Origin of the sequence: Segatella hominis (assembly GCF_004535825.1) — a bacterium.
GTDB lineage: Bacteria > Bacteroidota > Bacteroidia > Bacteroidales > Bacteroidaceae > Prevotella > Prevotella hominis.
The window spans coordinates 1-54,375 of record NZ_SGVY01000024.1 but is presented as its reverse complement, the minus strand read 5'-3'; the positions used below and the strand labels follow the sequence as shown (position 1 = coordinate 54,375).

The following is a 54,375-nucleotide window of genomic DNA, read 5'->3' as shown; positions in this document are numbered from 1 at the left end:
ATTCTCATACATGTCAGCCAAGACTTTTAGTTTAAAGTCTAAACTGTAATTTGCACGTTCATTCTTTTTGCTTTCCATTTTACTTTTTTTAAGTTAAAATGGTGTACACTTTTTCTGTAGTAAGACACGTTTTATAGAGGTCTAACGATGCGCTTTATTAGGTGTTAATGATGCGCTTTATTAGGTGCTAATGATGCGCATCGTTAAGGTGCAATGATGCGCATCGTTAAGTTAGGTCGATTTTTAACAAGTTATAGCTTATAAAAAAAGTGCAGAAAAGTGTATCGCAGCTACATAAAACGGCACTAAAATATCATCAAGGTGAAAGGCAAGACGCTGAAGTTTAGTGTGAAGTAAAACGGAAACTTGCATCCGTATGGATGTTTGAGAAAAAATAGACAAAGGCGGTGCTCCGAGTGAAATCGGAACATCGCCTTTATTCTTGGGGCTTACCCCACTTTCATTTTTCCCTGCCCAAGGAAAAAATTCTCCTTGCCCACGTAGAAATTATGCTTTGGGCAGGAAATAATTTTTGGGGGCGTATTCTAAATCCTTATAATAATTCTGGAAGCTGAAATAACTTGACACTATTGCTACCCTTGATGAGGATGTAATGGTCGTGAGGCTGTGCTTCCTTGATGGCTGCCTTTACCTCTTCTACATCATGGAACTTGCGGTAGCTGCATGGAATATCCTTGAACTCATCGCCTACCAGCCATACATTCTCCAGACCGGCAGCCTGCAGTTGGTCAACTACCTTCTGATGTTCCTCGTGACTTACTTCTCCAAGCTCGCCCATCTGACCTAAGATAGCCATCTTTTGAGGTACATCCATCACGCGGAAATTCTCGATGGCGGCTGCCATGCTCGATGGGTTGGCATTGTAGGCATCTACCACCAGCTTGTTGTGTGCCGTCTCTTCCAACTGTGAACGGTTGTTGCTTGGAATGTAATTCTCCAAAGCGTGGTCTATCTGCTGAGGCTTCACATCGAAATGAAGACCGATGGTGATGGCGGCAAGCATGTTGTCGATATTGTAAGAGCCGATGAGATGAGTCTGAACCTCATGCCAGTCGAAACTCTCGGAGCGCCAGCGGAACTTCAGGAAAGGAGCGCAGGAGATAACCTCTCCCCAAACATCGCAGTTCTCATCTTTGCCGTAGGTGATGAGGCGGTTGATATTGCGCTGGTCTGCCATCTCCATCAAGTGTTCGTTGTCGGCATTGATGAATACCAAAGCATCGTTGGCCGCAAGGAAGTCGTAAAGTTCGCCCTTGGTCTTCTTTACTCCCTCAAAACTGCCGAAACCTTGCAGGTGGGCACGCCCCACATTGGTAATCATGCCGCAGGTAGGTTCCACGTAATCCACGAGTTTCTGGATGTCGCCAGGATGGGAGGCACCCATTTCTACAACAGCAATTTCATTTTCCGGATTGAGGCGGAAGAGCGTCTTAGGAACACCGACATCATTATTAAAATTGCCCTGTGTAAACATCACGTTGTATTTCTCATCGAGCACGGCAGAAACCAATTCCTTGGTTGTGGTCTTGCCGTTGGTGCCGGTGATACCTATAACAGGAATGTCGAAGTGGCGACGGTGCTCACGGGCGAGTTCCTTGAAGGTGGTGAGGCAATCTTCTACGAGGATGTAGCGCTCATCGCCCTCCTTGGCATACTCTTTTTCATCAACAATCACATAGGCACAGCCTTTCTCCAAAGCCATGTCGGCAAACTTATTGCCATCAAACGATGCGCCCTTCAAAGCCAGGAAGATGCTGCCCTCTGGGCAGTCGCGGCTGTCAGTGGTAATCACTGGGTGCGCTTGGTAAATCTGATAGAGTTCTGAAATATCCATAGTCTATAACTGTTGTTTTGAGTGCAAAAGTACATTAAATCGTGGACATAGCAAACATTTTTTCAAAAAAATGTGGTTTTCTCGATTATTCTTTCTATTTTTGCAGAAATATTCAAGTAATCTTTGGAAAGTAAGGTCGGAATGGGCGCAAACATAGAAAGAGATAAATTAAAAACGAGGAAAGACAAGCTAGCTGGTTATTTCTTCGATATCTCCAAACTAAGTTTTGGAGCGATGGTTTTGGGTGGGCTTACGCCAATGATAACAGGAGAATTCGGTTATATGAATCTTCTGTATGTTTTATTTGGTGTGTGCATGACAATTTTGTTTGCAATAGTAGGTAATCGAATTTTAAAATATTAAGAAAATGGAAACAATGATTTTGATATTTGGAATAGGCACTTTAATAGGTGGTGGTATTTTGCTTTGGACATATACTGAATCAGGGAAGAAATGGCTAAAAAGTTTATAGTATGAGCTATTTGGCATTGTTCTTTTTAGTTTGCTCAATTTTTGGCCTAAGTTTTATCGCCTGGACTTACACCAAGCCAGGCGAAAAATGGCTTAAAGAGTTATAATCCGATGGAATATACAATTAATATCAAGGGGCGCTTGATGGATTTGAGTACCCCTCAGGTGATGGGCATCCTGAACGTTACGCCCGACAGCTTTTACTCAGGAAGTAGAAAGCAGACAGAAATGGAGATAGCTCAGAGAGCTAATCAGATTATAGAAGAAGGTGGAAGCATCATTGATGTGGGCGCTTTCTCCACTCGTCCCGGTGCCGATGAAGTATCGGAAGAGGAGGAGGGAAGACGCCTGAAGTTTGCTCTTGATATCGTTCGCAGGGAGCAACCGGATGCTGCCATCTCCGTAGATACCTATCGCCCTACCTTGGCACGCAAGTGTATCGAGGCGTGGGGAGCCGATATCATCAACGATGTTTCAGAAGGTGGAATCACAGGTATCGTCAATGTGCCGCTGGAGCAGAGACAGGAGGAATATCCTGAGATGTTCCGGGTGGTGGGCGAACTGAAGGTGCCTTATATATTAATGTCGGTGCAGCCTACGCTCGCCAAGATGATGAAGGGCTTTGCCAGGGAAGTGCAGCAGTTGCGCGATCTGGGTGCCAAGGACATCATCCTCGACCCAGGTTTCTGTTTCGGCAAGAATCTCATCCAGAATTATCAGATTTATGATGAGATGGAGAAGTTGAACGTAATGGAACTTCCTGTGCTCGTGGGCATCTCCCGCAAAAGCATGATTTACAAACTGCTGGGTGGCGATGCCACCACATCGCTCAATGGAACCTCTGTGCTTGATACCATCGCCCTGATGAAGGGAGCCAGCATCCTTCGTGTTCACGATGTGAAGGAAGCTGCTGAGGCTGTGAAAATCGTGGAAGCCATGAAGGAGGGCAGAGTATGATAGAGTTTGGAATCAAAGATGCGTTAGACATACTCCTGGTAGCCTCGCTGCTCTTCTACGTCTATCGCCTGATGAAGGAATCCCGCTCGCTCAACATCTTCGTGGGCATTATGCTCTTTGTGCTCATCTGGCTCTTCGTGAGTCAGGTGCTGGAGATGCGCCTGATGGGTTCCATCCTCGATAAACTGGTGAGCGTGGGAGTCATCGCCCTTATCGTCATCTTCCAGGAAGACATCCGAAGATTTCTATATGAGATAGGTTCACAGAAAGGCATGCGGAGGCTGGTCCGCTTCTTCCACTCCAGCAAGGAGAGCCAGAAGGAGGCGAACAAGGAGACCATCATGCCTATCGTGATGGCCTGCATGAGCATGGCTAAGAAATATGTGGGTGCCCTTATCGTTATCGAACGAGGCGTACCTCTGAAGGATATTATGGATACGGGCGAGGAGATAGATGCTAAAATCAATCAGCGGTTGATAGAGAACATCTTCTTCAAGAACTCACCTCTGCACGATGGAGCCATGGTGGTAAGCAACAAGCGAATCATGGCGGCAGGCTGCATCCTCCCCGTGAGTCACAACCTGGATATTCCCAAGGAACTGGGACTCCGCCACCGTGCTGCCCTGGGTATCTCGCAGAGCAGCGATGCCATCGCCGTCATCGTATCGGAAGAGACGGGACGAATCAGCGTAGCCATCAAGGGAGAATTCAAACTCCGACTCTCGGCAGAGGAGCTGGAAAGCATCCTTACTCAGGAAATGCTATAAATTAAGTGAAGAGTGAAGAACGAAGAGTGAAGAATTCATGTGCTTTCGTTCTTCACTTTTCACTCTTAATACTTCACTTTTCTTGGAACGTAAACCTTTACGATAATGATTATCTCCCGTTTTAGCTTTTTTTACACATTTTAGTGAGTGTTATTTCAAAATAAATATGTACTTTTGCAAAGTCGATGTGGCAAAACGGCAAAAAGTGCAAAAATGCAGCCTTACCCTTTGACATATCCACCATACGAAGATAATAAAATTATATAAAGAAAGAAATAAAATGGATTTATTACAGCAAATCGTAGCTCGCGCTAAAGCTGACAAGCAGCGCATCGTGCTCCCTGAAGCAGAAGAGGAGCGTACTTTGAAAGCAGCCGATAAAGTTCTGGCTGATGATCTCGCAGACATCATCCTCATCGGTAACCCTGCCAACATTAAGAATCTCGCTGCACAGTGGGGGCTTAACAACATCGACAAGGCTACTATCGTTGATCCACAAAACAACCCTAAGACTGAGGAGTATGCTGAGAAGCTCGCTGAACTTCGCAAGAAGAAGGGCATGACTATAGAGCAGGCTCGTGAACTCGTAACTAAGAACAACCTCTACCTCGGTTGCATGATTATCAAGACAGAGGGTGCTGATGGTCAGATTTCTGGTGCATTGAGCACAACTGGCGATACACTTCGTCCAGCTCTTCAGATTATCAAGTGTACTCCAGGTATCACTTGCGTAAGTGGTGCTATGCTGCTCATCTCAGACCAGAAGCAGTATGGTCAGGATGGCGTAGTGGTAATGGGTGACGTTGCTGTAACTCCAAACCCTACAGCAGACCAGCTTGCTCAGATTGCCTATACTACAGCTCATACAGCTCAGTCAGTGGCAGGTATTGCTGATCCACAGATTGCCATGTTGAGCTTCTCAACCATGGGTAGTGCCAAGGATGCCATCAACAAGGAGACAGGCAAGAGCGTTTATATCATCGACAAGGTGAAGGATGCTGTTGCTATCGCTAAGGAGAAGTTCCCAGAGCTTCACCTCGACGGTGAGCTTCAGGCTGATGCAGCCCTCGTTCCAGAGGTAGCTGCCAAGAAGGCTCCTAAGTCAGAGGTAGCTGGTAAGGCTAACGTATTGGTAGTTCCAAACCTCGAGGTAGGTAACATCGGCTACAAGCTCGTTCAGCGCCTGGGTGGTGCCATCGCTATTGGTCCTATCCTCCAGGGTATCGCTCGTCCTGTAAACGACCTCTCTCGTGGTTGCTCTGTAGATGACATCTACTACATGGTAGCTATCACAGCTTGCCAGGCACAGGATGCTAAGAAGGCGTAAACTAACTTTATTCAATCAATAACATTACAAAATTAACATTATGAAAGTATTGGTTCTGAACTGTGGTAGTTCATCTATCAAGTACAAGTTATATAATATGGACGATGAGTCTGTATTGGCACAGGGTGGTGTAGAGCGTATCGGTCTTGATAACGCTTTCATCAAGGTGAAATTGCCTAACGGCGAGAAGAAGCAGATTATGCACGATATGCCTGACCACAAGGAAGGTGTGAACTTCGTGTTCAAGTGCCTGCTCGACCCGGAAATCGGCGCCATCAAGGACTTGAAGGAAATCGACGCTGTAGGCCACCGCGTAGTGCAGGGTGGTGACAAGTTCAAGGAGAGCGTCATCGTTGACAAGAGCGTAGAGGATGGTATCGAGGAACTTTGCGACCTCGCTCCTGTTCACAACGCAGGTCACCTGAAGGGTATCCGTGCCGTTGACTCTTTGATGCCTGGCACTCCTCAGGTTTGCGTATTCGACAACGCATTCCACAGCACAATGCCAGACTACGCTTATCTCTATGCAATTCCTTACGAGTTGTACGAGAAGTATCACGTACGCCGTTATGGTTTCCACGGAACATCTCACCGCTATGTTTCTAAGCGTGTTTGTGAGATTCTCGGTCTCGACCAGAACAACTCTAAGATCATCACTTGCCACATCGGTAACGGTGGCTCTGTAGCTGCTGTATTGAATGGTAAGGTATTGGATACTTCAATGGGCTTGACTCCATTGGCTGGTTTGATGATGGGTTCACGTTGTGGTGACATCGATGCTTCTGCTGTTACTTATCTGATGGAGAAGTTGAACATGAAGCCACAGGAGATGGCTGACTTCTTGAACAAGAAGAGTGGTGTGCTCGGTATTACAGGTATTTCTTCTGATATGCGTGACATCGAGAACGCTGCCAACGAGGGTAATGAGAAGGCTCAGTTGGCTCTCCGTATGTACGAATATCGCATCAAGAAGTATATCGGTGCTTACACAGCAGCTATGGGTGGCGTTGACGCTATCGTATTTACTGCAGGTGTAGGTGAGAACCAGACCGGCCTCCGTGAGGAAGCTTGCAAGAACCTGGAGTATCTTGGCATCAAGATCAATAAGGAAGTAAATGACAAGGTTCGTGGTGAGGAAGCTATCATCTCTACTGACGACAGTAAGGTGAAGGTAGTAGTAGTTCCTACAGACGAGGAAATCGTTATTGCTCGTGATACTATGGATTTGGTTGCTAATAAGTAATCATCCTATATATAATAAGGTGAAGCTTTTCTGCAACGATAGAAATGCTTCACCTTAATTCTTTTACTATAACACTTAGACTTTGTCTTTGTGAAACAAGCCATACTCATCAGCTATATTATTACTATGTATTAATCTCAATGATAAAAAGATGAAAACAAAGATTGTAACTTTCGGAGAAATTTTGCTTAGAATTTCTAAGCCTGGTTATCAACGTTTATTCCAGGGCCGTCGCATGGAAGGCAATTATGGAGGCAGTGAGGCGAATGCCGCTATCTCTTTGGCTTATTTGGGAAACAACGTAGAATATGTCACCCGTGTGCCTTATGGTGAAATGGGAGAAGCTGCGCTGATGCATCTCAGAGAGTATGGTCTGAATGTTTCGCATGTGGTACGTGGCGGAGAACGTCTGGGTACTTATTATTTTGAGGAAGCCGTGGCGATGCGTAATTCCCGCGTGATTTATGACCGCAAGAATTCTTCTTTTTATTCATTGAAAAGGAATATGGTGAAATGGGATAAGGTTTTGGCTGATGCGGCTGTATTCCATTGCTCTGGTATCACTTGTGCCATCAGCCGTGATGCGATGGAATCTACCATGGATGCCATCAAATTGGCGGTATCGGATGGCTTGACCATTGTCTGCGATATCAACTACCGTAAGAATCTTTGGGGATACGGATTGGAACCTCATGATGTGCTCTTCCAGATGATGCAATACAGCGACATCATCTTTGGCGATCAGAATGAGTGGGAGGTTGCCAGTGGTGTACCTCATATTCCTTTTGAGGCTCTGAATGAAAACTATGAGATAGATAAGGAGGCTTATCTGGAGTATTTCCGCAAGATGCACAAGCTCTTCCCTAAGTGTAAGAAAATGGTGATGGCAGTACGCAATCAGATTGCCAGCAGTCATCATACTCTGAGTGGTTTGCTTTACGATTCTCAGGAAGGCAAACTCTATTCTACCAGAATCTACGATATTCAGCCTATCATTGACCCGATGGGTGTAGGAGATGCTTTTGTGGCTGCCTATATACATGCTCATCAGAAATGGGGCGATGAAAATCAATATTGTCTGGACTTCTCCTTGTCGGCAAGTGCTATCAAGAATACCATTCCAGGTGACCAGAACCTGGTGTCGGAAGAGGAGATTATCCATAATATGACTTCTTCAGGAGGAAGAATACAGCGATAACAATAAAGGGCAGCTTCATGGGCTGCCCTTTATTGTTATGGTTGGCTTTCGCCTTCCACGTATTCTTCCATAAACATGTGTTCTCCATCGAATACGGCATAAGTAAACTGCCAGATCCAATCTCCTAAAATCATCATGCGGGTTTTCTTGCTGAGCATGAGATCCAGTTCGATGTGGCGATGGCCAAACATGAAGTAGTCGATGTTCTTGTGCCCTTGCATATACTGTTTGGCAAAACGGACGAGGAATTCCTTCTTTTCGCCCATGTATGGTTCTTCTTTTCCATCAGCCCGTTTAAGTCTGCTATGCTTTGCCCAGTTCAGTCCCAATGCCATTCCCCATCGTGGATGGATGGCATTCAGCAGGCGTTGGCAGGTAGGGTTGTGGAACATGGATTTCAATAATTTGAACTTCTTGTCAGGATCTCCAAGTCCGTCACCATGAGCCAGAAAAAATACCTTGTCGTAAATTTCTACGGTCTGAGGTTTGTAATGCACGATGACCCCACATTCCTGCTCCAGATAGCCGTATGTCCAGAGGTCATGATTGCCCGTGAAGAAATGTACTTCCACTCCCATATCGGTCAACTCAGAGAGTTTTCCCAAAAAGCGGGTGTACCCTTTGGGTACCACATATTTGTATTCGTTCCAGAAGTCAAACATATCGCCTAAAAGATATATGGCAGAGGCTTTTGTCTTGATGCTGTCCAGAAAGCGTACCAGACGGCGTTCCTGCATGCGGGCATGCGGTATGGCTAACGAACCCAGATGTGCATCTGAAAGGAAATATACATTTTTCATAAGCGAAACTTTTTAAGTGAAGTGTGAAGAATGAAGAGTGAAGAATTCAACGGCTTTGTCTTTATTCGAAGCCAAGTTCTACGCGAGCTTCCTCGCTCATCATACTCTGATCCCAGGCAGGTTCAAAAACAAGGTTGACGTTTGTTGAATTGACGCCATCTACGCTGTCCACCTTGGTGCGCACATCTTCCAGAATGAAGTCGGCAGCAGGGCATGATGGGGCTGTAAATGTCATGTCAATATCTACATTGCCATCGTCTTTGACATCTATCTTGTAGATCATTCCCAATTCCCAGATATTCACAGGAATCTCAGGGTCGTAAACGGTTTTGAGTACATCTACGATTTTCTCTTCTATTTTTGTTTTTTCTTCTTGAGTCATAAATGCTTTATTCTTTTTGTGAAGGAGCACACGAAATGCTACCTGTATGATTATTGCTTATATTTTGCAAAGGTAGCATAAAATACAGAGAAAACAAAATAAAAGGTGATTTATTTTCGCTTTTTGAGCTGATATTTGCTTGAGAAATGCTGATATTTACAGTTTCCCTTTGTCATGATAAGAGTAGAAGGTTCCATCCGTGATGATGACATGGTCCATGAAGAAAATGCGCATAATCTGACAGGCCTTGTTGATCTGGTTGGTCAGCAGATCATCGTTTTTGCTTGGAATAGGATTGTTGCTGGGATGGTTGTGACAGATAGCCAAGATGGTGGCATTGTTGAGGAACACTTCTTTCATGATGAGGCGGACATCTATGGCTGTTTCTGTGATACCGCCATGAGAGATGCGTTCTGCCTTAATGAGTTTGAAGTTCTGGTTCATCAGGAGAATCCAACCTTCTTCCACATCGAGATCTTGCATACGGGGGAGCATGTAGTTGTAGATAGCCAATGATGAGCCTAAGTCGGGACGTACTCCAATTTTGTCAAGAGCACGGCGCTTGCCAAGTTCGCAAGCTGCCTGTAAAGTGATGGCTTTGGCAGGTCCCATACCTTTGTATTGTTGTAATTCCTGTAGGGTCATCTTGCCGAGTGTATTGAGGTTGTTGTCGCAATTGTTGAGGATGCGTTTCATCAGTTCTACGGCACTTTCGTCTCTGGAACCAGAACCGATAAGGATGGCGCATAGTTCTGCATTTGACAATGCACTGGGACCTAAACTTTCGAGTTTCTCGCGAGGCTGGTCTTCTGAAGCCCACTTCGCTATGGATAGTTTTTCGCTCATATTTGTTGATTTTGAAAAGTTTTCGCAGGAATTCTTTATTTGTAGAAGGTCTTGTTGTAAGCGCTGAATTCGCTCTTGCCCAAGATGCATCTCTGCCACCATGCAGACAGGAATCCGCAACCATAGCCCATCAGTTGGGTAAACGCAGCTCGGATACTCAGTATGCCAATCTTCAAACTCTGATTCTGTTTGGTACTATCGATAACTAACGCTACGATATAGAGTAGTATCAAGAATAAGCCGATGCAACCCAATGCTGCCATGGCATTGCCAAGTACAGGGAAAATGTGCTCTGTGCCCAACAGGTATGGTAAGAAACCAAAGAACAGGAGTAACAGCGTGCCTATGACACCAACGGTAAAGACCATTGGAAGTAAATGCACGAGCTTGAGGCTCTCTGGATATTTCTTGTAGAGGTTGATGCGGGCAATACCGCTATTATAGACCTGACGCCAGAATTTACGGAAATCAGTACGACGCTTGTGCCATACCCATGCTTCAGGGAAGAGGCGGCAACGGCAACCTGCTTTGAATATACGGATAGAAAAATCTATATCCTCTCCGAAACGCATGGCAGAAAAACCATTCAATCTGAGATAAACATCCTTGCGGATACCCATATTGAATGAACGGGGATAGAATTTATCCATCTTCTTTTTGCCGCCACGGATACCACCGGTGGTGAAAAAAGATGTCATGGAGTAAGATATAGCCTTTTGGGTATCTGTAAATGATGAATGCGCCTTGTCAGGACCGCCGAATGCATCAGCAGGCTCACGGCTCAATTCATCATTTACAGCTTTGAGATAATTTTCAGGAAGGACTACGTCGCTGTCAAGTATCAACAGATACTCGCCTGATGCTCTCTCAGCACCATAGTTGCGACTTTGTCCTGGACCAGAGTTCTCCTTGAAGAAATACTGAATATCCATCTTGTCTTTGTACGCATCACAAACCTCCTTGCAAGGAATCTTAGAGCCGTCTTCAACGATGATGACCTCGAAGTCCTTGACGGTCTGGTGTGTCAAACTCTCAAGTAGTTCGCTCACCTCATCAGGGCGATTGAATACAGGGACAATGATGGAATATTTCATATATGATTCAAGTTTAGTTGATTAGAACTCTGATAGGAACAGGCGAGGAATTACTCGCTTACACGACCGAGGTAGCTACCGTCACGAGTATCGATCTGGATAGTCTCACCTTCGTTTACGAACAAAGGAACGCGAACCTCAGCACCAGTCTCCAAAGTAGCAGGCTTAGTAGCGTTGGTAGCAGTGTTACCCTTAACACCTGGCTCAGAGTGAGTAATCTTCAAAGTAGTCTTAACAGGCATTTCTGCCAAGAGGATAGTACCATCAGTTGTATCAGTTACAACCTCTACAACATCACCTTCTTTCATGTACTGACCACCAGTAACGTTCTCCTTAGCGATAGGCACCTGCTCGAAAGTCTCCTGATTCATAAAGATGCAACCAGTAGCATCCTCGTAGAGATACTGATAAGGGCGGCGCTCAACGCGAACATCCTCCAACTTGAAACCTACCTGGAAAGTACGCTCCAAAACACGGCCGTCAGCCACGTTCTTCAACTTGGTGTTCATGACAGTATTACCCTTACCTGGCTTTCTGTGCTGAAAGTCAATACAAACCCAAACTTTGCCATCCATGCGGATGCAAGTACCAATCTTAATTTCCTGTGAATTAATCATTTTGTTTATCTTGAATTATATTATATTTCTGTAAAACGGTGCAAAGTTACGGTAAAATCACGAAAAACCCAAGCAATTATCGAAAAAAACATAAATATTTAAGCTAATTTTTGCAGTTTTCTTGGTTATTTCAGAAATAATGCGTAATTTTGCAGCCCGAAAGGTGTGTTATGCCCTCTTTTTTGGAATATTAATTAAAAAAATAATAAAGAAAAATGAAAAGAACATTTCAGCCTCACAATCGTCGTCGCGTGAACAAGCATGGTTTCCGTGAGCGTATGGCAACAAAGAATGGTCGTCGTGTATTGGCTTCTCGCCGTGCTCATGGCCGTAAGAAGTTAACTGTGTCTGACGAGCACCACGGAAAATAATATTCGTTGGGCTTCAGAATTAACGATGACATTGAAAGCAGCAGGGATAACTCCTATGCTGCTTTTTGTGTTTATAGACCTTTAGGTGTTTTACCTCTTTTTGTTTTAGGTCTCTTTTGTATTTATAGCCTTCTTCTCAACAATAAATTGAAAAAATCATTTTTTTATTTTGTATTGTCTTCGATTTATACTATCTTTGCAGACAAAAATGAAATAGAATGACTTCATCTGAATTTTTTAATAAGTTTAAGAGCAAGTATCTCTGGGGCAATCTCTTCGCTATGGGAGTGGTTGTCGCACTGCTTTGTGTGGGCGTTAAGTTCGGTATTGAACTCTATACTCATCATGGTGAGGCTATTCTGATTCCGGATATTCGATATAAGAGTTTCGCTGACGCTGAGCGTATCCTTGATGATGCCGGACTTCAGATTGAAGTGACGGATACGGGATATGTGCGCAATCTTCCTCCTGACTGTATCTTGGAACAATCTCCTGTTTCTGGAGAAAGGGTAAAGGCTGGACGAGTGATTTATGTGACGATCAACTCTGATCACACACCTACCTTGACCATCCCTGATGTGATTGACAACAGTTCTCTGCGAGAGGCTATGGCTAAGTTGACTGCCATGGGCTTCAAGTTGGGCGCGCCTCAGTATATACCTGGTGAGGAAGACTGGGTTTATGGTATCCTGGTCAAGGGAAAGCATGTGGTTGCTGGTGATAAGGTGTCCATTGATGCGATTCTTACGGTACAGGTGGGAAATGGTCAGCGTGATGCTGCTGATTCCGTCAACTATGTTGATCCTAAGTATGAACAGAAAGAGTTTGAGGAGGAGGTTCCTGAGTCGGGAGATGCTGACAATTTTGAGGTCGTTCCTGGCACGGAAACCACTGATCCTTCGACTCCTTCACATTCACATAACGAAGTGGTAGAATAGGTAAGTGATGAATGAAGAAAGATATGTGAAGAATTCAATTGTACGAACGAATGAGATTTTTAGATTATATATATAATAAGGTATATGCTCCAGTGGAGAATGATTTCGGTTTTGATGATGCTGGAGATGTTGATGGGCTTGATGAAGAGTTGGATGATGAGCTTCAGCCTATCGGCGAGTCGTCCTTGTCGGATGGTGAACTCTATGAGCACTGGAAGGTGCAGGTGGATGCTAATCAGGATCCGGTGAGAATTGATAAATACCTGGCTGATAAAATGGCATACCAGAGCCGTAATCGTATTCAGCAGGCTGCTGATGCCGGTTTTATCCATGTCAACGGGAAACCTGTAAAGAGTAATTATAAGGTTCGCCCGAATGATATGATCACGTTGATGATGGACCGTCCAAGACATGAGACCAGCATCAAACCAGAGGAGATTGACATCAATGTGGTTTATGAAGATGACCAGTTGATGGTCGTAAATAAAGAGGCTGGTATGGTAGTGCATCCTGGCGCTGGTAATTTTCATGGTACGCTGATTCAGGCTGTAGCCTGGCATCTGAGAGATATGCCGGAATTTGATGCCAACGATCCGGAAGTGGGACTGGTGCATCGTATTGATAAGGATACGTCTGGTTTGCTTGTTGTGGCAAAGACTCCTGGTGCCAAGACCTCTTTGGGAAAGCAGTTTTTCAATAAGACCACCCATCGCAGATACAATGCTTTGGTATGGGGAAATATCGTTGAGGACGAAGGTCGTATCGAGGGGAACATCGGAAGAGATCCCAAGAATCGTCTTCGTATGAAGGTGTTCGACCCAGATAGTGGTATCGGTAAAAGTGCGGTAACGCATTATCGGGTATTGGAGCGCTTTGGATATACCACGCTTGTGGAGTGTGTGCTGGAGACAGGTAGAACCCATCAGATTCGTGCTCACATGAAGCATATCGGTCATCCGCTCTTTATGGACGAGACGTATGGTGGTGCAGAAATATTGAGAGGACAGAGAAGTAGCAGTTACAAGGCTTTTATACAAAATTGTTTCAAACTCTGCCCAAGACAGGCACTCCATGCCAAGACACTTGGCTTTGTGCATCCTACTACCCAACAGCAGATGGACTTCGATAGCGAGTGGCCTGATGACTTCCGCAAACTCATAGAGAAGTGGAGAGGATTCATCGCAGGAACCACACAAGATACGTTCCAGACTAAGTGATGATTCTATAGGTCAAAAGTGACAGATAAAAAAGATTCTAATTCATTAAATATAAATAAGAGATGGAAAATAACAAAAGAACGATAGCCATCGTCTGCGGTGGTGATTCTTCTGAGCACGACGTATCATTGCGCTCAGGTCAGGGTTTGTACTCTTTCTTTGATAAAGAGCGCTATAACATATATATAGTCGATGTCAAGGGCACCGACTGGCATGTAGCCTTTGATAATGGTGATACTGCCGAAATTGACAAGAATGATTTCTCTTTTGTCAAGGATGGACAGCGCAAGTATTTTGATTATGCGTATATTACGATTCATGGTCAGCCTGGTGAGAATGGTGTAATGCAGGGCTATTTCGACCTGATTCATTTGCCTTATTCTACAAGTGGTGTTCTTGTAGAGGCTATGACTTTTGATAAGTATGTACTCAACAATTATCTTCGTGGATTTGGTATCAATGTAGCTGATAGCATCTTGCTCCGCCGTGGTGAGGAGTATGATGATGAGGCTATAGCCAAGCGCATCGGTATGCCTTGCTTTGTAAAGCCTGCTGCTGACGGCAGTAGCTTTGGTGTGAGCAAGGTGAAGAATGCTGACCAGCTGGCTCCAGCCCTCCGTGTGGCTTTCATGGAGGCAGAGGAAGCTATGATAGAGGGATTCATGGATGGTGTTGAAATTTCTCAGGGTATATACAAGACTGCCGACAAGTGTGTGGTTTTGCCTGCTACTGAGGTGGTGACCAGCAATGAATTCTTCGATTATGATGCCAAGTACAATGGACAGGTACAGGAAATTACTCCTGCTCGTCTTTCTCCTGAAACTGCAGCAGAAGTGGCTAAGACTACTTCCCGCATCTATGATATCCTTCATGCTAATGGTATTATCCGTATTGATTATATCATCACCAAGGATGAGAACGGTAAGGATAAGGTGAACATGCTGGAAATCAATACGACACCGGGTATGACCGTTACAAGTTTCATTCCGCAGCAGGTTCGTGCCGCAGGACTTGATATCAAGGATGTGCTCAGTGACATTGTAGAGAATCAATTTTAAAAGCTTTACATCATGAAAATCCCTCAAGAATTTGATACCATTAGACCTTGGGAGCCGGAAGACCTCCCGGAGGTATTTGATCGTTTGCTGGCAAACGACCAGTTCAAGCAAGTGTTGGCATACCTGTATCCACAGGTACCATTGGAAATGATTGCCCAAAAGTTGAAGGCTTGTAAGACAAATCTTGATTTCCAGCTGGCTTTCGCTTATGACTTCGTTCTTGGCATATTGAAGAAGGCGACTACGGGCTGCGAGATGGACTGTTCGTCACTCGACAATACCCGCAACTATACCTTCATCAGTAATCATCGTGATATCGTGCTCGATTCTGCTATCCTCGATGTCATGCTGATAGAAAACAAGTTCAAAACGACTTGCGAGATAGCCATCGGCGATAATCTCCTGTCTCTTCCATGGGTCAAGGATCTGGTACGTGTCAACAAGGCATTCATCGTAGAGCGTGCCTTGAGTATGCGTCAGATGTTGATGTCCAGTAAGCGTCTTTCCGACTATATGCACTTTGCTATCAAGGAGAAAAATGAGAATATCTGGATTGCCCAGCGTGAAGGTCGTGCCAAGGATAGCAATGACCGTACCCAGAAATCAATTCTCCAGATGATGTCTATGGGTGGTGAGGGAAGTATTATAGAACGATTGAAGCAGTTGCATCTGGTTCCTCTGTCTATCAGTTATGAGTATGACCCATGCGATTTTCTGAAGGCAAAGGAATTCCAGCAGAAGCGTGATCATGCGGAGTGGAAAAAGGGACCTACTGATGATCTGGTAAGTATGCAGACTGGTATCTTCGGTTATAAGGGACACGTACATTATCATGCTGCCCCATGTCTTGATGAGTATCTTGATTCTCTGGATCCGGATATGCCAAAGCAGGATATATATAATAAGGTAGCTGCTTATATTGACCAGCAGATACATCGTAATTACCGTTTGTATCCTGGAAATTATGTGGCTCTCGATATGCTGGAGGAAACGGAGGCTTATACCGATCAATATACAGCTGAAGACAAAGCAAAATTTGAAAAGTATATCCAGGGTCAACTTGCAAAAATTGACCTTCCTAATAAGGATGAGGCCTACTTGAAAGAGCGTCTGTTGACGATGTATGCTAATCCTGTACGTAATAACCTTGCTGCTCAATAAGCAGCAAGGTTATTTTTTTAGAATACCTCTGGTTTCACTTCGAAGCCAGTAGAGCTTGATGCCTGTGCGGCAGGAAATGAAATCATAAGTGATGAGAGAATTCCGACGAAGGTTAGATGACAGAATCTTTATAATTCCTTATTTTGTAGAACATGTTTCTTTCTCTGCAATGCACTCCATCTCTATCAGCCAGCCAGGGCGGCATACTTTTGCGTCCACGATGATGCGTGGTATCTGTGGATAAAACTGTTGCATCAGTCTATCTACCGTATGATAATCGGAAATATCGCGCAAGTAGATGATGAAGTATTGGATGTCATTCATGGTGGCATCACCGTCTTTTAGCAGAGCTCCGATGTTTTCCAGAAGTCTGCCTGTCTGTCTTACAATGTCTCCTTCATAAACTACATCACCTTGTTTGTCGATGCTTGCTGTGCCGGAAATAAAGTATTGCTGTTTGAACTGTTGGTTTCCATCAGAATTTACAGAATGAACTGGTATTGTAACTCGGGTTCCTCTTTCGAAGGCAACTCCATATTCATGAGTAGGATTCAGATGTTCGAGTGCCTGAAGATACTTCTTGTTTTCCTCATTGATATCAGGAATGGTCAGGAAGTCGATGGCCACGGATGCATTCAGAACAGAAGTGCTTCCTCCTATGCCTGTACTGGCGATATAGTGAGTATCTGCAGTAAGACCTTGTTGGCTGAATACGTCGTTTCGGGCTTCTACCACGCCTTGATAGTTTACATCAATATCGGTTACGTAAATCCATGTTCTTACCAGATTCCGTTCCATGGTCATATCTGTATCAGCGATGAGGCTTAGATATCTTTCAAACAGCATACGGGTTTGCTCGTATGAATCTTTTCCTTTAGCTTCCTCTTCTGTCAGTCGGAGACTATGGAATAGGATAGGGGTCTTATCATCTGTTGTCTTGATTAGGAGAGAAATCTTGCTTCCATCAAGCGGAGGTTGCTCTACAATCGTAAGATTGGTATCTTTGAGAAATTCCTGATAAAGGAGCGATTCCTGTAGCTCTTTTATCTGGTTTTTGGAGTCGCTGAGGAAAACCTTGCAATACTGCAAGGTTCTATTCTGCAGATTCTCTGTGTCGAGATAATTACCTATTTTTAGATACAGAAAGTTGAGGCGGTCGTTGAAAGTGCCCTTAGCTTCTGGTGATAATGTAATGTATTTGTCCATCTTCTTCTTTTTTTTCGGCGGCAAAGGTACAGATAATATTTGAAATATGTGAATTTGGACAGAATGAAAAGATAAAAATACCGAGAAATGGGGATGGAATCATGAGGGGGAAGAACGAAAAAGGGAAGTAAAGGCTTGTTTTCCTTTACTTCCCCAATCTCTTTCTTATTTCCTGCTTTAGAGTGACTCAAGCATACGCTTGATGACAACCTCGGCTGAAATCTCACGGTTGGCTGCCTCTGGAATGACCAGACTGTTCTGGCTTTCGATGACATCATCTGTAACAATCAAACCACGGCGAACTGGCAAGCAATGCATGAAGCAACCGTCATTGGTCCAGCTCATGTGCTCCTCGTCGATGGTCCAGCTCATGTCCTTGCTCAGAATCTCACCATACTGTGCTGGGTCTTTTACGCCTGGACAGCTCCAGTTCTTAGCATAAACGAAGTCTGCGCCTTCCAATGCTTTCTTCTGGTCGTACTCCACCTTGGCATTGCCTACGAACTTAGGGTCGAGTTCATAACCTTCAGGATGGGTTACTACGAAATCTACATCGGCTGCATTCATCCACTGGGCGAATGAGTTTGGTACGGCTTGAGGCAAGGCACGGCAATGAGGAGCCCAGGTCAGAACCACCTTAGGACGAGCCACCTTCTTGTGCTCCTCGATGGTGATGAGGTCGGCGAATGCCTGGAGTGGGTGAACGGTAGCAGTCTCCATGGCAAAAACAGGGCGGCCGCTGTACTTCACGAACTGGTTGACGATGGTCTCGGCATAATCGTAGTCACGGTCTTTCAAACCGGCAAAGCTGCGTACACCGATGAGGTCGCAGAAACTTCCCATCACAGGTATGGCCTCAAGCAGGTGTTCACTCTTGTCGCCATCCATGATAACGCCACGTTCTGTCTCCAACTTCCATGCACCAGCATTTACGTCGAGCACGATTACATTCATGCCCAGGTTCATTGCTGCCTTTTGTGTACTTAAACGGGTACGGAGACTGTTGTTGAAAAATATCATCAGCAAGGTCTTGTTCTTGCCCAACTCTTGATAACCGAAACGGTTTGCTTTCACTTCCTGAGCCTCGGCGAGCGCTGCTTTCAGGTCGCCAAGGTCTTCAACATTAAAGAATGTCTTCATTGTTATTTTGTTTTTAATTTCTTGTTTGTCCATTTCCTGTAATCAACCACTTGTAGGTGGTAATCTCTTCTAGCGCCATTGGTCCGCGAGCTCCAAGTTTCTGGGTACTGATGCCAATTTCTGCGCCCAGTCCAAATTGTGCGCCATCGGTGAAGCTGGTTGGAGCGTTCACATAGACGCAAGCAGCATCTACCATCATCTGGAATTTCTTTTGGGCTGCTTTGTCATTAGAAACGATACTTTCGCTGTGTCCGCTTCCGTAAGTAGCGATATGGTCGAGTGCTTCGTCTTCAGAAGCTACAGTCTTGATACCCATCTGCATACTGAGCCATTCGGTGTTCCAGATGCTCTTCACGTTGGCATCGGCTTCCTTCATCTTCGCCTCGCTTTCCTCTGCCTTATATAATAAGGTATCAGGATAGTGTCCCTTTAATGCCTCGTAAGCTTGGGTATCAGCATGAATCTTGGTTTGCTTCTCGGCGAGTCCTTCACAGAGGGCAGGGAGGTCGCTCAATCTGTTTTCGTGAATCAACAGACAGTCGAGTGCATTGCATACGCTTACTCTTCGGCACTTGGCATTGGTGATGATGCGCTTGCCCATCTCCAAGTCACCATCCTTGTCAAAGTAACAGTGTACCACGCCTGCTCCTGTCTCAATGACCGGTACTTTGGCAGTATCACGAACGAAGTTGATGAGTTTCTTTCCGCCACGAGGAATGCAGAGGTCGATATAGCCAACGGCATTCAGCATTTCTCCCGTAGCTTCATGGGTAGCAGGTAGGAGCGTACATACGTCAGGATTCACTCCATACTTTATCAACACCCTGTGGATAAGTTCGACACCCGCTGAGTTAGAGGCATTTGCATCCTTTCCACCCTTCAATACGCAGGCATTGCCGCTCTTGAAGCAGAGAGAAAAAACATCGTAGGTTACGTTAGGACGAGCCTCATAAATCATACCGATGACTCCGAAAGGAACGGCAATTCTCTGCAGGTGCAATCCGTTTTCGAGTGTTTTGTCTTTGAGAACTCTTCCAAGTGGTGAGGGCAACGTGCTGACGTGTCTCATATCCGAAGCAATATCCTGAAGTCGCTGCTCAGTAAGTTGCAGTCGGTCATAGAGCGGGTTCGCCTTGTCCATCTTTGCCAGGTCTTCTGCATTTGCTGCAAGGAGCGCAGGAGTTTCGGCGATGATGGCATCAGCCACCGCCTGCAGAATTTCATTACGTTGATCATCGCTGAGCAAGCTTAAGGTCTTGCTGGCAGTCTTCACTTTTTGGAAAGTCTCTTTCAGTTCCATTCGCTATTTCCTTTCTTATTTGATGATAAGATATTTTGTAATGTGTTACGAGTTTCCTCTTAACAACGGCAAAGGTAAGCATAAATATCGGAAATTGCAAACCTTATGCAAGAAAAAGTAATAGTTTTATAGATAAATGGATAGTTATACGGAAAATGATATTAAAAAAGGTCAGACAGTGCCTGACCTTTTTGAAATGGTTCCTTCTAATTATTTTGATACTGCCAGAAGAATTACTCTTTTTCGTTTTCTTCAGGGTGAGTCATTAGATACAGTTCCTTCTGTCGTTCGATCTCTCTTCTCAAGTCTTCCTTGTCTGGCAGGTAAAGCTTGTATTTTGCAGCGAACATCTGGTCGTTCTTGGCAAGAGTGGAGTATCGGGCTACATCCGAATCGGTTTCGGCACAGAGGATGATTCCGATAGTAGGATTGTCGTCTGGTCCTTTCTTCATCTTGTCATACATCTGCAAGTACATGTCCATTTGACCGACATCCTGATAGGTGATGCGGTTGACCTTTAAATCTACAAGGATAAAACTCTTGATAAGATAATTATAGAATACCAAGTCGATGTAGTAGTCGTTCTCTTCCGTTCGGATATGCTGCTGGCGAGCTACAAGGGCATAGCCTTTCCCCATTTCCATCAAGAACTTCTCTAAATTATCTATGATGGCAGATTCCAATTTCGATTCTTTGAGAGAAGAGTCGGAAGGTAATCCCAAAAACTCCATGACTACAGGAGATTTGATGTATTCGAGTTTGTCTTGCTGATAAGCCTTTGTCTTGTCTTGCATCTCGTTAACGACAGGCTGCTTCTTCTTTGACATAAGAAGACGTTCATAATATAAGGTGTTGATATTGCGGTTCAAGGTTCTGAAACTCCAACCTTGCTCGAATGCCTCCTTTGCATACCATTCACGAGCCTTCTTATCTTCTACTCGTATAAGACGCTCGTAATGAGACCAAGGAAGAAGGCGTAACTCAAATTGGGCAGACTGTGTCTGACCTTTTTGGGGTAGCAAAGAAGATTCATCAGACAGTGTCTGATGTTTTTGCTTTTTGAATTCCTCAGACAGTGTCTGAGGAATTGTTAACTCTTTGAATTTCAGGTAGAACTTCTTGAAATTCATGATGTTTGTCTCCGAGAATCCCTTCCCGAATTCCTCTGTAAGAGCAGCCGAAGCAATCTCGATCACATGCTTTCCGTATTCTGCACGTGATGCTCCGTTCTGTTCCTGTTCCACAATACGTTGTCCTATTCTCCAGTTTCTTTCCACCAGAGAATAATTGACGGCAGCAAATGCTTTGCTACGAGCCTTGCTGACGATGGAGCGCAAGTCGTTGACGAGCATATTGTCTTCATCATTATATTTCTTGCGGGGTTGTTTCATAATGCTACTGATTTTAGCTCTTATTCCTTCCATTCTTTAGTGCAACATCAAGGTCTTTGTTGCCACCTCTCTATCGCAGAAATACTCAGAACTTTCATATCCTTTGGTAAATGAAAAGATTTTCTAATTTCTTGTTACTTAGTTTTATACGCCATTACATCTTTTGTGTTACAGCCTTATTGTAAAGGCAAAAGTACAACTATTTCTTGAATATGCAAAAGAAAATGGCAGAAAGTTGAGGTACATACTCAACTTTCTGCCATTTATTAGCCTATCACATTGCATAGTTGGTTGATGGCTGCATCAAAAGTGGTGAGGTCTTTCGCTCGCTTTCTGATGGCTGTCTTGTAATTATAGATGGTTTGCGTAGAATAGAACAGGAGGGTGGCCAGTTCCTGACCATCTGTAATTCCCAGTCGCATCAGTGCATAGATACGCAGTTCCTTGGTGAGACTGTTAGGGGCTGGGAGAACAATCTGCTTTTCTGGCAACAGCAGTTGGTTGAACTCATCCACGAAGTTAGGGTATAAGTCCATAAAAGCCTTATCGAATCGGTTGTAGAAACTTGAAGCTTCCTCTTCTGACAACTTATAGCTGTTGATGGCGGTAAGGAGGTCGGCAGTCTGTTTCGCCTTGATCTTGCGGCTCACCAACTTGCGAAAATCGTCGAGTTTCTTGATATAGACGGCACTGATGTCCATAAACAATCTCATATAAGTCTCCCTGCGCTTGTTGGTATTGAGCAGCTTCTGGTTCAGTTCGTCCAAGAGTGTATTTTGACTCTTCACCTCCCGACGACTCTTTGCCAAACGCTTATTTATCCTGAAGACAAAGAACATCATCGCCAAGAAGCCAAGAGACACGATACTTACCACAACCAGCGATGCCGTGATGATGCGATTTTGACGTATTCCTTGCTGATGATTCGTTTCCGTGATAAGCGGAAGTATGCGAGAGATCTCAACCATTCGAAGACGATTGTTATAAAACTGAGCATCTTCCATCGAACAATAGATATACTTTGACACACGCTTCGCATACTTAGCATCCTTATTATATAGATAGGTGGAAAGTTCCTGAAGTGCCAAATTTTCTTTCAAGGGACAAATCTGGTCGGAGATGGCCGCCTTTACCAAATATTTCTCATATATGTCCATCTGCCCATTGTCTTGATAATAACGAGCTATACAATATGCTGCAGAAGCATGCACTCTACTGTCAATAGGACTGGCGGCAAGGGCTTTCTGATACCAGCCCAACACTTTCTTGTCTGTGCGATGTAGCAAATACTCCAACTCACCACTCAGATAATAATAGAGCGCGGAATGCTTGTTGCCTACATATTCAAGGGTCTTGGCAAGATAGAGTCTTTTTTTGTCTTGCATTTCCTCCTTGAATTCAGACCTTTCGCAGAAAGCTCCCCAATAGTTATACACCCATGTCAAGGTGTAATAATAGTATTGCATCAGCTTGGGCGAAATGTCTTCTGACTTCAAAGAAAGCAACAGGTCTTCTGCCTGACTATAGAATCCACCTGTGGATAACACCGCAGCCCGATTGATCTTGTTGAGGTTGATGAAATAGTCATCATGCAACTGTTCTGCCAATTGCAGACCCCTGTTGGCATATACCATGGCTGAGTCATATCGATAAGTATAATACTCACGATAGATTTGATTGTAAAGACTCAGACGCTCTCGTTTGTCGGAAGTAAGATTCTGTTTTTTCTTCATTCGTACGAGTTTCTTCTCTTTCTTGGAAGAGAACTCGTCCCGACGAGCAATATATTGGTCCAGACGATGAAGCAACTCATCCTCGTCGTCCAAATCCGCATTACGGGAAAATGCCGCATTTGCCAACATCGGCATCACCACCATCATCAAGAGCCATACTATCTTCTTCATTGTCCTTTGTTTGTTATTGTTCTTACCTGTTTTTGCTTTGTTATGAAAGAGAATAACCCTTTACGGCTGCAAAAATACGACTTTTATTCTTCTTTTCAACATCTACTCTCATAAAAAGTATTAATTCTATATATATTCTGATTATTAGGCAGTTAAGTCTTTATAAGAGTATCCAAGCATCTACTCACGCCCTACACACTGCACCAAGGTGTCTAAAAACAATCTATCTTTGTAACCGAAATCTAAACGCATTCGATTCAGATTAAAACATTTTGGAATGAACAAATAAATTTAATAATGTAACTAAAAAAAGAATAAGTTATGAACCTAAAAATCCGTACATTTTCCATGGCTTTGGCTGTAATGTCAGCGACAAGCTACATGTATGCACTTCCTTCTAATAATCATGAAGAGAAGTCAAGTACAAAAGAAAAGAAGTCTTTCAACCTCGAAGAGGAATCCGTAGAGAAGGACAAGAAGGAAGAGCGTAACGTGATGCTTAATGCTGCCGACGCCAACAAGCCTCGTGAAATCCAGATTGGATTGCCGAGCGAAGACGTAACCGTATATGAGAACGGTCTTCCTGCAGTTTATTCATCCTCAGTTCACAAACTCTCAGCCCACTGGCGCAGCGATGCCTCTCTGAAAGGTACCGACCTGATGACGCCTTCCGAGTCGGCTATTGCCACAGGTAACATTGCTTACGCTGTATCTTCTTTCAGCGAATTTGGTCAGAAAGAGTTCAAGGGCAAGCTCAATTACAAGGCGAACCACTTCGGTATGCAGAACTTTGACCTTAACCTCTCTGGTGGCATCGGTACCAACTGGCTCTATACTGTTAGTATGTACCAGAACTTCGACCCAGGAAGTTTCAAGCTTCGCTTCACCGATTACGCAGATCGTACCCAGATTTATCATTTCGGTCTGACCCGAATTCTGAACGAAGGCAAGGGACGCATCTCCTTATTATATAAGTACTCAAACAGCAAGAACCCAGGCAACTTTGCTAATGCGGCACCTTTCATCTACGCAGGTGACGGCAGTATCAAGAAAATCGCTGGCTTCGACCCAGGCATGGACTCCTATGTTCAGCGACAAGGTTCTTTCCAATACTTGAACACCAAGACTGGCAAGATGGAGACCTGGAACATGAGCGACGGAAGCGAGAACCACGCCAACGAGATTGCCCTCATCAGCCAGTACCAATTTGACAACGGATGGTTGTGGAAATTCAACGCTAAATACATGAATGCTCCTCGCGCCAACTACGTGGATTACGGTGGTAGCTCTATCTCGGAGGTGAGCGAGGCTGATGGTTATCAGTTCTCCGATGGCTCAGCTTATAGCGGACTCATTGAGGGACGACGTACTTGGTTGCACGTAGGAAAGGTGAGTAATGCTCTCATGACGACAGAAATCAGCAAGCAGCTGAACAACCACAAGTTGATGATAGGTCTGAACGAGTGGTATTATCATCTCGACTACTATTCATCATCTTTCCAGTGGGCTGGTACCGTGGAGCCTTATCCTCGCACATTGAGCCAAATGTACGTAAATCCTCTTGACCCTACACTGACCGCACGTCGCTCCGAGACCTTTGGATATAACGAGTTGAGTCCTGAATACACCAAGGGTTCTGAGAACAAGTTGGCTGTTTATTTTACCGACGAATGGAGAGTAACCCCTAAGTTCAAAGTCTTCTATGGCGGACGTCTGGAGTACTATCGCATGTCGGCAAACCAAATTTCTGCCTCACGCTTCAAGGGATTCCATATCGGCAATTACAACACCTATTCTACTGCGGAGGATGGTTCTATCGTAGCCACAGCGCATAATATCGAACCAGCCAAGGTGACCAAGAACAAACTGAACTATGCGGCTACCCTGCAGTTGACGTACAACCTCACCAACCAGTTTGGTCTGACAGCTGACGCAACCATCGCCACTCGCTTCCCACGCATCAGCGAGTATGCAGGAACAGGTCCTACCGAGGAACAGTACAAGCGAGTTACAATCCCGCTGATTCGTGGTGGAATCTTCTACAAGAACGATTGGATAGACTTATCTTCCATGATTACTTACATCTCGAAGTCGAACAACATCGACCAGCAGAACCTCACCAAGCCTGGCACGTCTGAAGGTAAGACCGTGTTGCTCATCTACAACATCCAGACCTTGGGTTGGACCACCTCTGCCGAGATCAATCCATTCAAGAACTTCCACATGCACGCCCTCTTCACCTATCAGAAGCCTGTGTATAAGAACTACAATGCAAGCGTAACGTTCAACGACGGTCAGACTATGGGTGTAAATGCAAACAACATGATCGTGAAGGAGATTCCACAGGTACTCATTGAGTTGGATCCTAAGTATGACATCACCAAGAACTTGAATGCTTGGTTGAGCTTCCGTTATTTTGGCAAGACCTACGCCAACCTCCAGGAGGCACTCTATTTCAATGGTCACTGGGAGACTTTCGGCGGAATCAACTGGAACGTGAATAAGAAACTGAGCCTCGGTGTGAGCGTCATCAACATCCTCAACGAGAAGGGTGCCAAAGGTACCATCAATGGTTCGGAGTTGATTACAAAGGAAGAAGCCAGTAAATATGCAGGCAAATATATGAGCGGCAGCTATCTTCGCCCATTCACCATCGAGTTCTCAGCAGGAATCAAGTTCTAAGCTTTCATAATATACGATGAAAATTGCAATAAAGTAAGACTGCAAGATGTTATCGTAATAGCAAAAATAATAAAACCAACAATCAAATAAAAACCAAAGAACAATGAAAAAGGTATTTATGATTATTGCAGCTATGTGCATGACTTCAGTGATGGCATTCGCGCAAAAGACCATCAGAGTATCGACCGACAAGACCGATCTCGTGATGCAAGTTTCTCCTAAAGGTCGTCTCTATCAAGTGTATTTAGGCGACAAGTTGAAGAATCCCGCAGACTATCAGAACCTGAAATGGGACGTATATGCAGCCTCTGATGGTGCCGTCTGCCAGCGAGGTCATGAGGTTTATGCAACCTCTGGTGCTGAAGATTTCTTCGAGCCGGCAGTGGCTGTGACTCATGCCGATGGTAACATGACCACCTATTTATATTATAAGTCATCCGAGGAGAAAGCTATCAATGGGGGTACAGAAACCATCATCACCCTTCAGGACAAAGTATATCCGCTGACCGTGAAGCTCCACTACGCAGCTTATCCTAAGGAGAACGTCATCAAGGCTTGGAGCGAAATCTCTCACAAAGAGAAAGCCCCTGTCACCCTCTGGAGATACAGCTCTACCATGCTCTACTTCAAGGCAAACAAGTATTTCGTTACCAATTATCATAGCGACTGGGCTAAGGAAGGACAGCCTGAGACTTGTCAGTTGACTGCTGGTAAAAAGATTGTTGATACCAAGTTGGGTACCCGTGCAGCCATGCAGGAGGAGCCATTCTTTGAACTGGGATTTGATGAGCCTGCCAAGGAAAACGAAGGCAAGGTGATGCTTGGTACCATCGGATGGCCTGGCAACTTCCGCTTTACCTTCGAGGTGGACAACGTGGGCGCACTTCGTGTCATCCCAGCCATCAACCCATACGCTTCCGACTATAAGTTGAAGGCAGGAGAGACATTTACTACCCCTGAGTTTATCTTTGCCATGAGCGACAATGGCATGGGTGAGGCTTCACGAAATCTGCACAACTGGGCTCGCCAGTATCAGGTGAACATGGGTATGGAAGATCGCCTTACGCTCTTGAACAACTGGGAGAATACTGGCTTCGACTTCAACCAGCAGAGTCTTGCTGAGTTGATGAAGGATGCAAAGGACTTGGGTGTAGATATGTTCTTGCTCGACGATGGTTGGTTTGCCAACAAGTATCCTCGCAAGGACGACCATGCAGGTCTCGGCGACTGGGAGGCTACCAAGAGCAAGCTGCCAGAGGGAATACCAGGATTGGTAAGAGATGCCAAGAAGGCAGGTGTAAAGTTTGGTATTTGGATTGAGCCTGAGATGGTGAATCCTAAGAGCGAACTCTTTGAGAAGCATCCCGACTGGGTCATCATGCAGCCTAAGCGTGACACTTATTACTATCGCAACCAGTTGGTGCTTGACATCAGCAACCCTAAGGTACAGGATTATGTGTTCGGCATCGTGGATCGCATCATGACGGAGAACCCAGATGTGGCTTACTTCAAGTGGGATTGCAACAGTGTGATTACCAACATCTACTCTCCATATCACAAGGAGAACCAGGGCAACTTCTATATCGATCATGTACGTGGTATCTATAAGGTGCTTACCCGTATTCATAACAAGTATCCTAAGTTGCCGATGATGCTTTGCTCTGGTGGTGGTGGCAGAATGGATTACGAGATGCTTAAGTATTTCACTGAATTCTGGTGTTCAGACGATACAGATCCATTCGAGCGCATCTACATCCAGTGGAGCTTGTCTAAGTTCTTCCCTGCCAAGACCATGGGCTCTCATGTAACCAATTGGAACAAAAATACCAGCGTGAAGTTCCGCACCGATGTTTGCAGTTCTTGCAAGTTGGGCTTCGACATCGACCTCAAGTCACTCTCAAAGGATGACTATAAGTTCGTTCAGAACGCCGTCAAGAACTATGACAGCATGAAACCGATGATTCTCGAAGGCGACCAGTATCGCCTGGTTTCTCCATACGAAGGCAACCACTGTGCTATCAACTATGTAAGCAAGGACAAACAGCGTGCCGTTCTCTTTGCATACGACTTGCACCCACGCTACAAGGAGCCTGTGATGAATGTGAAGATGCAGGGTTTGGATGCCGATAAAGTATATACTATCAAGGAGACCAATCTGATGCCTGGAAAGGAATCTGATTTGGAGTGCAATGGTAAACAGTACAGCGGTGACTATCTGATGAAAGTTGGCTTGAATGTATTCAGCCAGACCGATGGAACCAGCCATGTATTGGTATTAGAATAACGTATCAACTATTCATAATAAAATCAAAAAGCAGCAAAGTCTATAAATAGGCTTGCTGCTTTTTTTTAGGTATCTGTATCTCTTTTCCCTAATGATTTTACTTGTTTAGCGGTCTTGCTACAAATTCTGTATGAAGTGTCTCCATCGGATGCTCCTTCAGGTTGATGAGGATGTTTGGCGTGTTGCCATTGGCGATGATTACCTTGATGCCGGCATTGGCTACGTCGTGGGCGGTTTTCACTTTCGAAGTCATGCCGCCTCTGCCGTGGCTGCTCTTGCTGGCAAGAATGTACTCGCTGATATCGCGGTCGTAATAAACCGATGGGATAATGCGGGTGGTAGGCTCGCTTGGATCGCCATTGTAGATGCCGTCCACATTACTTAATAATATAAGTGTGTCGGCATTCATCATCTTGGCAATCAAGCCAGACAACTCATCATTATCCGTAAACATTAACTCGGTGATGCACACGGTATCGTTCTCATTGACGATAGGAAGTACATTGTTTTCCAGCATTACCTGCATGCAGGCCTCCTGGTTCTTATACTGCTCTTCGGCACCGAAATTTTCCTTCATGGTCAATACTTGACCTATCTTAATCTTGTATTCACGGAAAAGGTTGTAATAGAGACCTACGAGTTTCACCTGTCCGATAGCAGAGAACAGCTGGCGTTGCTCCACGCTGTCTAAATGGTGATCAACATGCAGCTCGGCTCTTCCGGCTGCTACGGCACCTGATGATACCAGAATTACCTCATAGTCGTGTTCGCGGAGCCAAACGATTTGATCTACAATCGCCGACATTCTTGTTACGTCCAACTTTCCGTCTTCTCGGGTCAGCACATTGCTGCCCACCTTTACTACAATTCTTTTTCCCATGATTAAAGTGAAGAGTGAAGAACGAAGAGTATTCTTGTTCTTCTTGTTATATTTTATGTGATATGATATATGTTAAAGTGAAGAGTGAAGAATTCAATAGCTTTTTTATATCAAATTTTAGCTTGTTAAAGCAAGAGAATTCTTCACTCTTCACTCTTCGTTTTTCACTTAACTCCGTCCTTTTCTCGAATCTCTACTCTTCGAATCTTGCCAGAGATGGTCTTTGGCAATTCATCTACGAATTCGATGATGCGAGGATATTTATAAGGAGCAGTCTCGTGCTTCACATGATCTTGCAATTTCTTGACGAGGTCAGGTCCTACCATACTCTTGTATTCATCCTTCAGTACGACGGTTGCCTTGACAACCATACCGCGGATTGGGTCTGGTACACCGGTGATGGCGCACTCTACTACGGCAGGATGAGTCATCAGGGCATTTTCTACCTCGAAAGGACCGATGCGATAACCTGAACTCTTGATCACATCATCGATTCTGCCCTCAAACCAGAAGTAGCCTTCCTCGTCACGCCAAGCCATATCGCCCGTGTGATAGTAACCGTCATGCCACACAGATTTTGTCTGCTTTTCGTCACGGTAATAATACTTGAAGAGTCCAAGAGGTTTGTTATCACCGATGCGGATGCAAATCTCACCCTTTTCACCATCCTCACACTCTGTCATGTCAGGGCGAAGGATGTGAACATCATATTGTGGGTTAGGCTTGCCCATGCTTCCTGGTTTTGGCTTAATCCAAGGGAAGGTTCCTAATGTCATGGTGGTTTCGGTCTGTCCGAAGCCCTCGTAGATCTGTACACCAGTCAGTTTCTGGAAGGTTTCTGCTACGGATGGATTCATCGCTTCACCCGCAGTTGTACAATATTCGAGACTGCTGAGGTCGTACTTGGAGAAATCCTCCTGAATCATGAAACGGTAGATAGTAGGAGGGGCGCAGAAAGAAGTGATATGATATTTTTCTATCTGACGCATAATCTTATCAGCCGTAAACTTCTCGTGATCGAATACGAAGACGGTAGCTCCGGCAAACCATTGACCGTAGAGTTTGCCCCAAACAGCCTTTCCCCAACCGGTATCGGCTACGGTCAGGTGGATGGAGTTCTCGTGGAGATTGTGCCAATATACACCCGTGGTCAGATGACCGAGGGCATAGAGGTGGTCGTGGGCCACCATCTTTGGCTCGCCTGTCGTACCTGATGTGAAATACATCAGGAGCGTATCTTCATTGGAATTTACATGTTCTGGGCGAACGAAAGGAGCGCATTCGTTCCACTCCTTCATCCAGTCGTGGAAACCTTCAGGAATGTCCGGACCGATACTGATCAGGGTCTTGACGGTAGGGCTCTCTGGCATAGCTTCTTCAATTTGCTCTACCACGTAATCATCGCCGCAGCAGATGATGGCTTTTACGCTGGCGGCATTGTTGCGATATACGATGTCATGCTTGGTGAGCATATGGGTGGCAGGAATGGCTACGGCTCCTATCTTGTGGAGTCCGAGCATGGCAAGCCACCACTGATAGTGGCGCTTCAGGATAAGCATTACCTTATCATCATGACCAATGCCGAGGCTCTGGAAATAGGCAGCAGCCTTGTCGCTCTGTTCTTTCAGATCCTTGTATGTAAAACGTATTTCCTCGCCACGTTCACTTGTCCAAAGCAGTGCAACATGGTCTGGCTTGATTTTTGCCCACTCGTCCATTACATCGTAGGCAAAGTTGAAATCTTCTGGTATAATGAACTCCAGATGCTCCTTGAAGTCTTGTTCTGAAGTAAATTTAGTTTGTTTTAAAAATCTCTCAATCATAATTGTTTGATTTGCTTAGAGAATTGAATTCTCTATTTAGATAATGATACAAAGAAACTTGGCAGGTTCTCCATTGAGGGAACGGAAACAATGTTGTTTCTTGCTGTCGAAATAGATGCTGTCACCAGGGTTGAGTACCATGACTTTTTCTTCGATGGTTACCTCAAGTGTTCCTTCTATCACATAATCATATTCCTGTCCGTCGTGTCCGTTCTTATTTGGTTTCTCATTACCAGGTAATGGGTCAACCTGAACCATGAAAGGATTTACCTTTCTGTCTTTGAAACCAACGGCAAGGCTCTGGTACTTATATTGGTTGTTACGGTCAATCTCCGGTCCCTGTCCCTTGCGGGTCACGTAGTATCCCTTCATGCGAGGTTCCTCGCCGAAGAGTAATACATCAAGGTCGATACCATACCGCTTGGATATCTTTGAGAGGCGATACACAGAAGGGTCTGCCTCTCCTGCCTCTATTTTGAGATAATGGTCGAGACTGATGTCACAAAGCTCAGCCACCTCCTCTGCAGGGATGTTGAGAACCTCGCGAAGACCTTTCAGTCTCTCGCCGATTTGCTTGATTGCTTCGTCCATATTTCTATATTTTTATTGGTTTGTGGGCAAAAGTACTAATTTTTGCTGATATGAGCAAGAAAAATCAGCGTTAATCCTCTATTTGATAACGAATTTATAGATTCCGTTTTGTCGGGAGCCTACGATAGCGGTATTGCCAATGACCAATGGCGATGATTCAAAGTTGTGAGCAAAATGCTTCTTACACAGTATTTCTCCGGTCTTGGCGCGGATAAGATATGTGGTTCCACCAGAGTCGCCTGTGAAAATATACATTTCGTTCTTCTCGTTTAAGAATCCTACAGGTGATGACCACGCAAACTGGTTCAGCTGGGTCGAGTGGACTATCTTACCTGTTTGAATATCGACGGCTATCATTTCGCCAGATCCTGCTCCCTTTCCATCAGCTCCGTTTCGGCAAATATTGGCGAAAAGAAGATGGCTGCAATCGCCCATTCCTAATAATGGAGTACAATACATACCGCCATCAAGCGCCTTTTCTCCTAAGGTAAAGCGTTTGCAAGGTATCTGCAAATTCCAGATACGATTGCCGTTTCTTCCATCTAATTTTACGATATGACAGATACCTTCATTTCCCTGTTTGTCCACTTCGCAGCCACAATATATATAAGGTGTGTCATTCTCCACTTTGCATACGATACTGCCATCTATGTCGTCATGGTTGTTGTAACTCCAAACTGGTTTCATCGTATTTAAGTTGACGGCAAGAATGTTGCCATGATTGTCTCCGAAGAAACCGTAGTTGCGATATACGCAGAGACTGTTCTCTACTCCAGAAGCCGAACCGTTGATGGTATAGCGTAATGCAGCTGCAAGTGTAAGCTTGCCTTGGGCTCTGCGGAATTTATACAGACATCCGTTTTCGCCAGGCCAGAAAAGGAAGTCTCCTACGACTACTGGCGATGAGTCGAAAGCATTCCAACCGCGGCGTGCTTTTGGGTCACGTCCGAAGAAATCGGTTATCTGGTTCTTTTTCAGATCTATGGTCAAACTTCCGAATGGTTGGTGATTGGGAACACCCTGTCCGACATAGAGGTTGTCGAGAGTAGGATCGAGCGATGGAGTTCCCTTTATCGTGTTGGTCACGTCTATAGCTTGTCTTGTCGCCTTTCCTGTATTGTAGTCGATGAAATAGACTCTGCCGCATAGAGATCCAACCATAATCTCATTTCTCTTCTTGTGAAAAAGAGGCTGACCAGTCCATCCGGAACCTCCTCCCCAGATTCCATATTTCGTCTGCTCTGTATTATAATAGGTATGAAATACCCATGCCGTGTCTATGGTAGCAGGTGTTCCTGTTACCTTACCGCCAAAGTTGGCATCACGCAGTAGGGTTTTCCTGAAAGTCAGTACATCTTCCCCATCATAGAGACTCTCCAAAGAGGACAAGGTGAGGTCGCTGGAATCTTTGATTTCAACATCGTAGCGCACTCTCTCTACCGACGGATACAAGGTGTCTGGTAGGGGAAGAACAGTTGTGTTGACTTCGATTTCAGTACTATCCTCTATTGGCAGGTTGTCTTGTTGCTTGACAACTTTTGTTGTACAGGCACCTAATAATATGCTTAGTGAACAGAATATAAGTCCCCAGCATCTTTTGAGATTGCCATGATTTTTATGGTAATTCATCTTCTGATTGGTTTTAAATTGCAAGCGTTTAGATTGTCGGGGACAAAAATACGAAGAAAAAATGAATACGCCAAAGACTTTTACTGAAAATTTTCGATAAGAAAAAAAAGAAGTGTATCGACGATTACAATACACTTCTTATGATGGAATATTTTTATTTTTTACCTGCCAGCAAGCCGTTGATGACGGCAGAAGTGAAACCTCCTTGTTCCATGGTGTTGAGACCCTTGATGGTACAGCCGCCAGGAGTAGTAACCTTATCAATGGCAGCCTCTGGGTGTTCGCCAGTCTCTTGCAGTAATTCTACAGCACCCTTCACAGTCTGGAGTACAATCTTCTGTGCATCCTTAGCTTTGAAGCCCATCTCTACGCCGCCTTCCACATTGGCTCTTACATAGCGCATCGCATAAGCAATGGCACATGACATGGCTGTGGCTGCAGGGAAAAGGCGTTCTTCCATGATGAGGCTCTCGCCCAATTCATCAAATATATCTGTAATTTGCTTACTCTCTGTAGCAGATGCATCAATTGGAGTGATGAATGTCATCGACTGTTTGTAAGCGATAGCGATATTTGGCATTACCAGGAAAAATGTTGGGGTAGAACCGTCCTTGTCAAGCCATTCCTTGATATTGGCTGATGGAACACCGGCTGCAACTACTACGAGTTTCTGGCTTTTGTAGTCAAGTACATCCTTGATACCTTTCAAAGTTTTCTCCACGCACCAAGGCTTTACAACTACGCATACGATATCTGCGCCGTGACAAGCCAACTGGTTGTCGAGGGTTACGCTGGCTCCTTCGCTTGCGAAGTGATCCAATACTGGTTGGTTGTGGTCAGATACCGTAATATCTGAAGGAGTGAAGTTCTCACTCTTCAATAAGCCTTCTGCCATGGCACCGCCCATAGCACCTGCTCCGATAATTGTTATTTTCATTGTCTTCTTATAGTTAAAATGCAATTATGGTGCAAAGATACGACTTTTATCAGAAAAAGAGCAGTTTATTGACGATTTTTTAAGAAAGTACGCTGGTTTGCTGACGATTTTTTAAGAAATTCGTTAGTTTACTCCCATTCTGGAAGTATCCACGTCCTTGTTCGTCTTCTCCTTGTACTTGCCTATTTTGTAGATGATGGAGATGGAGGCAGATGCCCAATCTTGCTTGATGTTCATGTGGTAGTCTTGATTGCCTTGTACTGATTTTGTAGAGAATCTTTCGTTGAAGATGTTGCTGCCTTTAACCACAATGCTCCATTTTTCATTATCGGAAGCCCACCTCAACATAGCATTCAAGAGAAAGACTGATTTGATGTCATAGAGTCCTTGAATGGCTTTCGACTGGTAGAATGGATTAAGTATGAAATGGATGTGGTGACTTCGGCTAAGTTGAGCGGATAGATTTCCGGCAAGAATGGCAGAGATATGTTTGCGATTGAAGGGCATGTCAAAGAAATCGTTACTCTTGTCATGTCTGTAGATTCCTGTTGCCGAAACACTTCCGTTCATCCAATTGCCTATTCCGAAAGTCGTCGATGCTCTAATGCCCATAGTATGGTTATAGTCGAAATTGGTCTCCTTCATGATGACTGCCAGGTGGTCGGTAGTCTGATAAGGCAATTGTACTGAATAGTTGGGTTGGAACTCTGCAAATACCATCAATGTATGGCGACTTTTGATCGTCCACATCAAGTTGGTTTCGTATGTAGAGTAAGGTTTGAGATGAGGATTTCCCCATATCTCCATATAAGTAGAGGCATAGTAAATGCTGCTCATAGTTGACCAATAGCTAGGAAACTGTGAGCTGGAACTGAAGGATAAGTTGAGTATGTTGCCAGGATTGGTTTTCCACGATGCATTAAGTGTGGGATAAATATGCCATTTGTTCCATTGTGGAGAATGGTATTGCTCTGCTTCGACAGAGGCTTCCAAGCTGATTCGCTCGTTTATCTGTTTGCTTATGCCGCCATAGAAACTCAAGATTCTTTCTTCAATATTCACCTGGCTGGTTGCATCTGGAATTTCTGTTCCATCCTTGTTGGTCGTGGTTTGGTAGCTTCTGTTGTTACAGTTTTGAAATTTCATACCATACGACAGCTCCCAACCCTTCTTCAATGAGTGGGATTGGTCGGCGGTGAAAAGCCATTTATCTATTACTTGCTTGCTGTTTGTGTATAGAATGCGCTCTTCGTCAAGCATCGTTCCTGCCAGATATTGTTGGCTGGGATTTTGGTAGTTGAGATAGGATATGCCTATTTGTAGTCCAAAGGGTAGGTTGTAGCTGGCATCTACATTATGCAGGTAGATATGTTCATTGCCTTGTTGCTGGGATGTGCCTGTTCCCATCGTTTCATGATGAGGATGACTGCTGTCCCATTTTCCTGTATATGCCAGGGATAGCTGGTGGTTATCAGCAAATGCATAACTCAGTCCCAAGCGATAGTTGTGAGTCAATCCAAGGGTTTTCTGTGAGGTCTTGTCATGATACGCTACTCGTTTCCCTTGAAGGGAATGATTGGCATTGGTAGTAGTTTCACCGTATGATGTTCCATCTGTAAATGAATACATGGCATCCAGTCCGAATTTTCCTTTTTGGAACAGCAGGTTGCCTTTGCCTTCCCCTTCTCCGTATTTGCTTTGGCTCCAGATGCTTTGTATTTGTCCTGAAAGCAGGTTCTTTCCTACATAGTCTTTGGTAATCAGGTTGATGACCATTCCACGAACATGTAAGCGTGCTGGCGCTGCCAGCATCACTTCGGCTTTGGCTAATTGTGATGCGGGCATGGCTTTTAATCGCTCTGCCAGTTGTGCGTAATTGAGCGTGGTTGGTTTGCCGTTGATGATGAGAGTCAGTTCCTTTCCTGCATAATTGATGTTGCCGTTTAGTTCGTTTACTCCTGGTATTCGGGTAAGGGCATCATAAGCGTTGTCTGCCGGCATTTTCTCTATGAGCAGTGGCATGTTGTAAACCAACTGTCCTCTTTCTGCCTTGACGATAGGACGTGTCGCCTTGACGAAAACCTCTGGCAGGTTTTGCATCATCATCTGGGCGGTAAGCGTGTCTTTTGCCTCTTCGTTTTGAGCGCAAAGGGGCTGGCTCAGCAATAATGCTGAACCTAAGATAAAATTTATTTTCATGTGTTTATGTTTGTTTGATGGTTATTGCTTGAGTTGCTCTTTGGCTTTGGATATGAGTTGTGCTGCCTCTTTTTTATCTTCTAGTCTGTTTGCATTTGCTAAGAACATCTGGAGATGCTGTTTCGCTTTCAACTTGTTTTTGGAAGCGATGAACATTTGGGCGGCATTGTAATAGTTGAGCGGGTCGTCTTCTTCATCGTAAAGGATGCTTAACTCAAAGTCACGGGCAGCGTCTGCATATCGGTTGTGTTGAAAATGTAAGTCGGCTAGCCATTTATAGGTTCGCAAAGCTCTGTCTTTTGGCAAGGAAACCTCTAACGACTGGTTGAAATGAGCCATGGATAGTGAATCCATGTTGAGTGCTTTCTCTGCCAACGCTAAATGGAAAAGGCATGTGGCATTGTCGCTCTTGAATTGAACGGCTTTCTGGTAATGCTTTAGTGCTTCCTCTTTGTTGGGCTGGTTCTCATAGCAAAGACCAAGCACAAAGTTTGATTCAAAATTATCGAAGCCTTGCGCTATCAACTTTTCATACAATGGTATCGCTTCGTCATATTTGAATTGCATGAATAGGGAATAGGCGTATTCCTTGTTGACATATAAGTTCGTGGAATCACACTGGGAGATGTAATTCTTTGCCACTTCCTCGGCTCTGCCAGGTTGGTTTGCTCCATTGTAGTGGGAGGCAAGCGAAGCAATAATCTCACTGTCGTATGGGAATAAGAATGCGATGCGTTCACCCCAGAGAGAAACCTTGTCATTGTTGTTCTGATTGAGATACGCATAATAGAACATTCGCATGTCTTCGTGGTTGATGCTATCTGATGGAATCTTGTCAAGGCAAGAAATGCAGGCGGTGTAGTTGCCTACTTTCCGATAGCAGGAAGCCAGTTTCCTGCGTGCTTCCAGGTGAGATGGATTTGCTTCCAGATACTTTTGGTAGTATTGGGTTGCATGAAACACATCATATCTACTCAGACAGCTATCTCCTTGTTGAAGTAGATTAGCTGTGGTCTCGTTGGCCTTGGCATTCATTGCCATACATAGCCATAATATAAGGATCAATCTAAACTGTTTCATCGTTTTTGCTGATTATTTCTTTCTTACTTCGGGAGTGAAAACGACAGGCAAGGTAAACTCCATGTTGACTTCTTCGCCATCGGAGAGTCGGGCAGGCTTCCAATGAGGGCTTCTCTTGAGAAGTTCAATCACAGTCTGCTCGTAGGCTTTTTCTTTGGGAGCTTCGAGAACTTTAAACAATCCCAATGTTCCATCCTTTTGAACGGTGAAGTTGATGACTACTCGCGCAGGCTTGTCTTCCAATCCTTTAGGATATTGGATGTTTGTCATCACCCATCTTAGGAAATCGTTGATGTCGCCATTGCCGTTGAAGACAGGCATCTGACCACCTTCCGGTAAAACAGCTATCGTCTTTAACACATGAGGTTGTGATACGCTTTGCGGTTTGAACATAAGGATGAGGGCTATACCTATTATTGCTATCACGCAAGCGGCAATCCCAAATACCTTTTTATATAAATGTGATTTTGTGTATCTTGTTTCCTGTGCTTTGCCCAGGAAATAAGTTTCTTCCTGATTGTTTTTTCCTTTCATACCTTTTACGATTTTATGGAATTGTCTAAAAGTGCTTTTAATTGTTTGAGTGGTTCCTTGCTGACGTGCAGGGTGAATTTCTCGCTAAACCGTTCGTTGTACAAAACTAGTTCTGAAGTGTTGAGGTTGATGCTGAAAATATGCTGACTATTAATAATGTAGTTTCTGCCAACACGGGCGAAGAAGTGTACCGTTTGGGCAAGTTGCTCTACTATTTTCTTCTCAAAGACCACAAGGTTGAACGAGAAGGTGTATTCATCGCCGTTGGTGAGTCGAAGATTGCAATAGCTTCCTTCCGAACAGACGTATGCTATTTGTTCGGAAGCCACTCTGAGTAAGAAGTTGGCATTTGATATGATGAGATATTCTTCCATACTGATAAGTTTGGTGCAAAGATAAGCATAATATTTAAAATGTATGGCTGGATGTATCGTGTTTTTTGTGGACCTATGGCTTTGTTTTGTAAAAGTACGTATTTAACCCATAAAATAAGAGAAAAACAAGTTTTATGTCAGAATTTCATCCGTTTTTTATTCTTTTGTTCCCATTTTAGCGATATTCTTCGTATATTCGCATTCGCAATCGGGAAACCGACAACGCAAAAATCTAAGAATGAATGCAAAAACAAATATCTTATGGCAAAGATTATTGTAAGAAACCAAACGAAAAAAACACTTACCAAAGATGGTGTTGATTACATCTGCATTACCGATATAGCAAGGCAGAAGAATACCATTGAGCCCAAAGATGTGGTAAAGAATTGGTTGCGTTCCAAAAACACCTTGGAGTACTTAGAACTTTGAGAGCAGTTGAACAACCCTAATTTTAAGGGGCGAATTCGCCCCCCTGAAAGAAGCGGGCTCAAATGCTTTTACGATGAGTCCGACTCGATGGGTGGAACTAACCCATGCTGTAGTATTATTAAATTTTATCAACTATGAATAGTAAGAATTTATACTTTACAATCTTCTCTTTAATCCTTTTAGGATTTATCTCTTCTTGTGCAGAGAATAGTAATAAGTGTAGTCCTTCTTATGCAAGCAACATAGAACAACTTAATGAAAAGTTATATGATTCTTATGCAAATGTTGCAGTAAGGAAAAACAACACAACATCTGATGACATAATAACACCAGAATATTTTGGAGGCTCATATGTTAAGGCAAATAAACTTATTGTCATGGTCAAAAATGGAAGTCCAAAAGGAATAGAAGATATAAAGAAAAGACTAGGCACAGATTCAAATGTGACATTTGTATCTTGTACTTATTCTCTTCAAGAATTAAAAGAATTACACGCTAAATTAGAAGTCTCTTTTGCCAAGAAAGCCGCATTGCGAGACGAAATTGGGTGGGTTGCTGTTGGTATCAGACCTATTCAAAATAGAATTGTCGTATATTTGAATAATGCTTCTAATAAAAATATCTCTAAATTCAAGAATGAAATTTGCAATTCAGATAAAATAATTTTTGATCAGTTGGAAATAGAGCCAATTGAAATACAAAAAGATACAGCAAAAGACGAAAATGTCAGATTGTAGTCTTGGTTTGATGACAAAAAAAGCATAAAGTCCCTCATAAAAGTGTGTTAATCTTCTAAAAAGTCCCTCATAAAAATGTGATAAATTTTGCTATCTCATTGTTTTTCAGTCTTTTGCTGCAAGAATACAATAATAATACCATGAGTATATGAAGGAGATGATGTCGCATCGCAACCTTTTTGATGGCTTTTCTGTCTAATAAATAGACAGCAGTGTCAAGTATTTAGACAGGTCCTTTTATGGACTTTCTTTCTATATATTCTGATAATCAGTCGCTTATGTTTTTGGCATAGCCGTTGCCTTGCTATTTTGCTACAAATAAGAATAGTAACAACATAAAGAATAGTAAGAAAATGAAAAGACTTGCATTAGTAGCATCCTTCTGTGGCATTACCATAACACAGATGATGGCACAGAACATCAACGGCGAACAGATTTCCGACACGACCCTATTTGATAAGTTCTCCAAAGAACTTGGCGAAGTGGTGGTGAAAGCTCATCTTCCTCAATATAAGAAGACCCACGAAGGACTGCTGACCAACGTGGCAGGAACCGTGCTTGGCAAGATGGGTACGGCAGAAGATGTATTGAAGCATGTGCCGAGTATCGTGAAGAAGAAAGATGGATATGAGGTGGTCGGCAAGGGTACACCTATTATATATATCAACGGCAGGAAGATGCAAGACTTCAGTGAGTTGGATAACATCAAATCTTCCGACATCAAGAGTGTGGAAGTCATCCAGAATCCAGGAGCTACCTACGATGCTTCGGTAAATGCAGTAATCAAAATCAAGACCATCAAGAAGAAAGGCGAAGGTATCGGCTTTGATACTCGCTCTGTGTATTGGTATAATAAGCACGACAATACCATCCAACAGGTTAACATGAACTATCGTCATAATGGACTGAATCTCTTTGCCACTTATAAGTTCTTTGATGCAACATGGATGCAAAAGGCCACCTACGAACAGACTGTACATGTCGATACGCTTTGGCAACAGCATAACAACAACGAAGTAACAGGTCGCATTGAATCGCACCGTCTTATCAGTGGTTTTAGCTATGATTTCAATGCCAATCATTCCATTGGTGCGAGATACACCTTGACTTCGCCAGGCTATTCTCGCTCAAAAGATTTTTTCGATAGTCAGGTGACAGCCGACGGTAAGTTTTACGACTATATCAAAACCGATGGTCTGACGGTCGACAAGAACAACCCTAGCCATCAATTGAATGCCTACTACAACGGCACATTGGGCAAGACCACTATTGATCTGAATACCGACCTCTATTTCAGTACAAACAGGGCTTATGCCTATAGCGATGAACAGAGCCAGGAGCACGATTCTCGTAACATCAACTCCAAGAATCGTGTGAGCAATAAGATGGTAGCTACCAAACTCGTAATTACCTCTCCTCTCTTAGGCGGTAATCTCTCCTATGGAGCTGAGTATATCCATACCCGTCGCAACGATGACTACGAAGTGAATCGCACCGACCTCCTCGCCAACTCTTATAGCAAGTTGGAGGAGCAGACGGCAAGTCCATTCATCCAATATGCGCGCCTCACCCCGATAGGAAACATCACGGCGGGATTGCGATACGAGTATGTAAGATTCAAGTATTATGATGCAGGCATCTATCAGCCCGAGCAGAGTCGCTCCTTCCGCAACCTCTTTCCTACCATCAGCTATGGTGCGAAGATAGGTAAGGTAATGGCACAGTTGAGCTATTCGGTAAAGACCTCTCGTCCTTCATATAGTCAACTGAGCAACAATGTATCTTATATGAATCGATTTACTCGCCAAACAGGTAATCCTTATCTCGACAACGAAACCAATCACAGAGTGGAGTTATCGGGTGTATGGAAGTTCATCCAGTTTATGGTCAACTACAAGGACTCTCGCAATGCCATCATCTATTGGGCAGAGCAAATGCCTGGGAACGAAGCTATTACCATGATAAGTCGTAAGAACGTGAAGAGCCTCAAGAGCATGACCGCCTTCATCAGTGCCGCTCCAAAGATAGGCATTTGGGCGCCGCAAATCAACTTGGGCTTGCAGAAGCCCTGGTTCACCCTCCATACTGATGTGGCATCTTATCGCTTGAATCGTCCTATTTTCATGGGCAACTTCAACAATGCCTTCTCCTTGCCATGCGGCATCACTCTTAACGTGGATTATCGCTATCAGAGCAAGGGTAACACGATGAACGTATATCTTGCCAAAGAGCAGCATGTACTTGATGTCAGCATCAGCAAGTCATTCCTAAAGGATGCCCTTACCTTGGAAATAAAAGGTAACGACCTGCTTTATAAATGTTGGGATGCCGACTTGCTCTATAACCAGAAGATGGAACTCTTGCAAGTATCTAAGCGAGGTACGAGAGACCTGCAACTCACCCTTCGCTATAAGTTCAATACCACACGTAGCAAGTACAAGGGAACTGGTGCCGGCAATGCGGAGCTGAATCGACTATAAATATCTTTTGTTACTTTTATTCGAAAGTAGAGACATTTAAGATTATTCTTTTGAGGTAGGTTTGCACTTTTAGGCAGGAATGTTTGGAGATAAAAAATAAAAGGTGTATATTTGCAGCGTGATTACTATTTAAAATGAGGAGGTAAATATGGATAGATATCAAATTATACGTATAATCCATGATTATATGTCTAGGAAGCCTGTGTTGAAGGCATGGATCTTTGGGTCTTTTGCTCGTGGTGAAGAAAAGGCTCAGAGCGATATAGATATTCTCTTTGTCCCCGATTTTGAGCATGGTTCGTTTACTTTGCTTACTCATGGAGGAATGTATGAGGATTTGAAGCAACTGCTAGGTCGTGAAGTTGACTTGGTAGTTGATGGCTCTTTGCGTCCGTATGCTCAGGAGAGTGTGGAACGAGATAAAATCTTGGTATATGAGAGAGCTAGTTAGGGATAAAGGAAGACTGGAAGATATTGTGGAGTATTCTTCCAACGTACTCAAAATCATTGATGGGATAGAGTTTGAGGAGTTTTCCTCAAATATTTTAGTCTATTTTGCAACGATGAAAAATGTAGAGATAGTAGGCGAGGCTGCTTATATGCTGACCAAGGAATTCAAGGCAAGTCACCCGGAGATTCCTTGGAAACAGGTGGAAGGTATGCGCCATGTTTTGGTGCATGGTTATTCGCAGGTGTTGCCTCGTATTCTTTGGGCAACAGCAAAAGAGAATATTCCCGAAATCAAGGCTCAAGTGGAGAAATACCTGAACGAGACAGATTGGGAACATTATTGTGGGGAATAATGAACTTGTTCTTCTATACTGATTTATATTAAGCGCTTGTAGATATGAAAGAGAACAATAAATTAAAAGTAGTTCATACCACCTGGGAGGAGTTCCTTAAGGAGCATCCAGTTAAAGAGGTAGTTGATATGCCATCTTTGCCTAATGGCTATGTGGCAAGGGTTGTGACTGTTAATGCGGTTTCGTATACCTCTTGAACAGTTGTGATAAAGGCTGGCTGCTGGAATTATTTGTACGCGGTCTGTAACGATTGTCCCTGCCTTTATGAATCCCATTGGTACATATTTTCGTCTTTTGGAAGAAACACGTTTGCATTTAATTCAATACTGTTATACGAGCTTCTACTCTCGTTTGGGTAAATTCTTGCGGAACTTATTTCCTATGAATACATGCGGAAAGTCAGTGCCCGTTTCTACGTCAGTAAAACTTGCCGTTAAATAGGTTTTCGGTAGCGTGCTTATGCTTGACATGTTTGACAGAAGGTATGCAACATTATCGTTTTTTACCTTAAAGGTATGTTCGAAGGTACTATTTTCTCCTTTTAAGTCGAAAGACAACATGGTCCCATTTTGAGATATATAGTATGTTCCTTTCATCATTGGTATGTCATTGTACTTAAACTGCATGTTATTATAGCTAAAAACGTAACATATACTATCTTCACTTGCAACCAAAGCGAATAAGCTATGTGGAATTATATTGAGGTGGTTTTCTTTCTCTATTTCAAAGTTCAATGTAAGATATGGGAGAATCACATTTACCTCAATGCTACATGACTCGTTCGTGATTTTATCTCGTACGAAGATGTTAGTAGTGCCTATTTCCTTGCCGATAAGAGTGATTTTCTGTTTGTCATTCTGATCTGTAGAAATGTCCACCTTGTCGTTTCCTTCAACAACAATGTTTCCACTTCCGCCAGTTATTATGAGATTTGTCGTATCACCCAAGGATACCTCTGCGTAATTATCTATAGTCAGAGGCTGATACTCATACTCATTTTCTTTATTGCTATTACATGCAAAGAAGCATAACGCGACTAAGATAACACCTAATACACGATATATTTTCATAATCCTTAATTCCGCAACACTATTGTAAATTAAACCTTTTAATAGCCTGATCAACAAAAAGTTGTCCGGGGCTTTGCTATGTCAGAATTCTTACTTATCTTAGTGTTGCGATAAGAAAACAAGCAAAACTCTGATATGACATGGCAAAGTTACAAATTAAATCTGAGAAACTCACTCTTTTGGGAGGAAAAAATTCGGGTCATGGAGCAATTTGACACCACATAGTCTTCTGTAATCGACTCAACCCTCGAGAGGACGTGTACACGCAAGAAGGACGTTGCAGAAATTCCCTCATAAAAGTGTATGGATAGCTAGAAAAGTCCCTCATAAAAGTGTGTTGATCTGTCAAAAAGTCCTTCATAAAAATGTGATGTGTTTTGCTTTCTCGCTAATTTTCAGCATATTTGCAGCAAAAAACAACACTTTTCCTATAAGGGAAACAAAAAAGCAGCAAACCGCAAAGGGCTTGCTGCTCAAGATAGGAGTGTTTCCTATTTCTTTTATGGGTTGTGTTTTCTTTATATCCTTATCTCAATGGGTTTATACTTCTTTTAATACGGTTTCCAATCTTCCGATGAAGTCATCCACATTCTCCTTGGTCAATACCAATGGAGGGAGGATACGGAGGATGTTGGTGCCGGCGCAACCGGTGAAGCAGTGCTGCTCGTGGATGAGCTTGCTGCGAACTTCCTTGTGAGGAATATCGAGTACGGCGCCTACCATCAAGCCACGACCACGAACTTCTGTGATGTGGCTGTTGCGCTTCTGCAACTCCTTCAGCTGGGCGATGAGATATTCGCCAACCTCATGCGCATTCTGTACCAGGTTCTCCTTCTCGAAAACATCGAGAACAGCAAGGGCGGCAGTACATGCCAGATGGTTGCCACCGAAGGTAGTACCTAGCTGACCATATACAGGAGTAAACTCTGGAGAAATCAACACGCCACCCATAGGGAAACCGTTACCGATACCCTTGGCTACGGTGATGAGATCAGGCTTGATGCCCAACCACTGGTGAGCGAAGAACTTACCGCTTCTGCCATAACCGCACTGGATTTCATCGCAAATCAGGAAGGTGCCGTATTTCTTGCAGGCAGCCTGTAATCCCTGAGCAAACTCAGGAGTAACCATGTTGCAACCACCTACGCCCTGAATAGCCTCGATGATACAAGCGCAGACATCACCCTTGGCAAGTTCCTTCTCCCAAGCCTCCAAATCGTTGATAGGAAGATAGGTTACGTGACCATTATCATTGATAGGAGCGATGATCTTAGGATTATTTGTTACCTCTACGGCAAGGGATGTTCTGCCGTGGAAAGCTTTCTCTATAGAAAGCACGCGGGTTCTGCCGTTGGTGAAGGAAGCCAACTTCAAGGCATTCTCATTTGCCTCGGCACCCGAGTTGATGAGGAAGAATTGATAATCTTCATAACCGCTAGCCTTGCCCAAACGCTCTGCGAGTTTCACCTGCAACTTGTTGATAACAGAGTTGGAATAGAAACCCAGGTTGTTCAACTGGTTGGTGAGCATCTCAACATAGTGAGGATGGCAATGACCGATGCTGATAACGGCATGACCGCCATAGAGGTCGAGGTATTCCTGACCCTTGTCGTCCCATACCTTACAGCCCTTACCTTTTACTATATTAATATCGAAAAGAGGATATACGTCGTAAAGTTTCATGTTAAATCTATGTTTTAAGAAAGACAACTCATAGAGTTATCTTATTACAAACTATTTTTTATGATAGAAGAACGAATGATTTTTCATCCGTTCTTCCGAATTCTTTTATCTAAAATGCTGATGGCTTGAGTTTTAAACCTGCTGTCTGGTCGAGACCAAACATGATGTTCATGTTCTGAACAGCCTGACCTACGGCACCCTTCAAGAGGTTGTCGATACAGGAAGTGATGAGAAGCTTATCGCCATACTTATCCACATGAACCAGGCACTTGTTGGTATTCACCACCTGCTTCAGGTCGATCGCCTTATCCACATAGTGGGTAAACTTGGCATCCTTGTAGAACTCCTTGTAACCTGCCACGATTTCCTCGATAGGCTTGTCGGTCTTCACCACTTCTGTAGCAAAGATACCACGGGCGAAGTCGCCACGGTAAGGGATGAAGTCGATGGCAGCATCGAGATACCCCTGTGTCTGCTTCAGACTCTCACGAATCTCTGGCACGTGCTGATGGTTGAATGCCTTGTAGATGCTCATGTTGTTGTTGCGCCATGAGAAATGGGTAGTGGCTCCTGGCTTCTGACCTGCGCCGGTGCTACCGGTAATGGCATTGACAGATACATCGCTGTTGATGAGGCCCATCTTAGCAGCAGGCAACAAACCAAGTTGAATGCAAGTTGCAAAACAACCTGGGTTTGCTACGTGCTGAGCTGTGGCTATCTTAGATTCATTTATTTCTGGAAGACCATATATGAAGTCGTGAGCGGCTGGGGTTGGCTGCTGGGTAGCAACCACAGTCTCAGGGGCAAGACGGAAGTCTTGTGCCAAATCGATAATCTTCACGTTCTCCGGAACTTTGTGCTCCTTCAGGAACGCCTCGCTCTTGCCGTGACCGAAGCAGAAGAAAATGACATCCACTTGGTCGAAAGGCATCTCGGCGGTAAACTTCAAGTCGGTCTCGCCATACAATCCCTCGTGAACCTCAGCCACCAGGTTGCCGGCATTACTCTCGCTGTTGGCGAATACAATCTCTGCCTCAGGATGGTTGATAAGGAGGCGAATCAACTCACCTCCTGTATAACCAGCTGCTCCTAAAATACCTACTCTAATCATAATTTATCTTTCCTCGTTAGGGTGCATACCATAATAAACACGGAGTGGGGTAGAGCTTACCTTGATGAAGCCCTTCGCATCCTCGGCTGTCCAACCGTGCTGCATCTCGCCATACTCACCGAGCTTAGACTTGGTCAAATCGTCTGGTGAATCGATACCTACAGTCTGGAAACTGTATGGACGAAGCTTCAGGATAGCAGTACCGTTTACGTTGCGCTGAGAAGAAGTCAGCATCGCCTCGATATCCGGCATCACTGGCTCCAGGTACTGGCTCTCGTGGAGGAACATTCCGTACCAGTTGCCTACCTGGTCTTTCCAATACTGCTGCCACTTGCTCAAAGTGCTCTTCTCCAACAGACGGTGAGCCTCGATGATGAGTTTAGGAGCCGCAGCCTCGAAAGCTACACGACCCTTGATACCGATGATGGTGTCACCCACGTTGCAGTCGCGACCGATGGCGTAAGAAGCACCAATCTCCTCAATCTTCTGGATGGCAGCAATCTTATCATCAAACTTCTCGCCGTTGACAGCCACAATCTCACCCTTCTCGAAGGTAATCTTCAGTTCAGCCTCTTCTTCTTTGGCAGTAACGTGCTTCAGATAAGCCTTCTCAGGAAGACCCTGGGTTGGGTCGAGAATCTCACCACCGCAGATACTGGTTCCCCAGATACCTACGTTATAAGAATACTTTAATTTGGTGAAGTCTGCATAGAAACCGTGCTCGTTCAGATAGTCAACCTCCTCCTTACGAGAAAGCGCCTTGTCACGGGTCAGGGTGATGATCTCTACACCAGGAGCCATCACCAGGAAGGTCATGTCGAAACGAATCTGGTCGTTACCGGCACCTGTACTTCCGTGAGCGATGGCATCAGCACCAATCTCCTTGGCATAACGAGCGATGGCGATAGCCTGGAAAATACGCTCAGAAGATACAGAGATAGGGTAGCAGTTGTTGCGGAGCACATTACCGAAAATCATGTATTTCAATGATTTCTCGTAATACTCGTGGGTAACGTCGAGAGTGACGTATGCCTTAGCACCCAACTTATATGCGTTCTCCTCGTTGGTCTTCAACTGCTCGGCAGAGAAACCACCTGTGTTAGCGCATGCTGCATAAACATCCCAGCCATCCTGGGTTAACTTCATTACTGTGTATGATGTATCGAGACCGCCGCTAAAAGCGACTACAACTTTCTTATTTGCCATAATCTTATGATTAATGTGAAATGTGAAATGTGAAATATTAAATTGGCATTCTTGTCAATACCTTATTATATATAAGGATTTAAATCTCTGCAGATGGACCGTCAATCTTGCGGATTCTCTCTATCACGTCCTGAGGAAGTTTGATAGGAAGATGCTCCTCTGGGTCGAAGAGCATGGCGGTGCAGATGCAGTATTTGCGGTTGGTACGATGGAGGACATCTACATTGATACAACCCTCACAACCGCGCCAGAAAGATTCGTCATCAGTAAGATCGGCGAAGGTGACAGGAAGATATCCCAACTGGGTGTTCATTTTCATCACAGCCGAACCTGATGTCAAAGAGAAGATTTTTGCATGAGGCCATCGCTGTCGGGCAAGCGTAAAGGTCAAGTTTTTGATACGTTTAGCCAATCCCAAACCTCTAAAGTCTGGGTGAACGATCAAACCTGATGTGGTGACATAGTGCTTGTTGCCCCATGTTTCGATGTAGCTGAAACCTGCGAACTTCTCTCCTTGGAGAGCGATGACGGCTTTAGCTTCGCGCATCTTGGTGGCAACATACTCAGGTGAACGCTTTGCGATACCCGAACCACGTTTCTTTGCCGCTTCTGCGATAGTAGTCAGAATGGTGTCGATGTACTTGATGTGACTTTCATCAGCCACCATGACTTTAACTTCTTCCATTTCTCTTTCTTTTATTATAATGTTCTTGTTATCTTATATGAAAAAGCATGCATAGATATGCATGAGATTCTATTTTGTTCTCGTATGTCTTACTTCAGTTCTGGAATGGCATTTGCGAGTGATTTCAGGAGTGCTTCCTCAGAAGCATCTTCTTTCTTTACCAGGAAAATCGTGTCATCTCCAGCAATTGTACCCAAGATTTCAGGAATGTCATGATTGTCAATGTTATATGCAATACTGCTGGCATAACCCGGACGAGTCTTGATGACAATCATGTTTCCAGAAAAGTTGATGGATAGAAATCCAGGGGTCATCATCATTTCTTTGAGCGAACGGGGATTGGAAACTCGCTTGTACATGGTTTCATTAGGGAGTACATATACATATTTACCATTCATAGAGGCGGCTTTGGCAACTTTCAGTTGTTTCAAGTCGCGGCTTAAAGTGGCTTGCGTAAGCTTATAACCTTCTTTTGACAAGGCCTTCAAAACTTCTTCCTGTGAACTTAACTCTTGACTTGAGATAAGCATCTTCAGGGTTTCCATTCTACTATTCTTTACCTTCATATGATGTATTATTATTCGGATTTCGCTTGCAAAAATACAATAATATCACTAAACTACCAAATAAATTGCAATAAAATTGCACTAATATGTGATAAAATATCATATTACTGTTTTAAAAGCGCATAAATATGCGTATAATCGTATTCTTTCTTGTAAAATGAAATAATATGCAGTAAATCTTGTAAGTATGCATCCGTTTATTCACTTCTGTATTCTTTTAGTAGTAAATTTCTGCTTTATAAGCTAATATTTCTAAATTTTAGGAGAATTGAATGTGAAAACCCGCTATTTATTGAAAGTTTTTGGTATCTTTGCCAAACATTATTCTAATAATCAAATTTATAACAAAACGTGATGAAACAAAACGATGTAAAGCCAGCAGATGGCAAACTTGGTATTATGGTTGTAGGTTGTGGTGCAGTTGCTACTACTTTTATGACCGGTGTGTTGATGACTCGCAAGGGCTTGACAAAGCCTGTTGGTTCTATGACTCAGTATGATAAGATTCGTGTGGGGCGTGGTGCCGACAAGCAGTATTTGCATTATCAAGACATCGTACCCCTCGCAAAATTGGATGATATCGTGTTTGGAACTTGGGATGTTTATCCTCAAAATGCCTATCAGGCAGCGATGTATGCAGAGGTATTGAAGGAAAAGGACATTAATCCGGTAAAAGATGAATTGGAGAAAATCGTTCCGTTGAAGGCTGCGTTCGATAAGAACTATGCTAAGCGTCTGACGGGTGACAATGTGAAGGATTGCAAGAACCGTTGGGAGATGGTAGAAGCTCTCCGTCAGGATATCCGCGACTTCAAGGAGAAAAACGGTTGTGCCCGTATCGTTGTGATCTGGGCAGCATCTACTGAGATTTATGTACCAGTAGATGAAAAGATTCATGGCACATTGGCTGCTTTGGAAGAGGCGATGAAGGCTGACGACCGTGAACATATAGCTCCATCCATGTGCTATGCTTATGCTGCCTTGACAGAGGGTGCTCCTTTTATCATGGGTGCTCCTAATACAACAGTGGATATTCCTGCAATGTGGGAATTGGCAGAGAAGACCAGGATGCCTATTGCCGGTAAGGATTTCAAGACTGGTCAGACTTTGGTAAAGAGTGGATTTGCTCCTATGATCGGTGCTCGTTGCCTCGGTTTGAGCGGATGGTTCTCTACCAACATTCTTGGCAACCGTGACGGACTTGTACTGGATGAGCCAGCAAACTTCCACACCAAGGAGGTGAGTAAGCTTTCTACTCTCGAAACCATCCTGAAGCCAGACGTACAGCCTGATCTCTATGGTCATGGTAATGATGAGGATACTCAGTATTATCACAAGGTACGTATTAACTACTATCCACCACGCAATGACAACAAGGAAGGCTGGGATAATATCGATATTTTCGGTTGGATGGGCTATCCTATGCAGATCAAGATCAACTTTCTTTGCCGTGATTCAATTCTTGCAGCACCATTGTTGCTCGACCTTACCTTATTGAGTGATCTTGCTGCCCGTGCTGGCCGTTATGGTATCCAGCGTTTCTTGAGTTTCTTCCTCAAGGCTCCTATGCATGATTATACACAGGGTGAGGAGGCTGTCAACAATCTGTATCAGCAATATACCATGCTCAAGAATGCAATCCGCGAGATGGGTGGCTATGAAGCAGACGAAGAGATTGATTAATTTTTCTCTTTTATATATAATCAAGGTGTATCAGATACTCAACCCCTAAAGGGTGCCTGATACACTTTTTTATGTTCTATACCTGGTAAAGTGTTAAATTTTGAGGTCTTTTGATAAAATAATGTGTGAAAAACTTGCAACTTGTAATTATTTTGTTTACATTTGCAACATAAATGAACCTAAATACAACATTAAACAAGACTAAACTTTCATGATAAAACGAATAACTTTATTTTGGATATTGCTGTTGGCAATGCCGTTTGTTGCTTTGGCCAAAGATTTTCTCGTAGTGGATTTTGGAGCTAAAGGCAATGGGGTGACAGATGATGCTTCTGCCATTCAGAAAACCATCGACGCTTGTTCGCAAGCAGGAGGAGGCAATGTCGTTTTCTCTGCTAATCATACATTCCTTTCTGGACCAGTCGAATTGAAGTCTAATGTCAATATAGTCCTGGAGACCCATTCCGTCTGGAAAGCGAATCCTGATGAAAGCATCTATCGGAAAAGTGCCTTTGGTAAGAATGAAGGTGAAGGTATGATGTGGATTTGGGCTAAGGATATAGAAAATCTTTCTTTCTCCGGACATGGTACGATTCATGGCAATGGTATTCAGTTTATGGGAGCAGAGTTGTTTGACAGTTATGAACTGAAACCTGTAACAACCTTCGATCCTCGTCCTCATGTCCTCACGCTGATAGGTGTGAAGAATCTGTCTATCCGTGATATTACGATTTGTGAAGGTGCCTATTGGACAGTTCATCTGATAGGCTGTGATGGTGCTTTGATAGATGAAATTAATCTTCTGAATAATCTGAAAATACGCAATGGTGATGGTATTGATATTGATCATAGCAAGAATGTACGTATTGCCAACTGTCATATTACGAGTGGTGATGATGCCATTTGTCTGAAAAACCGACGTGAGTTTGAGGAGTATGGTTCTTGTCATGACATCGTAGTGACCAATTGCGTGATGGAAAGTCGCAGTTGTACAGTCAAGATAGGCAGCGAGAATATGGATTCCATCTATCATGTGGTGATAGACAATTGTGTGATCAAGGGCAGTAACCGTGGTTTGGGTATCCAGAATCGTGATGAAGGTACTGTGACGGATGTGGTCTTCTCTAATATTATTTTAGATTGTCATCTTTGGAGTGATGTCTGGTGGGGAAAGGCGGAACCTATCTATGTGACTTCTTATCCTCGTGCCAATGGTAATCATAAGGATGCCAACTGGCGTTTCCCTAAAGGACAGACCGTAGGTAAGTGTGGAGAAGTGAGCCGCATTTACTTCAATAATATTTATGCAACTTCTGAAAACGGGTGCTTTATCGGAGGGGATACTAAGGATAAAGTTCGCGATATTTATCTCAACAATGTTCATTTGAATCTGAAGAAAGTGACTTCTTACGATGGCGGCGTCTATGATAAGCGTCCATGTCGTGGTGAGGGCTTTATATATAATAAGGTATATGGAGTCTATGTGGAACAAGCCACCAATGTGGAGGTAGATGACCTGAAAGTAATTGCAGATCCTAAGATCAACTATGGTGGAAAGACTTTCGGCATAGATGATTAATATTTCTATATGCAAAACGGTTTCTGTGGTTCTTTCATTCTAATGAAATCAGAACTTAACTCCGGCGTAATAAGGTATCATTACCTTTGCACCGTATAATTATAACTAAAATCTAATAGGTTATGCAAATAGTAAAAAAGACTATTGGAAGTAACATGAGACGTGTCTTGTTCTCTTCCGCCCTTTTATTGGTGAGTTCGCTCACGTTTGCACAGAGTAATGTCAGTGGTACCGTGAAGGATGCCAATGGCGAGCCTCTTATCGGCGTTTCTGTTTTAGAGGTGGGTACGCAGAATGGTGCAGTTACCGACATGTATGGTAATTACAAACTGAATGTGAAGCCTGGTGCAAAGTTGAAAATTTCGTATATAGGTTTTACTCCACAGACTGTAAAGGCCGGTTCTAACAGTCAGATTGTTTTGCAAGAAGACAATACTGCTCTGAATGAAGTGGTAGTGGTTGGTTATGGTACGATGCGTCGTAAAGATGTAACCTCTTCAATTACTACTGTGAAGGCAGAAGATTTGAACCAAGGTGTGTTTACAGACCCAGGTCAGATGCTTCAGGGAAAGGTTCCGGGTTTGGTGGTTTCTTCTACTGCCGATCCTAACGGCTCTCCTACCATTACCCTTCGTGGTGCTTCTACTCTCCGTACGGGTGCCATGTCACCTTATTATGTTGTGGATGGAATCCCTGGAGTTGATATTTCTATTGTGTCTCCAGAAGATATCGAGTCTATTGACGTTCTTCGAGACGCTACAGCTACGGCCATCTATGGTTCCAAGGCTGCCAATGGTGTAATCATCATTACTACCAAGAAGGGTGCTGAGGAGAAAACCAATGTCTCTTACAATGGCTATGTGGCTTTTGATAATATTCTGAAGAAATATGATGTGTGTACAGCTGATGATTTGCGTCAGTATGCAAAGGACAACAATATAACTCTCAAGGATGGTGGCGCCAATACGGATTGGCAAGACGAGGTGCTTCGTACAGGTATAAGTCATAATCATAATGTAAACATTAGTGGTGGAAATGGTTCTACTAATTATATGATTAGTGCCGATCTCAGAAAGCGTGAGGGTGTCATCAAGATGACAGGCTTTGACCGTTTCAATGTCCGTTCTCTTGTGTCAACCAAGACATTGAAAGACCACCTTACGGTTTCTATTGGTGCGAATATGATGTATGGCAAACACTTTGGCGTACCATCTGGCAATGAGGGTGCATCTGTGCTTGATGCCATGAACTATTATTCTCCTACTAATGCTATCAAAAATGCGGATGGAACATGGACCGTAGGCTCTGGCTCCAAGAACTATAACCCTCTTGCATTGATGGAGGAAAATAAGTCTGAGACAGTCTGGAAACGTAACCAGTTTGTTGGTAAGACCGCCCTCGAACTTTGGAAGGGATTCGTTTGGAGTGTCAACTATTCTTGGAGTAATTATCAAAGTACTTATAGTGCCTATAATACCCGTAACTCTCAGTTGGAGGGTATTGGCAACAAGAATGGTCAGGCTACCCGTAATACTTATTTTGGTCGTGAACAGACTTTTGAGACTTATCTCAACTACGATTTCAAGGTCGGAAAGAGCAAGTGGGGCTTGATGGGTGGTTATTCTTGGGAAGAAAAGAAGAATAACGATGGATTCGGTCTCAGTGTTGAAGGTTACTATAATGATGATCTTGGATGGTATAATATGTCATACGCACAAACCATCTTGGGCGTTCAGAACTCCGTTCAGAGCGGCTATTTGGAGAAGGTACGTAACATCTCTTTCTATGGTCGTGTGAATTACTCGTTTGATAGCCGATATATGCTTCAGGCAACCATTCGTCGTGATGGCTCTTCGGTATTCGGCAAGAACAATCGTTGGGGAACTTTCCCTTCTGTATCTGCTGCTTGGAATATCACTGAGGAGAAGTTTATGCAGAACCAGCACATCTTCGATAACTTCCTTAATTCCGCAACACTATAGTTTAACATTATTTATAAGTGCCTGAGCAACAAAAAGTTGCCCAGGATTTTGCCATGTCAGAATTTTCACTTACCTTAGTGTTGCGAAAAGAAGACAAGCAAAACT

Annotated in this window: 47 protein-coding genes and 1 pseudogene; 21 read left to right on the top strand and 27 right to left on the bottom strand. The window is 43.8% G+C overall.

Annotation, left to right across the window (positions count from 1 at the left end):
• Nucleotides 1-553: 553 nt before the first annotated feature.
• Nucleotides 554-1,855 (bottom strand): UDP-N-acetylmuramoyl-tripeptide--D-alanyl-D-alanine ligase, encoded by a 1,302-nt coding sequence (locus tag EXN75_RS09960; protein WP_134843682.1) that lies wholly within the window; start codon nt 1,853-1,855, stop codon nt 554-556.
• Nucleotides 1,856-1,996: 141 nt separating this feature from the next.
• On the opposite strand from EXN75_RS09960, the gene EXN75_RS09955 reads away from it, so the two are divergent.
• The 6 genes from EXN75_RS09955 (at nt 1,997) to EXN75_RS09930 (ending at nt 7,818) form a co-directional block, all read left to right on the top strand.
• Nucleotides 1,997-2,218 (top strand): hypothetical protein, encoded by a 222-nt coding sequence (locus EXN75_RS09955; protein WP_134843681.1) that lies wholly within the window; start codon nt 1,997-1,999, stop codon nt 2,216-2,218.
• Between the two features lie 219 nt (nt 2,219-2,437).
• Nucleotides 2,438-3,283 carry a dihydropteroate synthase gene (gene folP / locus EXN75_RS09950; RefSeq protein ID WP_134843680.1) on the top strand — a complete coding sequence of 282 codons (846 nt, stop codon included), beginning with the start codon at nt 2,438-2,440 and terminating at the stop codon, nt 3,281-3,283.
• Nucleotides 3,280-4,050, top strand: a complete 771-nt coding sequence (gene cdaA, locus EXN75_RS09945) for a diadenylate cyclase CdaA (protein WP_134843679.1) — start codon at nt 3,280-3,282, stop codon at nt 4,048-4,050. Before folP ends, cdaA begins: the two co-directional genes overlap by 4 nt.
• 280 nt (nt 4,051-4,330) lie before the next feature.
• Nucleotides 4,331-5,377: a phosphate acetyltransferase gene (gene pta / locus EXN75_RS09940; RefSeq protein ID WP_089544487.1), complete on the top strand. Its 1,047-nt coding sequence runs from the start codon at nt 4,331-4,333 to the stop codon at nt 5,375-5,377.
• A 40-nt stretch (nt 5,378-5,417) separates the two neighbouring features.
• Nucleotides 5,418-6,620: an acetate kinase gene (locus EXN75_RS09935; RefSeq protein ID WP_134843678.1), complete on the top strand. Its 1,203-nt coding sequence runs from the start codon at nt 5,418-5,420 to the stop codon at nt 6,618-6,620.
• A 151-nt stretch (nt 6,621-6,771) separates the two neighbouring features.
• On the top strand, nt 6,772-7,818 hold the full coding sequence (locus tag EXN75_RS09930) for a sugar kinase (protein WP_134843677.1): 1,047 nt from the start codon (nt 6,772-6,774) through the stop codon (nt 7,816-7,818).
• 35 nt (nt 7,819-7,853) lie between these two features.
• On the opposite strand, the gene EXN75_RS09925 is transcribed toward EXN75_RS09930, so the two are convergent.
• The 5 genes from EXN75_RS09925 to efp all read right to left on the bottom strand — a co-directional run bounded on the left by EXN75_RS09925 (nt 7,854) and on the right by efp (nt 11,557).
• A complete protein-coding gene (locus tag EXN75_RS09925) occupies nt 7,854-8,618 on the bottom strand; it encodes a UDP-2,3-diacylglucosamine diphosphatase (RefSeq protein WP_118117252.1) in 765 nt (254 codons plus the stop codon).
• Between the two features lie 61 nt (nt 8,619-8,679).
• Nucleotides 8,680-9,000 carry a metal-sulfur cluster assembly factor gene (locus tag EXN75_RS09920; RefSeq protein WP_118117253.1) on the bottom strand — a complete coding sequence of 107 codons (321 nt, stop codon included), beginning with the start codon at nt 8,998-9,000 and terminating at the stop codon, nt 8,680-8,682.
• Between the two features lie 156 nt (nt 9,001-9,156).
• Nucleotides 9,157-9,846 (bottom strand): RadC family protein, encoded by a 690-nt coding sequence (gene radC, locus EXN75_RS09915; RefSeq protein ID WP_134843676.1) that lies wholly within the window; start codon nt 9,844-9,846, stop codon nt 9,157-9,159.
• 35 nt (nt 9,847-9,881) lie between these two features.
• Nucleotides 9,882-10,940, bottom strand: coding sequence for a glycosyltransferase (locus tag EXN75_RS09910; RefSeq protein ID WP_134843675.1), 1,059 nt, complete (start codon nt 10,938-10,940; stop codon nt 9,882-9,884).
• A 50-nt stretch (nt 10,941-10,990) separates the two neighbouring features.
• Complete coding sequence (gene efp, locus EXN75_RS09905; protein WP_022121096.1) at nt 10,991-11,557, bottom strand: elongation factor P; 567 nt, start codon at nt 11,555-11,557, stop codon at nt 10,991-10,993.
• Nucleotides 11,558-11,772: 215 nt separating this feature from the next.
• On the opposite strand from efp, the gene rpmH reads away from it, so the two are divergent.
• The 5 genes from rpmH (at nt 11,773) to EXN75_RS09880 (ending at nt 16,302) form a co-directional block, all read left to right on the top strand.
• Nucleotides 11,773-11,928, top strand: a complete 156-nt coding sequence (gene rpmH / locus EXN75_RS09900) for a 50S ribosomal protein L34 (protein ID WP_004351099.1) — start codon at nt 11,773-11,775, stop codon at nt 11,926-11,928.
• 218 nt (nt 11,929-12,146) lie between these two features.
• A complete protein-coding gene (locus EXN75_RS09895) occupies nt 12,147-12,866 on the top strand; it encodes a PASTA domain-containing protein (RefSeq protein ID WP_134843674.1) in 720 nt (239 codons plus the stop codon).
• Between the two features lie 50 nt (nt 12,867-12,916).
• Nucleotides 12,917-14,083, top strand: coding sequence for an RluA family pseudouridine synthase (locus tag EXN75_RS09890; RefSeq protein WP_246031359.1), 1,167 nt, complete (start codon nt 12,917-12,919; stop codon nt 14,081-14,083).
• Between the two features lie 62 nt (nt 14,084-14,145).
• Nucleotides 14,146-15,141, top strand: coding sequence for a D-alanine--D-alanine ligase (locus EXN75_RS09885; protein WP_118117257.1), 996 nt, complete (start codon nt 14,146-14,148; stop codon nt 15,139-15,141).
• Nucleotides 15,142-15,153: 12 nt separating this feature from the next.
• Nucleotides 15,154-16,302 (top strand): 1-acyl-sn-glycerol-3-phosphate acyltransferase, encoded by a 1,149-nt coding sequence (locus EXN75_RS09880; RefSeq protein WP_134843673.1) that lies wholly within the window; start codon nt 15,154-15,156, stop codon nt 16,300-16,302.
• Nucleotides 16,303-16,440: 138 nt separating this feature from the next.
• Here EXN75_RS09880 and EXN75_RS09875 read toward each other — a convergent pair whose 3' ends face one another.
• The 5 genes from EXN75_RS09875 to EXN75_RS09855 all read right to left on the bottom strand — a co-directional run bounded on the left by EXN75_RS09875 (nt 16,441) and on the right by EXN75_RS09855 (nt 23,243).
• Entirely contained in the window at nt 16,441-17,508 is a 1,068-nt protein-coding gene (locus EXN75_RS09875) for a Rid family hydrolase (RefSeq protein WP_118117259.1), read from the bottom strand.
• A gap of 177 nt (nt 17,509-17,685) precedes the next feature.
• Nucleotides 17,686-18,648 carry a Rossmann-fold NAD(P)-binding domain-containing protein gene (locus EXN75_RS09870; protein WP_118117288.1) on the bottom strand — a complete coding sequence of 321 codons (963 nt, stop codon included), beginning with the start codon at nt 18,646-18,648 and terminating at the stop codon, nt 17,686-17,688.
• Nucleotides 18,649-18,661: 13 nt separating this feature from the next.
• Entirely contained in the window at nt 18,662-19,948 is a 1,287-nt protein-coding gene (locus EXN75_RS09865; protein ID WP_134843672.1) for a glutamate-5-semialdehyde dehydrogenase, read from the bottom strand.
• A gap of 233 nt (nt 19,949-20,181) precedes the next feature.
• A complete protein-coding gene (locus EXN75_RS09860) occupies nt 20,182-21,372 on the bottom strand; it encodes a PDDEXK nuclease domain-containing protein (protein WP_246031358.1) in 1,191 nt (396 codons plus the stop codon).
• A gap of 233 nt (nt 21,373-21,605) precedes the next feature.
• The gene (locus EXN75_RS09855) at nt 21,606-23,243 is read right to left on the bottom strand and encodes a DUF6377 domain-containing protein (protein WP_134843670.1); all 1,638 of its coding nucleotides are present in this window, start codon (nt 23,241-23,243) and stop codon (nt 21,606-21,608) included.
• 321 nt (nt 23,244-23,564) lie between these two features.
• On the opposite strand from EXN75_RS09855, the gene EXN75_RS09850 reads away from it, so the two are divergent.
• Nucleotides 23,565-25,925: a TonB-dependent receptor gene (locus EXN75_RS09850; RefSeq protein ID WP_408005949.1), complete on the top strand. Its 2,361-nt coding sequence runs from the start codon at nt 23,565-23,567 to the stop codon at nt 25,923-25,925.
• A 103-nt stretch (nt 25,926-26,028) separates the two neighbouring features.
• Nucleotides 26,029-28,209, top strand: a complete 2,181-nt coding sequence (locus EXN75_RS09845) for an alpha-galactosidase (RefSeq protein WP_134843669.1) — start codon at nt 26,029-26,031, stop codon at nt 28,207-28,209.
• A 109-nt stretch (nt 28,210-28,318) separates the two neighbouring features.
• Here EXN75_RS09845 and proB read toward each other — a convergent pair.
• The 9 genes and pseudogenes from proB to EXN75_RS09800 form a co-directional block, all read right to left on the bottom strand.
• Nucleotides 28,319-29,089 (bottom strand): annotated as a pseudogene (proB, locus tag EXN75_RS09840) (glutamate 5-kinase); the annotation flags it as partial.
• A 164-nt stretch (nt 29,090-29,253) separates the two neighbouring features.
• Entirely contained in the window at nt 29,254-30,912 is a 1,659-nt protein-coding gene (locus tag EXN75_RS09835; protein ID WP_134843667.1) for an AMP-binding protein, read from the bottom strand.
• A 36-nt stretch (nt 30,913-30,948) separates the two neighbouring features.
• Entirely contained in the window at nt 30,949-31,503 is a 555-nt protein-coding gene (locus EXN75_RS09830) for a helix-turn-helix domain-containing protein (protein ID WP_118117266.1), read from the bottom strand.
• A gap of 78 nt (nt 31,504-31,581) precedes the next feature.
• On the bottom strand, nt 31,582-33,132 hold the full coding sequence (locus EXN75_RS09825; protein WP_134843666.1) for a PQQ-binding-like beta-propeller repeat protein: 1,551 nt from the start codon (nt 33,130-33,132) through the stop codon (nt 31,582-31,584).
• Nucleotides 33,133-33,286: 154 nt separating this feature from the next.
• A complete protein-coding gene (gene proC / locus EXN75_RS09820; protein WP_134843665.1) occupies nt 33,287-34,069 on the bottom strand; it encodes a pyrroline-5-carboxylate reductase in 783 nt (260 codons plus the stop codon).
• A gap of 123 nt (nt 34,070-34,192) precedes the next feature.
• The gene (locus EXN75_RS09815; RefSeq protein WP_134843664.1) at nt 34,193-36,268 is read right to left on the bottom strand and encodes an outer membrane beta-barrel protein; all 2,076 of its coding nucleotides are present in this window, start codon (nt 36,266-36,268) and stop codon (nt 34,193-34,195) included.
• A 21-nt stretch (nt 36,269-36,289) separates the two neighbouring features.
• On the bottom strand, nt 36,290-37,348 hold the full coding sequence (locus tag EXN75_RS09810) for a tetratricopeptide repeat protein (protein WP_134843663.1): 1,059 nt from the start codon (nt 37,346-37,348) through the stop codon (nt 36,290-36,292).
• Between the two features lie 12 nt (nt 37,349-37,360).
• Complete coding sequence (locus tag EXN75_RS09805) at nt 37,361-37,882, bottom strand: energy transducer TonB (protein ID WP_134843662.1); 522 nt, start codon at nt 37,880-37,882, stop codon at nt 37,361-37,363.
• Between the two features lie 5 nt (nt 37,883-37,887).
• The gene (locus tag EXN75_RS09800) at nt 37,888-38,256 is read right to left on the bottom strand and encodes a LytTR family DNA-binding domain-containing protein (protein ID WP_134843661.1); all 369 of its coding nucleotides are present in this window, start codon (nt 38,254-38,256) and stop codon (nt 37,888-37,890) included.
• A gap of 261 nt (nt 38,257-38,517) precedes the next feature.
• Between EXN75_RS09800 and EXN75_RS18240 the strand changes: the two genes are divergently transcribed.
• The 5 genes from EXN75_RS18240 to EXN75_RS09775 all read left to right on the top strand — a co-directional run bounded on the left by EXN75_RS18240 (nt 38,518) and on the right by EXN75_RS09775 (nt 42,705).
• Nucleotides 38,518-38,685: a KilA-N domain-containing protein gene (locus EXN75_RS18240; protein WP_246031357.1), complete on the top strand. Its 168-nt coding sequence runs from the start codon at nt 38,518-38,520 to the stop codon at nt 38,683-38,685.
• 134 nt (nt 38,686-38,819) lie between these two features.
• Nucleotides 38,820-39,422, top strand: a complete 603-nt coding sequence (locus tag EXN75_RS09790) for a hypothetical protein (protein ID WP_134843660.1) — start codon at nt 38,820-38,822, stop codon at nt 39,420-39,422.
• A 353-nt stretch (nt 39,423-39,775) separates the two neighbouring features.
• Nucleotides 39,776-41,902: an outer membrane beta-barrel family protein gene (locus EXN75_RS09785; RefSeq protein ID WP_134843659.1), complete on the top strand. Its 2,127-nt coding sequence runs from the start codon at nt 39,776-39,778 to the stop codon at nt 41,900-41,902.
• A 187-nt stretch (nt 41,903-42,089) separates the two neighbouring features.
• The gene (locus EXN75_RS09780; protein ID WP_246031356.1) at nt 42,090-42,353 is read left to right on the top strand and encodes a nucleotidyltransferase family protein; all 264 of its coding nucleotides are present in this window, start codon (nt 42,090-42,092) and stop codon (nt 42,351-42,353) included.
• Nucleotides 42,337-42,705 (top strand): HepT-like ribonuclease domain-containing protein, encoded by a 369-nt coding sequence (locus EXN75_RS09775; protein WP_167639488.1) that lies wholly within the window; start codon nt 42,337-42,339, stop codon nt 42,703-42,705. The genes EXN75_RS09780 and EXN75_RS09775 overlap by 17 nt, the downstream gene beginning before the upstream one ends.
• A gap of 62 nt (nt 42,706-42,767) precedes the next feature.
• On the opposite strand, the gene EXN75_RS18655 is transcribed toward EXN75_RS09775, so the two are convergent.
• From EXN75_RS18655 to argR, 7 genes are all read right to left on the bottom strand, one after another.
• On the bottom strand, nt 42,768-43,025 hold the full coding sequence (locus EXN75_RS18655) for a type IIL restriction-modification enzyme MmeI (protein WP_408005950.1): 258 nt from the start codon (nt 43,023-43,025) through the stop codon (nt 42,768-42,770).
• A 21-nt stretch (nt 43,026-43,046) separates the two neighbouring features.
• Entirely contained in the window at nt 43,047-43,775 is a 729-nt protein-coding gene (locus EXN75_RS09770) for an Ig-like domain-containing protein (protein ID WP_134843657.1), read from the bottom strand.
• 540 nt (nt 43,776-44,315) lie between these two features.
• A complete protein-coding gene (locus EXN75_RS09765) occupies nt 44,316-45,458 on the bottom strand; it encodes an aspartate aminotransferase family protein (protein WP_022121129.1) in 1,143 nt (380 codons plus the stop codon).
• A 109-nt stretch (nt 45,459-45,567) separates the two neighbouring features.
• Nucleotides 45,568-46,569: an N-acetyl-gamma-glutamyl-phosphate reductase gene (gene argC / locus EXN75_RS09760; protein WP_134843656.1), complete on the bottom strand. Its 1,002-nt coding sequence runs from the start codon at nt 46,567-46,569 to the stop codon at nt 45,568-45,570.
• A 3-nt stretch (nt 46,570-46,572) separates the two neighbouring features.
• The gene (locus EXN75_RS09755) at nt 46,573-47,775 is read right to left on the bottom strand and encodes an argininosuccinate synthase (protein WP_187349085.1); all 1,203 of its coding nucleotides are present in this window, start codon (nt 47,773-47,775) and stop codon (nt 46,573-46,575) included.
• A 79-nt stretch (nt 47,776-47,854) separates the two neighbouring features.
• Nucleotides 47,855-48,460, bottom strand: coding sequence for a GNAT family N-acetyltransferase (locus tag EXN75_RS09750; protein ID WP_118117278.1), 606 nt, complete (start codon nt 48,458-48,460; stop codon nt 47,855-47,857).
• A gap of 89 nt (nt 48,461-48,549) precedes the next feature.
• Nucleotides 48,550-49,026 carry an arginine repressor gene (gene argR / locus EXN75_RS09745; RefSeq protein WP_022110423.1) on the bottom strand — a complete coding sequence of 159 codons (477 nt, stop codon included), beginning with the start codon at nt 49,024-49,026 and terminating at the stop codon, nt 48,550-48,552.
• Between the two features lie 354 nt (nt 49,027-49,380).
• On the opposite strand from argR, the gene EXN75_RS09740 reads away from it, so the two are divergent.
• The 3 genes from EXN75_RS09740 to EXN75_RS09730 all read left to right on the top strand — a co-directional run bounded on the left by EXN75_RS09740 (nt 49,381) and on the right by EXN75_RS09730 (nt 54,270).
• Nucleotides 49,381-50,709: an inositol-3-phosphate synthase gene (locus tag EXN75_RS09740; protein WP_118117279.1), complete on the top strand. Its 1,329-nt coding sequence runs from the start codon at nt 49,381-49,383 to the stop codon at nt 50,707-50,709.
• 211 nt (nt 50,710-50,920) lie between these two features.
• The gene (locus tag EXN75_RS09735; RefSeq protein WP_134843654.1) at nt 50,921-52,288 is read left to right on the top strand and encodes a glycoside hydrolase family 28 protein; all 1,368 of its coding nucleotides are present in this window, start codon (nt 50,921-50,923) and stop codon (nt 52,286-52,288) included.
• A 122-nt stretch (nt 52,289-52,410) separates the two neighbouring features.
• Nucleotides 52,411-54,270: a SusC/RagA family TonB-linked outer membrane protein gene (locus tag EXN75_RS09730; RefSeq protein WP_408005948.1), complete on the top strand. Its 1,860-nt coding sequence runs from the start codon at nt 52,411-52,413 to the stop codon at nt 54,268-54,270.
• The last annotated feature ends 105 nt before the right edge of the window (nt 54,271-54,375 follow it).

What these genes read in the sequence shown, in the direction of transcription:
- EXN75_RS09960 (WP_134843682.1), bottom strand. Translation starts at nt 1,855, where the DNA reads ATGGATATTTCAGAACTCTATCAGATTTACCAAGCGCACCCAGTGATT.
- EXN75_RS09955 (WP_134843681.1), top strand. Translation starts at nt 1,997, where the DNA reads ATGGGCGCAAACATAGAAAGAGATAAATTAAAAACGAGGAAAGACAAG.
- folP (WP_134843680.1), top strand. Translation starts at nt 2,438, where the DNA reads ATGGAATATACAATTAATATCAAGGGGCGCTTGATGGATTTGAGTACC.
- cdaA (WP_134843679.1), top strand. Translation starts at nt 3,280, where the DNA reads ATGATAGAGTTTGGAATCAAAGATGCGTTAGACATACTCCTGGTAGCC.
- pta (WP_089544487.1), top strand. Translation starts at nt 4,331, where the DNA reads ATGGATTTATTACAGCAAATCGTAGCTCGCGCTAAAGCTGACAAGCAG.
- EXN75_RS09935 (WP_134843678.1), top strand. Translation starts at nt 5,418, where the DNA reads ATGAAAGTATTGGTTCTGAACTGTGGTAGTTCATCTATCAAGTACAAG.
- EXN75_RS09930 (WP_134843677.1), top strand. Translation starts at nt 6,772, where the DNA reads ATGAAAACAAAGATTGTAACTTTCGGAGAAATTTTGCTTAGAATTTCT.
- EXN75_RS09925 (WP_118117252.1), bottom strand. Translation starts at nt 8,618, where the DNA reads ATGAAAAATGTATATTTCCTTTCAGATGCACATCTGGGTTCGTTAGCC.
- EXN75_RS09920 (WP_118117253.1), bottom strand. Translation starts at nt 9,000, where the DNA reads ATGACTCAAGAAGAAAAAACAAAAATAGAAGAGAAAATCGTAGATGTA.
- radC (WP_134843676.1), bottom strand. Translation starts at nt 9,846, where the DNA reads ATGAGCGAAAAACTATCCATAGCGAAGTGGGCTTCAGAAGACCAGCCT.
- EXN75_RS09910 (WP_134843675.1), bottom strand. Translation starts at nt 10,940, where the DNA reads ATGAAATATTCCATCATTGTCCCTGTATTCAATCGCCCTGATGAGGTG.
- efp (WP_022121096.1), bottom strand. Translation starts at nt 11,557, where the DNA reads ATGATTAATTCACAGGAAATTAAGATTGGTACTTGCATCCGCATGGAT.
- rpmH (WP_004351099.1), top strand. Translation starts at nt 11,773, where the DNA reads ATGAAAAGAACATTTCAGCCTCACAATCGTCGTCGCGTGAACAAGCAT.
- EXN75_RS09895 (WP_134843674.1), top strand. Translation starts at nt 12,147, where the DNA reads ATGACTTCATCTGAATTTTTTAATAAGTTTAAGAGCAAGTATCTCTGG.
- EXN75_RS09890 (WP_246031359.1), top strand. Translation starts at nt 12,917, where the DNA reads ATGAGATTTTTAGATTATATATATAATAAGGTATATGCTCCAGTGGAG.
- EXN75_RS09885 (WP_118117257.1), top strand. Translation starts at nt 14,146, where the DNA reads ATGGAAAATAACAAAAGAACGATAGCCATCGTCTGCGGTGGTGATTCT.
- EXN75_RS09880 (WP_134843673.1), top strand. Translation starts at nt 15,154, where the DNA reads ATGAAAATCCCTCAAGAATTTGATACCATTAGACCTTGGGAGCCGGAA.
- EXN75_RS09875 (WP_118117259.1), bottom strand. Translation starts at nt 17,508, where the DNA reads ATGGACAAATACATTACATTATCACCAGAAGCTAAGGGCACTTTCAAC.
- EXN75_RS09870 (WP_118117288.1), bottom strand. Translation starts at nt 18,648, where the DNA reads ATGAAGACATTCTTTAATGTTGAAGACCTTGGCGACCTGAAAGCAGCG.
- EXN75_RS09865 (WP_134843672.1), bottom strand. Translation starts at nt 19,948, where the DNA reads ATGGAACTGAAAGAGACTTTCCAAAAAGTGAAGACTGCCAGCAAGACC.
- EXN75_RS09860 (WP_246031358.1), bottom strand. Translation starts at nt 21,372, where the DNA reads ATGGAAGGAATAAGAGCTAAAATCAGTAGCATTATGAAACAACCCCGC.
- EXN75_RS09855 (WP_134843670.1), bottom strand. Translation starts at nt 23,243, where the DNA reads ATGAAGAAGATAGTATGGCTCTTGATGATGGTGGTGATGCCGATGTTG.
- EXN75_RS09850 (WP_408005949.1), top strand. Translation starts at nt 23,565, where the DNA reads ATGAACCTAAAAATCCGTACATTTTCCATGGCTTTGGCTGTAATGTCA.
- EXN75_RS09845 (WP_134843669.1), top strand. Translation starts at nt 26,029, where the DNA reads ATGAAAAAGGTATTTATGATTATTGCAGCTATGTGCATGACTTCAGTG.
- EXN75_RS09835 (WP_134843667.1), bottom strand. Translation starts at nt 30,912, where the DNA reads ATGATTGAGAGATTTTTAAAACAAACTAAATTTACTTCAGAACAAGAC.
- EXN75_RS09830 (WP_118117266.1), bottom strand. Translation starts at nt 31,503, where the DNA reads ATGGACGAAGCAATCAAGCAAATCGGCGAGAGACTGAAAGGTCTTCGC.
- EXN75_RS09825 (WP_134843666.1), bottom strand. Translation starts at nt 33,132, where the DNA reads ATGAATTACCATAAAAATCATGGCAATCTCAAAAGATGCTGGGGACTT.
- proC (WP_134843665.1), bottom strand. Translation starts at nt 34,069, where the DNA reads ATGAAAATAACAATTATCGGAGCAGGTGCTATGGGCGGTGCCATGGCA.
- EXN75_RS09815 (WP_134843664.1), bottom strand. Translation starts at nt 36,268, where the DNA reads ATGAAAATAAATTTTATCTTAGGTTCAGCATTATTGCTGAGCCAGCCC.
- EXN75_RS09810 (WP_134843663.1), bottom strand. Translation starts at nt 37,348, where the DNA reads ATGAAACAGTTTAGATTGATCCTTATATTATGGCTATGTATGGCAATG.
- EXN75_RS09805 (WP_134843662.1), bottom strand. Translation starts at nt 37,882, where the DNA reads ATGAAAGGAAAAAACAATCAGGAAGAAACTTATTTCCTGGGCAAAGCA.
- EXN75_RS09800 (WP_134843661.1), bottom strand. Translation starts at nt 38,256, where the DNA reads ATGGAAGAATATCTCATCATATCAAATGCCAACTTCTTACTCAGAGTG.
- EXN75_RS18240 (WP_246031357.1), top strand. Translation starts at nt 38,518, where the DNA reads ATGGCAAAGATTATTGTAAGAAACCAAACGAAAAAAACACTTACCAAA.
- EXN75_RS09790 (WP_134843660.1), top strand. Translation starts at nt 38,820, where the DNA reads ATGAATAGTAAGAATTTATACTTTACAATCTTCTCTTTAATCCTTTTA.
- EXN75_RS09785 (WP_134843659.1), top strand. Translation starts at nt 39,776, where the DNA reads ATGAAAAGACTTGCATTAGTAGCATCCTTCTGTGGCATTACCATAACA.
- EXN75_RS09780 (WP_246031356.1), top strand. Translation starts at nt 42,090, where the DNA reads ATGTCTAGGAAGCCTGTGTTGAAGGCATGGATCTTTGGGTCTTTTGCT.
- EXN75_RS09775 (WP_167639488.1), top strand. Translation starts at nt 42,337, where the DNA reads ATGAGAGAGCTAGTTAGGGATAAAGGAAGACTGGAAGATATTGTGGAG.
- EXN75_RS09770 (WP_134843657.1), bottom strand. Translation starts at nt 43,775, where the DNA reads ATGAAAATATATCGTGTATTAGGTGTTATCTTAGTCGCGTTATGCTTC.
- EXN75_RS09765 (WP_022121129.1), bottom strand. Translation starts at nt 45,458, where the DNA reads ATGAAACTTTACGACGTATATCCTCTTTTCGATATTAATATAGTAAAA.
- argC (WP_134843656.1), bottom strand. Translation starts at nt 46,569, where the DNA reads ATGATTAGAGTAGGTATTTTAGGAGCAGCTGGTTATACAGGAGGTGAG.
- EXN75_RS09755 (WP_187349085.1), bottom strand. Translation starts at nt 47,775, where the DNA reads ATGGCAAATAAGAAAGTTGTAGTCGCTTTTAGCGGCGGTCTCGATACA.
- EXN75_RS09750 (WP_118117278.1), bottom strand. Translation starts at nt 48,460, where the DNA reads ATGGAAGAAGTTAAAGTCATGGTGGCTGATGAAAGTCACATCAAGTAC.
- argR (WP_022110423.1), bottom strand. Translation starts at nt 49,026, where the DNA reads ATGAAGGTAAAGAATAGTAGAATGGAAACCCTGAAGATGCTTATCTCA.
- EXN75_RS09740 (WP_118117279.1), top strand. Translation starts at nt 49,381, where the DNA reads ATGAAACAAAACGATGTAAAGCCAGCAGATGGCAAACTTGGTATTATG.
- EXN75_RS09735 (WP_134843654.1), top strand. Translation starts at nt 50,921, where the DNA reads ATGATAAAACGAATAACTTTATTTTGGATATTGCTGTTGGCAATGCCG.
- EXN75_RS09730 (WP_408005948.1), top strand. Translation starts at nt 52,411, where the DNA reads ATGCAAATAGTAAAAAAGACTATTGGAAGTAACATGAGACGTGTCTTG.